This is a genomic window from Emticicia sp. MM, from assembly GCF_001649495.1.
On sequence record NZ_LXHX01000005.1, the window covers coordinates 1 to 57,671 of the forward strand.

48 protein-coding genes (1 of these 48 running past the window's edge) are annotated in these 57,671 nt (G+C 37.4%); 26 read left to right on the top strand and 22 right to left on the bottom strand.

Annotated features, from left to right (window positions below):
- The first annotated feature begins 177 nt into the window (after positions 1-177).
- The 12 genes from A6M55_RS00455 (at position 178) to kdgD (ending at position 17,116) form a co-directional block, all read left to right on the top strand.
- Positions 178-2,505, top strand: coding sequence for a PSD1 and planctomycete cytochrome C domain-containing protein (locus A6M55_RS00455; RefSeq protein ID WP_015029092.1), 2,328 nt, complete (start codon positions 178-180; stop codon positions 2,503-2,505).
- 232 nt (positions 2,506-2,737) lie between these two features.
- Positions 2,738-4,195 (top strand): DUF1501 domain-containing protein, encoded by a 1,458-nt coding sequence (locus A6M55_RS00460; protein ID WP_015029093.1) that lies wholly within the window; start codon positions 2,738-2,740, stop codon positions 4,193-4,195.
- A 65-nt stretch (positions 4,196-4,260) separates the two neighbouring features.
- Positions 4,261-6,402 carry a chitobiase/beta-hexosaminidase C-terminal domain-containing protein gene (locus A6M55_RS00465; protein WP_064196105.1) on the top strand — a complete coding sequence of 714 codons (2,142 nt, stop codon included), beginning with the start codon at positions 4,261-4,263 and terminating at the stop codon, positions 6,400-6,402.
- 71 nt (positions 6,403-6,473) lie between these two features.
- Entirely contained in the window at positions 6,474-6,950 is a 477-nt protein-coding gene (locus A6M55_RS00470) for a YchJ family protein (protein ID WP_015029095.1), read from the top strand.
- Positions 6,951-7,095: 145 nt separating this feature from the next.
- Positions 7,096-7,488, top strand: coding sequence for a hypothetical protein (locus tag A6M55_RS00475; RefSeq protein WP_015029096.1), 393 nt, complete (start codon positions 7,096-7,098; stop codon positions 7,486-7,488).
- Between the two features lie 33 nt (positions 7,489-7,521).
- Positions 7,522-8,850, top strand: a complete 1,329-nt coding sequence (locus tag A6M55_RS00480; RefSeq protein WP_015029097.1) for a M14 family zinc carboxypeptidase — start codon at positions 7,522-7,524, stop codon at positions 8,848-8,850.
- On the top strand, positions 8,834-9,622 hold the full coding sequence (locus A6M55_RS00485) for a carboxypeptidase-like regulatory domain-containing protein (protein WP_064196106.1): 789 nt from the start codon (positions 8,834-8,836) through the stop codon (positions 9,620-9,622). The genes A6M55_RS00480 and A6M55_RS00485 overlap by 17 nt, the downstream gene beginning before the upstream one ends.
- A 93-nt stretch (positions 9,623-9,715) precedes the next feature.
- The gene (locus A6M55_RS00490) at positions 9,716-11,437 is read left to right on the top strand and encodes a M3 family oligoendopeptidase (RefSeq protein WP_064196107.1); all 1,722 of its coding nucleotides are present in this window, start codon (positions 9,716-9,718) and stop codon (positions 11,435-11,437) included.
- 227 nt (positions 11,438-11,664) lie between these two features.
- The gene (locus A6M55_RS00495) at positions 11,665-13,110 is read left to right on the top strand and encodes a GntP family permease (protein WP_064196108.1); all 1,446 of its coding nucleotides are present in this window, start codon (positions 11,665-11,667) and stop codon (positions 13,108-13,110) included.
- Between the two features lie 128 nt (positions 13,111-13,238).
- Positions 13,239-14,804: a galactarate dehydratase gene (garD, locus tag A6M55_RS00500; RefSeq protein WP_064196109.1), complete on the top strand. Its 1,566-nt coding sequence runs from the start codon at positions 13,239-13,241 to the stop codon at positions 14,802-14,804.
- Positions 14,805-14,860: 56 nt separating this feature from the next.
- The gene (locus tag A6M55_RS00505; protein WP_064196110.1) at positions 14,861-16,156 is read left to right on the top strand and encodes a glucarate dehydratase family protein; all 1,296 of its coding nucleotides are present in this window, start codon (positions 14,861-14,863) and stop codon (positions 16,154-16,156) included.
- Positions 16,157-16,210: 54 nt separating this feature from the next.
- The gene (gene kdgD, locus A6M55_RS00510) at positions 16,211-17,116 is read left to right on the top strand and encodes a 5-dehydro-4-deoxyglucarate dehydratase (protein ID WP_064196111.1); all 906 of its coding nucleotides are present in this window, start codon (positions 16,211-16,213) and stop codon (positions 17,114-17,116) included.
- A 49-nt stretch (positions 17,117-17,165) separates the two neighbouring features.
- Here the strand turns inward: kdgD and A6M55_RS00515 are convergent, their stop codons facing one another.
- The 4 genes from A6M55_RS00515 to A6M55_RS00530 form a co-directional block, all read right to left on the bottom strand.
- Positions 17,166-17,837, bottom strand: a complete 672-nt coding sequence (locus tag A6M55_RS00515) for a hypothetical protein (RefSeq protein ID WP_015029104.1) — start codon at positions 17,835-17,837, stop codon at positions 17,166-17,168.
- 4 nt (positions 17,838-17,841) lie between these two features.
- On the bottom strand, positions 17,842-18,735 hold the full coding sequence (locus A6M55_RS00520; protein WP_064196112.1) for an alpha/beta fold hydrolase: 894 nt from the start codon (positions 18,733-18,735) through the stop codon (positions 17,842-17,844).
- Positions 18,736-18,767: 32 nt separating this feature from the next.
- A complete protein-coding gene (locus tag A6M55_RS00525; protein ID WP_015029106.1) occupies positions 18,768-19,298 on the bottom strand; it encodes a DinB family protein in 531 nt (176 codons plus the stop codon).
- Positions 19,299-19,374: 76 nt separating this feature from the next.
- Positions 19,375-19,953, bottom strand: a complete 579-nt coding sequence (locus tag A6M55_RS00530) for a Crp/Fnr family transcriptional regulator (RefSeq protein ID WP_064196113.1) — start codon at positions 19,951-19,953, stop codon at positions 19,375-19,377.
- Between the two features lie 171 nt (positions 19,954-20,124).
- On the opposite strand from A6M55_RS00530, the gene A6M55_RS00535 reads away from it, so the two are divergent.
- Positions 20,125-23,658 carry an alpha-L-rhamnosidase gene (locus A6M55_RS00535; RefSeq protein ID WP_064196114.1) on the top strand — a complete coding sequence of 1,178 codons (3,534 nt, stop codon included), beginning with the start codon at positions 20,125-20,127 and terminating at the stop codon, positions 23,656-23,658.
- 67 nt (positions 23,659-23,725) lie between these two features.
- Here A6M55_RS00535 and A6M55_RS00540 read toward each other — a convergent pair whose 3' ends face one another.
- Positions 23,726-24,787 (bottom strand): NAD(P)-dependent alcohol dehydrogenase, encoded by a 1,062-nt coding sequence (locus tag A6M55_RS00540; protein WP_064196115.1) that lies wholly within the window; start codon positions 24,785-24,787, stop codon positions 23,726-23,728.
- Between the two features lie 200 nt (positions 24,788-24,987).
- Complete coding sequence (locus tag A6M55_RS00545; RefSeq protein WP_015029111.1) at positions 24,988-25,761, bottom strand: hypothetical protein; 774 nt, start codon at positions 25,759-25,761, stop codon at positions 24,988-24,990.
- A gap of 153 nt (positions 25,762-25,914) precedes the next feature.
- Between A6M55_RS00545 and A6M55_RS00550 the strand changes: the two genes are divergently transcribed.
- The 4 genes from A6M55_RS00550 to A6M55_RS00565 all read left to right on the top strand — a co-directional run bounded on the left by A6M55_RS00550 (position 25,915) and on the right by A6M55_RS00565 (position 31,475).
- The gene (locus A6M55_RS00550; protein WP_015029112.1) at positions 25,915-26,802 is read left to right on the top strand and encodes an AraC family transcriptional regulator; all 888 of its coding nucleotides are present in this window, start codon (positions 25,915-25,917) and stop codon (positions 26,800-26,802) included.
- A gap of 62 nt (positions 26,803-26,864) precedes the next feature.
- Positions 26,865-27,908: a sensor histidine kinase gene (locus A6M55_RS00555; RefSeq protein ID WP_015029113.1), complete on the top strand. Its 1,044-nt coding sequence runs from the start codon at positions 26,865-26,867 to the stop codon at positions 27,906-27,908.
- A gap of 76 nt (positions 27,909-27,984) precedes the next feature.
- Positions 27,985-28,674, top strand: a complete 690-nt coding sequence (locus A6M55_RS00560; protein ID WP_015029114.1) for a LytTR family DNA-binding domain-containing protein — start codon at positions 27,985-27,987, stop codon at positions 28,672-28,674.
- A gap of 188 nt (positions 28,675-28,862) precedes the next feature.
- Complete coding sequence (locus A6M55_RS00565) at positions 28,863-31,475, top strand: outer membrane beta-barrel family protein (RefSeq protein WP_064196116.1); 2,613 nt, start codon at positions 28,863-28,865, stop codon at positions 31,473-31,475.
- Between the two features lie 201 nt (positions 31,476-31,676).
- Here the strand turns inward: A6M55_RS00565 and A6M55_RS00570 are convergent, their stop codons facing one another.
- Positions 31,677-32,942 (bottom strand): MFS transporter, encoded by a 1,266-nt coding sequence (locus A6M55_RS00570; RefSeq protein ID WP_064196117.1) that lies wholly within the window; start codon positions 32,940-32,942, stop codon positions 31,677-31,679.
- Between the two features lie 109 nt (positions 32,943-33,051).
- On the opposite strand from A6M55_RS00570, the gene A6M55_RS00575 reads away from it, so the two are divergent.
- Entirely contained in the window at positions 33,052-34,308 is a 1,257-nt protein-coding gene (locus A6M55_RS00575; protein WP_064196143.1) for a serine hydrolase, read from the top strand.
- Between the two features lie 175 nt (positions 34,309-34,483).
- Here A6M55_RS00575 and accC read toward each other — a convergent pair whose 3' ends face one another.
- The 7 genes from accC to A6M55_RS00610 form a co-directional block, all read right to left on the bottom strand.
- On the bottom strand, positions 34,484-35,827 hold the full coding sequence (gene accC / locus A6M55_RS00580; protein ID WP_015029118.1) for an acetyl-CoA carboxylase biotin carboxylase subunit: 1,344 nt from the start codon (positions 35,825-35,827) through the stop codon (positions 34,484-34,486).
- Between the two features lie 90 nt (positions 35,828-35,917).
- Positions 35,918-36,403 (bottom strand): acetyl-CoA carboxylase biotin carboxyl carrier protein, encoded by a 486-nt coding sequence (gene accB / locus A6M55_RS00585; protein WP_064196118.1) that lies wholly within the window; start codon positions 36,401-36,403, stop codon positions 35,918-35,920.
- A 208-nt stretch (positions 36,404-36,611) separates the two neighbouring features.
- Positions 36,612-37,184, bottom strand: coding sequence for an elongation factor P (gene efp / locus A6M55_RS00590; RefSeq protein ID WP_015029120.1), 573 nt, complete (start codon positions 37,182-37,184; stop codon positions 36,612-36,614).
- Positions 37,185-37,235: 51 nt separating this feature from the next.
- Positions 37,236-38,222 (bottom strand): beta-ketoacyl-ACP synthase III, encoded by a 987-nt coding sequence (locus A6M55_RS00595; protein WP_015029121.1) that lies wholly within the window; start codon positions 38,220-38,222, stop codon positions 37,236-37,238.
- A 112-nt stretch (positions 38,223-38,334) separates the two neighbouring features.
- Positions 38,335-39,276, bottom strand: coding sequence for a phosphate acyltransferase PlsX (gene plsX / locus A6M55_RS00600; protein ID WP_064196119.1), 942 nt, complete (start codon positions 39,274-39,276; stop codon positions 38,335-38,337).
- Positions 39,277-39,395: 119 nt separating this feature from the next.
- Positions 39,396-39,587: a 50S ribosomal protein L32 gene (rpmF, locus tag A6M55_RS00605; RefSeq protein ID WP_015029123.1), complete on the bottom strand. Its 192-nt coding sequence runs from the start codon at positions 39,585-39,587 to the stop codon at positions 39,396-39,398.
- Between the two features lie 99 nt (positions 39,588-39,686).
- Positions 39,687-40,229, bottom strand: a complete 543-nt coding sequence (locus A6M55_RS00610; RefSeq protein WP_015029124.1) for a DUF177 domain-containing protein — start codon at positions 40,227-40,229, stop codon at positions 39,687-39,689.
- A 165-nt stretch (positions 40,230-40,394) separates the two neighbouring features.
- Here A6M55_RS00610 and A6M55_RS00615 point away from each other — a divergent pair, with 165 nt between their 5' ends.
- On the top strand, positions 40,395-40,928 hold the full coding sequence (locus tag A6M55_RS00615) for a phosphatase PAP2 family protein (protein ID WP_197491641.1): 534 nt from the start codon (positions 40,395-40,397) through the stop codon (positions 40,926-40,928).
- 36 nt (positions 40,929-40,964) lie between these two features.
- Complete coding sequence (locus A6M55_RS00620; protein ID WP_064196121.1) at positions 40,965-42,752, top strand: acyl-CoA dehydrogenase; 1,788 nt, start codon at positions 40,965-40,967, stop codon at positions 42,750-42,752.
- 72 nt (positions 42,753-42,824) lie between these two features.
- Here the strand turns inward: A6M55_RS00620 and A6M55_RS00625 are convergent, their stop codons facing one another.
- Positions 42,825-43,238 (bottom strand): DoxX family membrane protein, encoded by a 414-nt coding sequence (locus tag A6M55_RS00625; protein ID WP_064196122.1) that lies wholly within the window; start codon positions 43,236-43,238, stop codon positions 42,825-42,827.
- A gap of 158 nt (positions 43,239-43,396) precedes the next feature.
- On the opposite strand from A6M55_RS00625, the gene A6M55_RS00630 reads away from it, so the two are divergent.
- Entirely contained in the window at positions 43,397-43,849 is a 453-nt protein-coding gene (locus A6M55_RS00630) for a hypothetical protein (protein WP_015029128.1), read from the top strand.
- Between the two features lie 94 nt (positions 43,850-43,943).
- On the opposite strand, the gene A6M55_RS00635 is transcribed toward A6M55_RS00630, so the two are convergent.
- Positions 43,944-44,654 carry an outer membrane beta-barrel protein gene (locus tag A6M55_RS00635; RefSeq protein WP_064196123.1) on the bottom strand — a complete coding sequence of 237 codons (711 nt, stop codon included), beginning with the start codon at positions 44,652-44,654 and terminating at the stop codon, positions 43,944-43,946.
- Positions 44,655-44,964: 310 nt separating this feature from the next.
- Positions 44,965-45,981, bottom strand: coding sequence for a UDP-N-acetylmuramate dehydrogenase (gene murB / locus A6M55_RS00640; protein ID WP_064196124.1), 1,017 nt, complete (start codon positions 45,979-45,981; stop codon positions 44,965-44,967).
- 596 nt (positions 45,982-46,577) lie between these two features.
- Between murB and A6M55_RS00645 the strand changes: the two genes are divergently transcribed.
- Positions 46,578-47,006, top strand: coding sequence for a hypothetical protein (locus A6M55_RS00645; RefSeq protein ID WP_064196125.1), 429 nt, complete (start codon positions 46,578-46,580; stop codon positions 47,004-47,006).
- Positions 47,007-47,174: 168 nt separating this feature from the next.
- A complete protein-coding gene (locus A6M55_RS17255) occupies positions 47,175-48,359 on the top strand; it encodes a group 1 truncated hemoglobin (protein ID WP_156510953.1) in 1,185 nt (394 codons plus the stop codon).
- A 93-nt stretch (positions 48,360-48,452) separates the two neighbouring features.
- Here A6M55_RS17255 and A6M55_RS00655 read toward each other — a convergent pair whose 3' ends face one another.
- The 3 genes from A6M55_RS00655 to A6M55_RS00665 form a co-directional block, all read right to left on the bottom strand.
- Positions 48,453-49,397 carry an N-acetylornithine carbamoyltransferase gene (locus A6M55_RS00655; RefSeq protein ID WP_064196126.1) on the bottom strand — a complete coding sequence of 315 codons (945 nt, stop codon included), beginning with the start codon at positions 49,395-49,397 and terminating at the stop codon, positions 48,453-48,455.
- Positions 49,398-49,440: 43 nt separating this feature from the next.
- Positions 49,441-50,379, bottom strand: coding sequence for a carbohydrate kinase family protein (locus A6M55_RS00660; protein WP_064196127.1), 939 nt, complete (start codon positions 50,377-50,379; stop codon positions 49,441-49,443).
- A gap of 110 nt (positions 50,380-50,489) precedes the next feature.
- Complete coding sequence (locus A6M55_RS00665) at positions 50,490-51,830, bottom strand: APC family permease (RefSeq protein ID WP_064196128.1); 1,341 nt, start codon at positions 51,828-51,830, stop codon at positions 50,490-50,492.
- 523 nt (positions 51,831-52,353) lie between these two features.
- On the opposite strand from A6M55_RS00665, the gene A6M55_RS00670 reads away from it, so the two are divergent.
- The 3 genes from A6M55_RS00670 to A6M55_RS00680 all read left to right on the top strand — a co-directional run bounded on the left by A6M55_RS00670 (position 52,354) and on the right by A6M55_RS00680 (position 56,341).
- Positions 52,354-53,106 (top strand): DeoR/GlpR family DNA-binding transcription regulator, encoded by a 753-nt coding sequence (locus tag A6M55_RS00670; protein WP_041693501.1) that lies wholly within the window; start codon positions 52,354-52,356, stop codon positions 53,104-53,106.
- Between the two features lie 22 nt (positions 53,107-53,128).
- Positions 53,129-53,998, top strand: coding sequence for a PHB depolymerase family esterase (locus A6M55_RS00675; RefSeq protein ID WP_064196145.1), 870 nt, complete (start codon positions 53,129-53,131; stop codon positions 53,996-53,998).
- A gap of 225 nt (positions 53,999-54,223) precedes the next feature.
- A complete protein-coding gene (locus A6M55_RS00680; protein ID WP_015029138.1) occupies positions 54,224-56,341 on the top strand; it encodes a carboxy terminal-processing peptidase in 2,118 nt (705 codons plus the stop codon).
- A gap of 119 nt (positions 56,342-56,460) precedes the next feature.
- Here A6M55_RS00680 and A6M55_RS00685 read toward each other — a convergent pair whose 3' ends face one another.
- Together A6M55_RS00685 and A6M55_RS00690 are read right to left on the bottom strand one after the other, a co-directional pair.
- Positions 56,461-57,192, bottom strand: a complete 732-nt coding sequence (locus A6M55_RS00685; protein WP_015029139.1) for a polyprenol monophosphomannose synthase — start codon at positions 57,190-57,192, stop codon at positions 56,461-56,463.
- A 58-nt stretch (positions 57,193-57,250) separates the two neighbouring features.
- A protein-coding gene (locus A6M55_RS00690) for a DUF4296 domain-containing protein (RefSeq protein ID WP_015029140.1) crosses the window boundary here: on the bottom strand, positions 57,251-57,671 show its 3' portion. It continues 23 nt past the right edge of the window; the window shows 421 of its 444 coding nt (coding positions 24-444); its start codon lies off the right edge, out of view — the gene reads right to left on this strand; it ends in the stop codon at positions 57,251-57,253.

Consider the following 57,671-nt stretch of genomic DNA (forward strand, 5'->3'; position numbering starts at 1 on the left):
TTTTATTCTTTCTACTTATATTTACTAAAATTTTTTAAAAACTATTTTTTCCTATTTAGAGCCGTTTTAAGAGCGAATGAAAAGTAAAGTTATTGGTAAATAGCTAATTAAATGAAAAAATATTTTATAAATTGATTTTGACAATCTATTCGTTATAAACCCCTATTTGTTTAACCGATGAAAAGTATAGTTTTCAGAGCTAAAACTTTTATTCTTTTGTTGCTTACAAGTGTAAGTTTGGCTACGATTGTATCCAATTGCACCAGTTCTTCGGCCGAGACAGGAGCCATACCCGATGAAGTTGACTACAACTTCCATATCCGCCCAATTCTTTCAGATAGATGTTTCAAATGTCATGGTCCAGATGTAAATAAGCGAGAAGCAAATTTACGCCTTGATACACCCGAAGGTGCTTATGCCGCTCTGAAAGATAACCCAAAAGCACATGCCATTGTAGCTGGAAATTTAGAAGCCTCTGAAGTTTATCAACGACTTATCACGAAGGATTCTACGCTTAGAATGCCTCCGCCCGAGTCGAATCTGAAACTTACTCAACACGAAATTGAACTAATTGCCAAATGGATAAAGCAAGGGGCGAAATACAAGCCTCACTGGGCTTTTATTGCTCCTCAAAAACCGAAACTTCCAGAAGCAGATAAAGATTGGGTGAAAAATGAAATCGACTATTTCACGTATGCAAAAATGGACGAAAAAGGCTTAGAGCCTAATGAAGAAGCAGATAAAGAACGCCTCCTCAAACGAGTGAGTTTCGACCTTGTCGGATTGCCCCCAACGCTTGAAATGCAAGAAAGGTTCTTGAAGGATAATTCGCCAAATGCTTATGAAAAAATTGTTGATGAACTGCTCAAAGACAAGCATTATGGAGAAAAAATGGCTATTCCGTGGCTTGATGTGGCTCGTTATGCCGATTCACATGGGTACCAAGATGATGGCTTACGTACGATGTGGCCTTGGCGTGATTGGGTAATTCATGCGTTTAACTCAAATTATCCTTATAGCCAGTTTGTTACGTGGCAGTTAGCCGGAGATTTATTGCCCAACCCCAATAAAGAAATGTTGTTGGCGACAGGTTTTAATCGAAATCATAAGATTACACAAGAAGGCGGAGTAATTGATGAAGAATATCGTGTAGAATATGTAACTGACCGTACCAATACTTTTGGAAAAGCATTTTTAGCCTTAACTTTTGAGTGTGCTCATTGCCACGACCATAAATATGACCCAATTTCGCAAAAGGATTATTATCGAACTTTTGCGTTTTTTAACCAAGTTCCCGAAAAAGGTCTTTTTGGTACGATAGATGCCTCTTTTGCCGACCCACCAAATATGAAAATTTCAACTGAAGATGTGAAGTCGATTTTGAAGTTTATTAATAAAAAAGATACAGCCAAAGTTGCAGTCATGGTGATGAAAGATTCATCGGTGGTTCGACCAACTTATGTACTGAATCGTGGCAATTATGATGCTCATGGCGAAGTAGTAAGATTTGGTGTTCCAAGTAGTATTATGCCTTTCGATACCAATAAACTTGAGAAGAATCGCTTAGGTTTAGCAAAATGGTTGTTAGATGCAAAGAATCCGCTGACTGCTCGCGTGTTTGTCAACCGAATTTGGGCTCAGTTTTTTGGACGAGGAATTGTAAAAACTCTCGGTGATTTTGGTATGCAAAGCGAACTTCCATCTCACCCGGAATTATTAGATTGGTTGGCAGTTGATTTCAGAACAAATGGCTGGAATATCAAACGTTTAGTGAAACAAATTGTTATGTCGGCCACGTATCGACAATCTTCTACTCTAAATGATAAACACCTAAAAATTGACCCTGAAAATATTTATTTATCAAGGGCTTCACGTTTACGTATTCCTGCAGAAAACGTACGAGACCACGTGTTGGCCAGCAGTGGTATATTAAACACTGAAATTGGTGGACCAAGTGTGAAGCCTTATCAACCAAAAGGTTTGTGGGAAGTAGCTACTTCGGGCCGTGGTACTTTGGCTCGATATGTACAAGACCACGAGTCAGACCTTTACCGTAGGGGAATGTATGTATTTATCAAACGTACGGTGCCGCCACCTTCAATGCTTATTTTTGATGCTAGTAACCGCGACCAATGTGAGGTTCAGAGAAGCCGAACAAATACGCCATTGCAAGCTTTGGTAATGATGAACGACCCTCAAGTAATGGAAGGCTCAAGAGTAATGGCCGAAAACCTAATGAGCGAAAATATTCCTTTAGAAAAGAAACTCGAAAAGGCTTTTCGAAAAATTGTTTGTCGCCAACCGAAGGCTAAAGAACTGGCGATTTTAAGTAATTATTTTGAGTCGGAAAAGGAATTTTTTGGTAAAAATGCTGCAAAAGCTCAGAAAATTTTGAGCGTTGGTGAATTTAAGAAGAAAGATATAAAAGATAAACAAGCTACCGCCGCCTTAATGCAAGCCATCCAAATGATTTTTAACATGGAAGAGGCCATTGTGAGAGGGTGAAAGCACGTTTAACTCCTTTCGCGGTTTTCGTTTCTCTTTTCAAATCCGTAGATTTCATGTACGGTTATTCGAGTTAATGTCCTTACGGACTTTCATTCAACAGCTCTTAGATTAGATAGGAAAGTGAAATAATTTGAAAGAAAAAACTACGAAGTAGTTAAACACGAATAGAAGGAATAAGTAAAAAACTGACTCTGAAAAGGTCAAATGTAAAATAAAACTAGCATTCATTATGCAAAACGAATTCTTCAACCATAAGCTAAATGTTACTCGTAGGCATTTCTTGGGTAAAACTGCTGCAGGTATTGGTAGTTTAGCCTTGGGTTCATTATTGATGCCTAATTTGTTCAAAGGCTCGGGTGATGAGAGCCTCGACCAACTCCCTTTAGGACTTCCACATTTTGCACCTAAAGCCAAACGTGTCATTTATTTATTTCAGAATGGAGCTCCCTCGCAGTTAGAATCTTTCGATTATAAACCCACACTTGCAAAAATGATGGGAGAAGATTTGCCTGCTTCTATCAGAAATGGGCAACGTTTAACTGGAATGACATCGAATCAGACTAAATTTCCGTTGATGGGTTCATTTTTCGATTTTAAACAATACGGACAATCGGGTGCTTGGGTGAGTGATTTGTTTCCAAATATTGCTAAAATAGTTGATGATATTTGCATCGTTCGAACCATGAATACCGATGCCATTAACCATGACCCTGCACTTACTTTTATGCAAACAGGGGCACAGGTGGGTAATCGTCCGAGCATGGGGGCGTGGCTTAGCTATGGTTTAGGAAGTGAAAATAAAAATCTTCCTGCATTCTGTGTATTACTTTCACGTGGCCGTGGAAATGGACAGGGGGTTTACTCAAAACTATGGACAAACGGATTCTTAGATTCTACACACCAAGGGGTAGTTTTTAGTAGTGGAGAAGACCCAATTTTGTACCTCAACGACCCCGAAGGTACAGATAAAATGGCTCGCCGAAGAATGTTAGATAAATTATCGGAGCTTAATCACTTAGGTTTTGAAGAGAATGGCGACCCCGAAGTACAGGCTAAAGTTCAACAATACGAAATGGCTTACAGAATGCAAACCGCTGTGCCAGAACTTACTGATTTATCAAAAGAACCTGACCATATTATTAAAATGTATGGCCCCGAATGTTTAGTACCCGGAACTTATGCAGCAAATGCTCTTTTAGCTCGAAAATTATCAGAATCGGGAGTGAGATTTGTTCAGCTTTATCACCAAGGGTGGGACCAACATGGAAATCTTCCCGGTGAAATGCCACTTCAAGCTCAAGATGTTGACCGTGCTTCTGCGGCACTAATTACCGACCTGAAGCAACGCGGACTTCTCGATGAAACTTTGGTGATTTGGGGTGGAGAATTTGGCCGTACGAATTATTGTCAAGGTAATTTCACGAAAGATAATTATGGTCGAGACCACCATCCTCGTGCTTACAGTATTTGGATGGCAGGTGGCGGCGTAAAACCTGGCATTGTTTATGGCGAAACCGATGAATTTGGCTACAACATCGTGCGTGACCCTGTGCATATTCATGATTTTCATGCAACAGTTATGCACCTTATGGGGCTAAACCATGAACAACTTACCTATAAGCATCTGGGGCGTAGATATCGCCTAACTGATGTCGCTGGAAAAGTAATTCCAGGGCTCATGGTGTAGTACAATTTTCCAAATTGTCTAGCAAAAAAGTAAAGAGTTTTTTATTATTCTGTAATTCCGATTAAATGGACCGCTTTTATAAAATCTCATCATACCTATTATTAAGCTTAAATATACTCTTACTATTCCTTTTATTATTTGAAGAAAAAGTAAGCCTTCCTGTATGGATGAGTCCAATTGGGCGTATGCACCCACTTTTACTGCATTTACCTATTGGATTTGTTGTTTTGATGGTGATTCTAACTTTCTTGAAAAACGAATTTGAAAGTAAAAGTTATGAGGCTTTTCAGAAACTATTGCTTACGCTAACAGCAATTTCAGCAGCGGTTGTAGCTTTGATGGGCTTCTTTTTATCTAGAGAAGGGGGGTATGATGAAAGTCTCTTACAAATTCATAAATATACGGGTGTCTTGGTGAGTTTTGTTTCTTACTTAGCTATTGCATTTTATGATAAATTTACTTCAATAAACTACTCAAATTGGGTATTATTGGCAGTAATTGCTATTACGGGTCATTTTGGGGCGGGCATTACACATGGCGAAAACTACTTGTTCGAGTCGCTACAAAGCAAAGCAGAAGCAAAGAAATTTACGGAAGAAAACACAGTTTATGAAGCAGCAATTTTCCCAATTTTAGAGGCGAAATGTGTAGCTTGCCATAACGACCAAAAAACGAAAGGTCAGCTAAATATGAGTAGTATCGAAAAAATTCTAAAAGGAGGAAAAAATGGCTCTATTTGGAAAATTGGAGATGCCTTAAATAGCCACATTATTCAGAGAGCCAATTTGCCTTTAGAGCATAAAGAGCACATGCCTCCGAAAGGCAAACCGCAATTAAGTGCAGAAGAAATTGCCTTACTTATAGCTTGGATAAATGAAGGAGCAGATACCAAGAAAGTGATTAAAAATTATGCTTCAAATTCTGAGACTAAGAAGCTTGTTGCAAAATTAATTTCTGCTAATTCTACTACACAAACAAGTAATAACTATGATTTTTCTGCTGCTTCGGCAGCTAAAATAGAAGAAGTAAATACACCTTTTTGTTCGGTGTTTGCTTTAGCAAATGGCTCGCCTGCTTTACAAGCTGACTTTTTTGTGAGTAAAAAATTCGACCGAAAAAGTTTAGAAAACCTTTCAAAAGTTCGTGAGCAGTTAGTCGTATTAAACCTTTCAAAAATGCCTTTGAAAGATGAAGATTTATCCTTGATAAATTTCCCGAATCTTGAAAAACTTAACCTAAATCAGACCGATATTACTGGAAAAACCTTAGAACAACTTAAAAAGTGTCAGAATTTAGAGTCTTTGGCTTTGGCTGGTACAAAAGTATCTAAAGAGAGTCTTGAGAAAGTGCTTGATTTGCCTAAGTTAAAAGAAATCTTCATCTGGAATACACCAATCAATGAATCGACTATTAATGAATTGGCTCGTCGATATTCAAAAGTGAGGTTTGATAAAGGTGGAGTAGATAATCCTAACGAAATTCTGAAACTCAATCCACCTATTTTGGTCAACGAAGAGTTTATCATTAAAGCTAATACGCCAATTGTGCTTAAACATACTTTGCGTGATGTAAAAATCAGATACACGCTCGATGGCACAAATCCTGATTCAACTACTAATTTGGTTTATAGTAAGCCAATCATGATTAGTAGCTACACAAAGCTCAAAGCTATCGCCACAAAAGATAATTGGTATTCGAGTAAAATGATTGAATATAGTTTTTATAAGGCAACTTATACGCCAGATAGTGTTTATTTGCTTACACCCACCAATCCAAAATATGCAGGAAAAGGGCCTAAAACTATTACAGATTTCAAGAAAGGAGCTATTGATAATTTCCAAGAACCCGCTTGGTTGGGCTTTAGAGAGAATGAAATGGTGGCATTATTCGAATTCAAAACGCCAAAGCCACTCAAAGATATGACCGTGAGCTATTTGCAAAAAATGGACTCCTACATCATGCCACCAGCATCAGTAGAAGTATGGGCGGGTAATAGTAAGAATGATTTGAAATTAGTAAAGAAAATACAACCTACCATGCCAACAAAAATGGAGTTAAATGCTAATATTGGACTAAATGTGGCTTTGGGTGGAGGTAATTATAAATTGGTAAAACTTATTGTAAAACCCATTGCGAAATTGCCAAGCTGGCACCCAGGTAAGGGAGATAAAGCATGGTTTTTTGTTGATGAAGTATTTTTCAATTGATTTTCTAACGTAAATTGCAGCTTCTTGGTGTTTCGCCAAGAAGCTTTTTTTATAATTAATTATCCCGCTTTATGTGTCATTGTGGTGAAAATAGACCTTTTTCGGAGTGTTGTGAGCCTATTATTAACGGTCAGAAAAAAGCCGAAACGGCCGAACAACTCATGCGTTCGAGGTACTCAGCTTATGTCGTAGTGAATACCAAATATTTGATTGAAACAACATATCCAAGTCAGCAGAAGAATTTTGATGAGGCTGATATTAGAGCTTGGGCGGTAGCTAATCAATGGCAAAAGTTAGAAGTAATTGCGAGCCAAAAAGGAAAGCCAAGCGATGAACTCGGTGAGGTTGAATTCAAAGCATCATATTTAGATGAAGTGGGTACTTTGAGAACGCATCACGAAAAATCAACATTTGTACAAGAAAATGGTCGCTGGTATTATCTAAGTGGAGTCATTGGTGGAACTAAACCTCTCTTAAGCACCCAAAATCGAAATGATTTGTGTGCTTGTGGTAGTGGTAAGAAATACAAGAAATGTTGTGGAAAATAGCCTAGAACTCAATAAAATATAAGTATAAATACTTATGAGATTAGAATTTGCTTAGACCCCTAAATTCTAATCTCAAAAAGGCAGTTTTGTATTTTTTAAGTACTATTTTGCTCTTCAATTTGAAGAGCATTTTTTATTTGAACTTATGAAAACTCCATTTTTTATTTCATTATTTTTGATTGCATTTGAAGGTTTTTCACAGAAAATAACTTCCATCACACTTCTTGAATCGACACGTGGCTTTAGAAGAGAAATTATAGTTACAGAAAAAGAGTATATTTTAGATGAAAATTCAATTATCTTTAAGAAAAAACTCATACCCACAGAATGGAATGAAATGATGAAAGTGTGTGAGAAACTTAAATTTGAAGAATTGAAAGATTTTAAGTCTCTATCCAATAAAAGGGCAAAAGATGCTGCTTTGCAGACGAGTATTACTATACATGTAGGGCGGAGAAAATTCAAATCTTCTACTTTCGACCATGACAATCCGCCTAGAGAATTGATGGCGTTGCTAAATGAGCTGCGGAAACTTTAATGATTCTTTCAACCACGATATTCGCTTAAAACTATGGTACTTTTTCACAAACACCTTACCTTTGTTTTTTCAATTACCATTATTTTATTTTCAGCTATGTCGTCGGATGCCCAGAAGAGCCTTCCTGATTTCTCAAAACAATTATTCGATATTCACGAAAAAATCAAAGAACCTACCTTAACCAAACGTAGATTTAAACATAAAGATATTGTTCCATTGATTGAAAAGCTACCTTTTGAAGTGGCAAAAATCGGTCAATCGTTCGAAGAACGAGATATTTACCAAATCAAAATGGGGCATGGTAAAACAAAGATTTTGTTGTGGTCGCAAATGCACGGCGACGAAGCTACTGCCACCATGGCATTATTTGATATCTTTAGGTTTTTTAAAGAAAAAAACGATGGTTTTGATGCCCTTCGAAGCAAAATATTAGATAATTGTACACTTTATTTTGTGCCAATGCTCAACCCAGATGGGGCAGAACGTTTCCAACGCCGCACCGCAACGGGTATTGATATGAATCGAGATGCCCTTCGTTTTCAAACGCCTGAGGGTACTTTACTCAAAAAACTTCAAGACGAACTCAAACCAGAATTTTCATTTAACCTGCACGACCAAGGCATTAGATATAGTGCCGGAATGAGTAGTAAGCAGGCAACGATTTCGTTCTTGGCTACGTCCTATAATTTTTCACAAGATTGGAATCCTACCCGTACGCGTGCCATGCAGGTGATTTGTGAGATGAATGAGGCGGTGCAACAGTTTATTCCGGGGCATGTAGGAAAATGGAATGACCCACACGAGCCACGAGCTTTTGGCGATAACGTAGCTTTGTGGGGAAGTAGCCTAATTTTAATAGAATCAGGTGGGTATAAAGATGATGTTGAAAAACAATATATTAGAAAGCTTAACTTTGTGGCAATGCTCAAAGGAATGCAGTCGATTGCTGAAGAAACTTATATAAAACATCAGTTAAGTACCTACGAAAGTATTCCGAATAATGAGAAGTTTTTGTTTGATGTATTGATTCGAAATGCGGAATTCATTCACAACGGGAAAGTAGTAATCAAAGATATCGGCATTATTCTTACCGAAAAAAATATCAACAATGCTACCGATTTTGTGGTTTCGAGCGTTATAGATGACCTCGGCGACCTTTCAACGTTTTGGGGAATTAAAGAAATAGATGCTAAAGGATTGACTGTAAGTATGTTTGCCGATTTTCCTGAAATAGCTCAAAAATATAAGATTTCAGAGAAAGAGGCGGCTAATAAAGAGCTAAATCTCGACGAAACTGCGAGTTTCCTGCTAACAAAAGATAAAGAAGTGAAATATATCATCTTGAATGGACAAATTAAATAGTAGCCTTACCGTAGAAACGGAATACCCAATCTCTTTGATAGAGAGGACTTTAAAATTTCTTCTTTTATTGATTCCCTTACAGTTTTTTGGGATTTTCTCGGCTTCCGCACAACAATCGTACGTGCTTGGGAAGGCAGTCGATAAAACTACGGGTAAGCCAGTAGTAGCAGCCACGGTTGTGAATAAAAATACCAAACAAATTACCAAAACTGGTGATAATGGCAGTTTTTTGGTGCGTGCATCGAAAGGTGATTCTATAAAAATTGCTTCAGTAGGTTATAAAAGTGCTGGAATTGCTTGGGATGGTGCTAACACAGAACCTGTGATAGAAATGAAGCAGGATGCCATTATGCTCAAAGAAGTGGTGGTAAGAGATAAGCGATTGGAGCAAATAAAGAAACAAATTGATGAGTTAATGGCTGCTCCCGAAGCAACAACCAAACTAAAATGGAAGGATATTTCTAACTTAGTAAACATGAATACCTCAACCCCGGGTAGTATAGGTATCTCTATTGATGGTTTGTATCAGCTTTTTAGTAAAGAAGGTAAAACTCGCCGAAAACTGGAAGCTATGAAGCAAGAAGACCTAAAAAAACTTTTGGTAGAATACCGATATAACGCAGAATATGTTTCGTTTGTAACAAAACTGAAAGGACAAGAGCTAAAGAATTTTATGCGTTTTTGTAATTTACCAGATAATTTTGTGCTCACAGCCAATGATTACGACCTTACTTTTGAGGTTTTTCGTTGTTTAGAAGAGTTTAAGCGTTAATTTTGAATACGAGATACGAGACAGGAGATGCAAGAGAGAAATTTCTCATATCCCGAATCCAGTATCTCGAATCTCATATCTCAAATCTAAAAAATGCAAGAAATAGAAATACCACAGCGAAAATTACGCACATTTATCGGAGAGGAATTCTCCCTCACGTCATGGCAAGATTTGAAGCCACTTTATGAAAACTTAGTCAATCGCACCATTGCTAATGCCGAAGAACTCCGTCAGTGGTTTCTTGACCGCAGCGAATTAGAATCTTATTTATCTGAAAATTTGGCGTGGCGATACATCAAAATGACTTGCGATACTGCCAGTGAGGAAAATCAAAAAAACTACCAATTTTTTGTGGAAGAAATTCAACCCGAACTCTCAGTTTATAGCGACCAACTCAACAAAAAAGCTTTGGAAAGCCCCTTTTTGGGTGAATTGACCGATGAGGGTTTCTTTATCACAATTCGTGGAATGAAGAAATCGGTTGAGATTTTCCGTGAAGAAAATATTCCGATTGAAACTCAAATTCAAACCAAGCAAACAGAATATCAATCGACCACGGCAGCGATGACCGTGAATATCAATGGCGAAGAAATGACCTTGCCTAAAGCTGGAGATTTGTTGCAGTCACCGAATCGCGTTCTACGTGAAGAAGCTTGGACAAAAATTGCTGAACGTCGTTTTCAAGACCACGAAAAACTAGATGCTTTATTCAACGAATTGCGTGATTTACGCCATCAATTGGCTGTCAATGCTGGCTTCTTGAATTTCCGTGATTATATGTTTGCGGCCATGGGTCGTTTTGATTATACCCCTCAAGATTGTTTCAATTTTCACGAAGCAGTGGCCGAAACGGTTGTTCCTTTAGTGAATGATATGACGAAAGAGCGTAAAGAAAAATTGGCCGTTGAAGTACTTCGCCCTTGGGATTTGAAAGTTGACCCAGATGGGAAACCAGCTCTAAAACCTTTCAAAAATGGTGAAGATTTGCTTGATAAAACCGTAGCTTGCTTTGAAAAAATAGACCCGAAGTTGGCTGACTATATTCGAATTATGCGTAGAATGGGTCATTTTGATGTGGAATCTCGCAAGGGTAAAGCTCCTGGTGGTTATAATTATCCACTCGAAGAAATTGGAGTGCCGTTTATCTTTATGAATGCCACTTCGAGTTTGAGAGATGTCGTAACGATGGTGCATGAAGGCGGGCACGCGATTCACTCTTTCGAAGTACGAGATTTGCCTTTAAATTCATTCCGCAGTACAACATCAGAAGTTGCCGAATTAGCTTCGATGTCAATGGAATTGATTTCAATGGAGCATTGGGATGTGTTTTTCGAACAAGAAGAAGATTTAAAACGTGCCAAAATTGAGCATTTAGAAGATATTCTCGAAGTTTTGCCTTGGATTGCTACTGTTGATAAATTTCAACATTGGATTTACGAAAATCCGACGCACACAACCGAAGAACGCCAAGTAGCATGGACAAATATCTTCAATAAATTTGCCGATTCAGTGACAGACTGGAAAGGCTATGAGCGATTTAAAAGCTATAATTGGCAACGTCAATTACATATTTTTGAAGTGCCATTCTATTATATCGAATACGGTATGGCCCAACTCGGAGCGATTAGCGTTTGGAGAAATTACAAGCAAAATCCAGCAAAAGGACTTGAAGGTTATCTAAATGCACTTAGATTAGGCTATACGACCACTATTGGCAAAATCTACGAAGCCGCAAATGTGAAGTTCGATTTCTCGAAAGAATACATTGCAGAACTCATGAGTTTTGTGAAAGAAGAGTTGGAAAAGTTGAAATAATAAATTACAAATTTACCCAATAAAGGCTTTTTGATTAGTCATGTGCTTTTATTGGGTATTTTATTTGAACTCAAGAGAAACTTACCCTTATTAAAGGTTAAGAATGTATTATTTCGAAAATAAAAAACAATGCCATAGTCCAAAAAGTATTATATTTTGGCATTATATTAATAGAAAATAGGATTTAGTTTATATACATTTGCCAAGAATTCAACCCTATAAATTCTATGGCAGACCCTATACTAATCTTACTCGTTGGTGTTGTTATTGTTGTCGGTGGAATCATCGGCTTTAAATTACATCCTTTCCTAGCACTGCTTTTGGCTGCATTGGCAGTTGCCCTACTCACCCCTCCCGAATTAGTTGAACAATATTATCTATCAAAAGGAGTATCTGCCATTGATGCTTACAAACAAGCCCATAAAAGTATTGGTGAACGTATCGGAATCGAATTCGGTAATACATGTGCCAAAATAGGAATTCTGATTGCCATGGCGGCTATTATTGGCAAAGCTATGCTTGATAGTGGTGCAGCCGAGAAGATTATCAGAAGTATGCTTAAAGTTACGGGTGAAAAAAATGCACCGTTGGGCTTTATTTTGAGTAGTTTTTTTCTGACTATTCCAGTTTTTGTCGATACTGTTATCTTCTTGATGATGCCACTTGCTAAAGCAATGGGTATGCGATTGAAGAAAAATTACTTGCTTTTGGCTCTTTCCGTAATTGCAGGTGCTGTAATGGCTAACTCTTATGTGCCGCCATCGCCCGGCCCTTTGATTTTGGTGAGTTCGTTTAATGTACCAATCGGATTATTGATGGTTTGTGGAGTTTTGTTGGGGCTTTGCACGATAACCGTTGGATTTTTTATTGCTAAATACTTGAATAAAAAGTTTGATATTCCACTAAGAGATTCACCTGATGCACGCTTGGAAGATATTTCTGCCATTGCCGAAAAAGATGATAGTGAATTGCCTTCATTGGGGTGGGCTTTATTGCCAGCAGCATTTCCTTTAGTAACTATTTGTATTCGTTCGGCAGTAGAGGCTTTTCATAAATCTGATAAACCTTTGACCGAAATTCCGTTCGTAAATACAGTTTTAGATATCGTTTTATTCTTTGGCGATAAAAATATTGCCTTACTCATGGGCGGACTTTTTGCTCTTTTGGTATTAGCAAAGCAGAAAAAAACAAGTAAAGATAAAATATTGGCTTTCACCTCAACTGCCTTAGCAAGTGGCGGCGGTATCATTTTAATTACTGCCGCAGGCGGAGCTTTTGGCGGAATGTTACAGCAGACAGGCATTAGCAGCCGAATTGCTGATTTAACGAAAGATTACCAAATGGCCTTGATTCCGTTGGCGTTTTTTATCACAATGGTTGTGCGAACGGCACAAGGTTCGGCAACGGTGGCTTTGATAACTGCTTCGGGTATTTTAGCAGGAATGGCACAGAATGCCAATTTGGGTTTTCATCCCGTGTATTTATGTTTGGCAATTGGAAGCGGAGCGAAACTTATTCCGTGGATGAACGACGCAGGTTTTTGGATTATGTGTAAAACTTCAAACCTTACTGAGGAAGAGGCTCTCAAAACAATTGCTCCCATGCAGAGTTTGATGGGCTTGGCGGGCGTAATTCTGACAATGATAGCCGCTTGGATTTTCCCGATGGTGTAGAGAGCTGGTGATTGGTAAATTGGGGATTGGGTTTTAAGGATAAAAAATATAACAGTAACAAATAACCAATTGCTAATCGACCAGTAAACTAATATACCAATCCACCAATAACCAATAAACCAGAAAAAATGCAAAACATAGCAATAAAAACAACACCTAACGATAATGTAGCCATTGTAGCAAATCCAGCAGGTTTGAAGCGTGGGGCAATTGTGTTAGACGGAGTCGTGCTCGAAGAAGATATTCCGATGGGACATAAAGTGGCCTTAAAGTCTTTTGATGAAGGAGATGAGGTGATTCGCTATGGGCAAATTATTGGTTATGCAAACAGATTTATCGAAAAAGGAAGTTGGATAAACGAAAGTAATATTAGCTTACCACAACCGCCAAAGTTAGAGGATATTAACTATATTCAACTGTCTTTTGAGGAGAAAATAGAGTTGGAATTAGAACAATATACCTTCCAAGGTTACCGAAATCCCGATGGTAGTGTAGGTACAAAGAATATTCTTGGAATAACCACCAGCGTGCAATGTGTAGCAGGAATTACGAATTTCATTGAAAATAAAATCAGAAAAGAATTAATACCCTTATATCCTAATGTCGATGACGTAGTAGCTTTCAATCATAGTTATGGTTGTGGAATTGCCATTGATGCACCAGCTGCTATTATTCCGATTCGCACAATCAAACACATTGCTCAAAACCCAAATTTTGGTGGTGAAATCATGATTATTGGTTTAGGTTGTGAGAAATTAAGACCAGAAAGATTGTTGCCCGATGATGATGGGCTTCGACTTCACTCTGCCCACGGAACGGATACCGAGCGAAGTCGAAGTATTCTTTATTTACAAGATGAATCTTTCGAGGGTTTTTATGAAATGGTTGATGGAATTATGGAAATGGCCGAAAAACATTTGCAAAAGCTCAACCAACGGAAACGAGAAATTTGCTCAGTAGCTGATTTAGTGGTGGGAATGCAATGCGGAGGCAGTGATGCTTTTTCGGGTTTGACGGGTAATCCAGTGGCTGGTTTTGCGGCGGATTTAATTGTAAAAGGCGGAGGAACAGTTTTTTTCTCAGAAGTTACCGAAGTGCGTGATGCCGTACATTTGCTTGTTCCTCGCTGTGAAAATGCCGAAGTTGCCCAAAAACTCAAAGATGAAATGGCTTGGTACGATAATTACCTCAGTCAAGGGCAAGCAGATAGAAGTGCCAATACAACCCCAGGTAATAAAGGCGGTGGGTTGAGTAATATCGTAGAAAAAGCCCTTGGTTCGGTCGTGAAATCGGGTACAAGTACGATTGTGGATGTAGTTTCACCGGGCGAGAAGCTGCGTAAAAAAGGTTTAAATTTTGTAGCAACTCCTGCCAGCGATTTTGCCTGTGGAACCCTCCAATTAGCTGCAGGCATGAATATGCATGTGTTCATTACGGGTAGAGGTACGCCTTATGGCTTAAATATGGTTCCTGTAATAAAAGTAAGTTCTAATTCAAAATTAGCTAATCGTTGGCATGATTTGATAGATTTTGACGCAGGGCCTGTGGCTTTCGGACAAAAAACTATCGAAGAAATGGGCTGGGAATTATTCCACCTCATTCTTGAAATAGCCAGCGGAAATAAAAAAGTCGCCACCGATAAATTGGGACTTTATAACGATTTGGTACTTTTTAACCCCGGGCCTTTAACGTAATTATTCAAGCGAAGGCATCGCTTAAAGCGATACCTTCGCTAAAACTTATTCATAAAATGAAATTTCCAAAAATCAAAGAATTCCACATTACGCCCATTGCGGTGGTTGACCCTCCTTTATTGAATGCAGCAGGTTTGCATGCTCCTTATGCCTTGCGTACGGTTGTAGAACTTGTCACTGAAGATAATATTAGTGGAGTCAGTGAGATTCCCGGAAATATTGATATAGACAAGGCTTTGGAAAGAAGCAAACCGCTCATTATTGGTCAAGACCCTTTTCAAATCAATAAAATCAGAGATATTCTTTTGGCCGAATTCGGAACCGAAAAACCTGCTGATAGAGGTTTCACTCCTTGGGACCAACGCACTGTTGTGCATGTTTTTAGTTCGATTGAGGTTGCTTGTTTAGATATTATAGGTAAAATAATTAATCGTCCAGTAGTCGATTTATTGGGAGGTAAACGCCGTGATGCTGTGCCATTTTCGGCTTATCTTTTTTATAAATACGAAGGTGCAGGAGGTGAATTGGAGTTCGGAACAGACCCCAATGCCACAGGTTGGGATGCCGCTCGTCAAGCAAGTGCTTTGAATCCAGCCGAAATTGTTGCTCAAGCCAAAGCCATGTGCAAAGAATTTGGTTTTCAGTCGATTAAGCTCAAAGGAGGTGTGTTTGAACCACGCCAAGAAGTAGATGCAATCTTGGCTTTACACGAAGCATTTGGCCCCAATGTGCCACTTCGTATCGACCCCAATGCTCTTTGGACGGTAGAAACTTCTATCAAATATGGCAAAGAAATGGAGGGTATTATTGAATACTTGGAAGACCCTTGTCGTGGACAAGAAAACATGGCGGCCGTAAGAAAAGCCTTGAAAACTCCTTTGGCTACCAACATGTGTACGACTTCCTTTGGGGATATTCCGAGCAGTGTTCAGTTAGGTTCGGAAGATATTATTTTATCTGACCACCATTTTTGGGGTGGTTTGCAGGAATCAATGAAGCTTACGAGCATCTGCGAGACTTTCGGGCGTGATTTATCTATGCACTCTAATTCGCATTTGGGTATTTCGTTGGCGGCTATGGTGCATCTGGGAGCAGCCATTCCTAATTTTAAATATGCCCTCGATACACATTATCCTTGGCAATCTGACGAAATCATACTTGGCGGTAGAATGAAATTTGAAGATGGGGCAGTACCAGTACCGAGTGGGCCAGGTTTAGGGGTTGAATTAGATAGAGCCGCTTTAGCAAAATTGCACGAAAACTACAAAAAATGCGGTCTAACCAAACGCAACGACGAAATAGAAATGCAAAAAGTACAACCTGATTGGAAATTTATGGCAACACGTTGGTAAAACCTTCCGTAGAGACAGGGCATGCCCTGTCTCTACGGGATAAACAAATAAAAAATGGAACTATCAAAAATAAAATCATCGCTCGAAGACGGGCTTCTTTCTTTTCCAATCACCGATTTTGATGAAAAAGGTGAATTCAATGCCAAAACCTTTGCCGAACGTATAGAGTGGTTCGTAAGCCATGATGTTTCATCTGTTTTTGTGGCTGGCGGAACGGGCGAGTTTTTCTCACTGACTGCTGATGAATACGAGCAAATTGTCAATATTTCGGTCAAAGTTGTGGCTGAGCGTGTACCAGTAATTGCCAGTGCAGGAAGAAGCATCGCCGAAGCTAAAACTTTTACAAAAATTGCTGAAAAAGCTGGAATCCACGCCATTTTACTCTTCCCGCCATATCTTACCGAATGCCCACAAGATGGCGTGTATGAATATGCCAAAGCAATTATGCAAAATACCTCATTACCTGTTATTTACTATAATCGTGGCAATGGGGTTTTATCAGCAGAATTTATCAAAAAACTGGCTGATGCTTGTCCAAATTTCATCGGTTTGAAAGATGGTACTGGCAATATGCAAGATTTGAACGATACTATCAAGACAGTAGGAAAGCGTCTTTCGTACATTGGGGGAGTTCCAACTGCCGAGATTATTGCCGAGGCCTATTTGTCGATTGGTGTCAATACATATTCATCGGCAGCCTTTAATTTTGTGCCAGAGTTAGCTAATAAATTCTATAGAGCCTTGCGTGCAGGCGATAAAGCCACCGTTGAGAAAATCACGAAAGATTTTTATATTCCATTAGTAAGGCTTCGTGGCAAAAAAAGTGGTTATGCAGTAAGTTTGATAAAAGCAGGTGCAAAATTGATTGGTAAAAGTGCTGGTGATGTTCGCCCACCACTCACGATGCCAACAGAAGCTGAAGTAGAGCAACTTCGCCAAATTATTAAGCAGAATAACTGATAAAAGTGAAGGTATTGTCGGTAAATTCATCGAGAATACCTTCAAATATTTACTTCTTTACGATTTTCAAATCTTTAAAATACCCCTCAGTAAAATTACCAACCCAAAGTCCAATAGAACCAGGCCTTGAACTTCCGTGTTTCATATCATTAACAACTAAAGAAGGATATTTGGCATTATTCAAGAACAATTTTGCTTTTTGTCCTTCAACTTCTATTCGCATTGTTATCCATTCATTTAAACCCATATCAGCATAAGACTCGTATTTTTCGGGTTCGGTTTTACGTAATTTATCAAATTTATAATCAGGATAAGAGAAATACTGAATGCTATGATTTCTACGGATTTGGTCGTCTGTACGGCCATTAGTCGGGCGAATATAAATGCTCTCGAATGCTGAATTTTTTTCATCAATTCTGAAAGCAAGTCCAATAAAACCTCTAGAAGTTGCTGGGGCATTTTTCATTAGCCGGCTCAAAACTTTTACCTCAATTACCCCATTTTGAAATTCAAACCCTTTGATTTTTACATAAGAAGGCATATCTGCATCTTTACTTGTTGTATCAAATTCAACCTTTAAGATTTTTTTGCCTGAGATTTTTACAAAAGACCTTGAAACATATTCTGTAGCTTCAATATTTTCTTTGCTCATTTTGATGGTTTGAGCCGATAACACCATCGAAAATAGCATAGATACCAATAAAAGATTTAGTTTTTTCATAATATTAGTTTTTTAAAAATGGGGTAATACTTGCCCAAACTGCTGGGAAATTTTCAGCAAAACAAATGTGACCAGTATTCGGGATAATACTTAATTGAGCTTTTGGAAGCATGTTGTAAGCATTGATAACGGTCGGTAAAGGAGCATTTCTATCTAATTCGCCCGAAAGCAACAAAACAGGACACTTAATAGAGCCTAACAATTCTTTGCTGACCACTATTCCGTTATAGAATGTTTGCATAGCACTCCAAAAATCTGTCAATCTTTCGGGTTGAGGCATAAGTGCCTTTTGCTGAATCCAATAAGCCTTGTCTGAAAGTAATTGTTCGTGATTAAAATTGATGGTTCTTAAGCCCGGAATCTGCTCACCTGCACCAATAGCAATCATTTTTTTGATGCGTTCTGGATACATACTCGCAACCTTATATGCCGTGTAAGCACCATCGCTGAAGCCTAAAATTATTGCTTTTTCTTTTGTAACAGCATTAATAACAGCAATTATATCATTAGCCTTTTTCTCGTAAGTGATAGGAAATGAGCCAATATCCGATTTTCCATGACCACGAGTAGAAATAGCTATTACTTGAAAGTTTTTCTTCAAACTATCAATAAATTCGGCCATTTCGATGGTAGAACCCAAGATTCCACCGTGCAAAAGCACAATAGGTTGACCTTGCCCATAAACTTCATAATAGATTTTGGCATCTTGGGTTTGAACGTAATCTCCTACAGCAACATTGTTTCCATAAGGAATTTTATTGATCACATTTGCTGGCTGATATGCCCTTCTGAGACTTTGCTGGGCTTGTATTTGTAGAGCAAGAAGTACAAAAATAATTAACTGAAAATTTTTCATAAGGACATAAAAAAGCCACGAATGAATTAAAACCCAATTCATACATTCGTGGCAATAAAAAAGCTGAATTTATACTAGAATAATTTCTCTTGTGGTGGTTTTGCTCCAGCCAAACGAATATAAACCGTTGTTTGCCCACGGTGGTGTGTTTGATGTTCAAAGCACTTAGCTAATGCGGTTGCCTTAGTCATTTCGAAGCGTCCGAAAAGCTTGGTAGTTTCATTGAGTTGGGCAGGAGTCATTTTCTTCACGTTTTCAATTACGAAGTCATAGCCTGCTAAAACCAATTTCGTAACGTTAGCCTTTGAAATATCAGTAGTTTTTTCAGATTCTCCTTGTCCGACCGGACTTTTTGCTCCTGTAGCAGCTGCTGCAAAACCATAGTTTCCGTCAGTTAAGTGTAGCATTTGTTGAGCAAATGAACGCATTTCTGGAGTTGGTTTTAATGCATAGCCTGACTCTGGCATGGCATCGAGATACTCTTTGGTGTATGCCTTCGCTCGTTCCCACTCTTTCACGATTTCATCAACCGAAGATTGTGCATTTGCTGTGGCAGATATTCCAAAGAAAATCAATAGAATAGCAATCAATTTTGGATATTTCATAATTATGTTGGTTAAAAAATGATTTTGCAAAATTATAATTAATGTTTGATATCTACCCTTAAACTACCTTAAGAAATCAATGATTTTTGCACAAATCTTTACGTATTTTACTCAGAAATTCAGGAGTAATACCTAAATATGAGGCAATTTGTGTATTAGGTAGGCGGTTTGTTAAGTGTCGATATTGTTCAAGAAAGCTTAAATAACGTGTTTCGGCGGTTGAACTGAAAGTTTGTAAAACTCTATTCTGAAGTTCCATAAACTTATTTTCAGCAATAACTTTAAAAATACGATTAAGTTTTGGGATATTTTCGTAGAGAAAATACAAATTTGAAGGGTCAAGTTGTATCACTTCAGCGGGTTCAATGGCTTGTATATATAGTTTGCTGGGTTTTCCAGAATGAAAACTGTCAATATCGGCAATCCAGTCGTTTTCAGCTGCAAACTGAATATTATGTTCGTATCCTTTATCATCAATGCCGTACATTCTAAAACAGCCTTTGACCACAAAAGTATAATGTTTACAAACCTGACCTTCTTGTAAAATAATTTGTCGGCGTTTGATTTTGCAAAAAGAAACCCTCTGACTTATAATTTCTATTTCTTCTTTGTCAAGAAGTAGATAACCTTGAAAGTGGTCGATTAAAGGGTGCATCAGAAGATAAGGATGATTGTATAACAAATTTAATAAATATAAACTATAATTGTGTTTTAGCAAATTATCAGCAATTCAAATTTGATACAAGACAGTGCAGGAGTCTTTATAATTATTAAAGCCCTAACTTTAACAATTATTGGATTTTGTACGTAATATTTGACCTTAATAATGAAAAAAACCTTATTCTTAATAGCTTCATTCATGCTATTTATTGGGCAGATTAACGCTCAATTTACTCTTCAGAAACTCCAAGTAAATTATCAAACAACACCTATTGGAACAGATTTAGTCAAACCACAATTTTCTTGGCAAATGCATAATGCAACCAATAAACGTGGACAAGGGCAAACGGCTTATCAAATTGTGGTTACTGATGAGCAAAATCATACGGTTTGGGACTCGAAAAAGGTGATTTCGGGTATTTCTCACGCTATTCAATATGAAGGCGAAGCCTTAAAACCAACTACTCGATATACATGGAAACTGACCGTTTGGGATAATTTTAATGCTCTTTCAAGCACAAAATCATGGTTTGAGACTGGTTTTCTGAATACCAAAATTGACGCATGGTCGGGTGCGGAATGGATAGGAGGTGGAGATGAAGATTTGAATTTTTACTCACATTATTTGTCGGTTTTTAAGGTTCAATATGATATTCAATTGGCCCAAAATTCAAGCAAAGGTTCGTTTATCTTTGGGGCAAATGATAGCCGATTGAGCAATCAGTATCTCAATTTTATGGGTGTTGAGCGTAAAAAAGATGAAAGTTATGTAGAAATAGAATTAGATATTTCTACACTAACCAATGAAGCCAATTCGACAGCAAAACTCAATATTTATCGAGCGGGTTATACTAAAACTGATAAAGCAGAAGAGCCACTCAAATCTATTGCAATTCCGCAAAGTATTATTAATCAAGCGAATAAAAATGCCAAACACACAGTTTTTGTGGAGTGCAACTTTGGCGTTTTTGAATTTTATATAGATGGTACTGACGAAGCCCATAAAATTGCCGATAAATCAATGACGCCAACGAGTAGATTTGCACCTCGCGGACTCAACCTAAATCCGGTGGGTGTGGGAAATAACTTCATTAGTTTCCCTATGTTGGCCGATATCGGTTTTAGAACAAAGGCAAATCAAACTGCCTTTTTTACAGATATTCAAGTAAAAAACTTCCGTTATCCAAGTAATACTTTATATCATCTGGAAAAAGCTCCGTTAGTTTCTGGTGAGGCACTTATCACCCTCAATCCAAGTAAAAATGCTACGCCAATGCTACGCTCGGTATTTAAAACTGATGCCAAAGCAATCAAAAAAGCAAGATTATACGTAACTGCCCGTGGAATTTACGAAGTGTTTATCAACGGAAATCGTGTGAGTAATGAATACTTTAATCCAGGCCTAACGCAGTATAATAAAAACCACATGTACCAAACTTTTGACGTTACCTCAAATCTCAAAAATGGACAAGCCAATGCCATTGGAGCGTGGCTGAGTGAAGGTTGGTGGAGTGGTAATATTACTTACAGTGGTGAAAGTTGGAACTGGTTCGGCGACCGCCAATCGTTGTTGGCAAAACTAGTTGTTACTTACGCTGATGGTTCTGAGCAAATCGTCACAACTAATAATAAAGACTGGAAATTATTTACAGATGGCCCGATACGAGTAGGTTCGTTTTTCCAAGGTGAAGTATATGATGCCACCAAAGAAGAAGCAATTAAGGGCTGGACAACAACAAACTATAATGATAAAGCTTGGAAATCAGCTGTAGAAGTACCACTCGAAGGTACGGGCATTGTTGGTGATGTGAAATATTCGGGTCGTTATGCCGCTTCTTTACCTTATAATGATTTCAAATTAGTGGGTCAGATGGGCGAAAATATCAAAATTGTAAAAACATTGTCGGCTCAAAAAGTTGAAGAGGTTAGACAAAAGGTATTTGTCTATGATATGGGACAAAACATGGTTGGGTTTCCGCAGATTTTGATAAAAAATGGTAAAAAAGGGCAAATAATTAACCTTCGCTATGCTGAAATTACGTACCCAAATTTACCCGATTATAAAGGTAATGAAGGTATGATTATGCTCGAAAACATCAGAGCGGCTCTTGCACAAGACCAATACATTCTAAAAGGTGGCGATGAAATCATTCAACCAAGATTTACTTTTCATGGGTATCGTTATTTAGAAATTACGGGTGTAGAAAAGGCTATTCCTGCAACCGATGTAAAAGGCTTAGTCATTAGTTCAATTTCTGAAATATCTTCAAAATACGAAACAAGTAATCCTTTAGTAAATCGTTTTTGGGAGAATATTACTTGGTCTTTGCGTGGAAATTTTGTTTCGATACCAACCGACTGCCCGCAACGCAACGAGCGTATGGGTTGGAGCGGTGATATTTCAGTATTTGCAAGAAGTAGTACTTACCTAACCGATGCCAATTTATTTTTAAGAAGACATCTTTTGGGCATGCGTGATATTCAGCCAGAAAGCGGTCGATTTACCGATGTTGCCCCTGTAGGTGGTGGTTTCGGTGGTACACTTTGGGGAAGTGCTGGCGTTGTGGTTGCTTGGGAAACTTATCGACAATACGGTGATGTACAAATGTTGGCCGAGCATTATGGTGCAATGAAAAAATACATGGCTTTCTTAGAAACTAAAATCGATAAAACAACAGGAATTCTAAATGAAGGTCCGCTGGGAGATTGGTTGAGCCCAGAAGGCAATAAAAATGATAATACTTTGTTTTGGATGGCCTATTTTGCCTATGATTTAGAGTTAATGAGCAAAATGGCCGAAGCTTTAGGCAACACCGATGATGCTAAAAGCTTTTTGAAGAGAAGTGAAGAAATCAAGCGGATATTTAATGAAACGTATGTAGATAAATCTTCGCACCGAACTGTCAAATCGGGCATGAAAACTGGTTTTATGGCTGCACCCAATGAAGCAGATACCCGTGGAAGTTCAGATAAAGGTGTTTTGATTGATACACAAGCGTCTTATGCTGTTCCTTTGGCTTTAGGTGTATTTGATGCCCAAAATAAGCCTTTTGTAATCAAGCATTTAAGCGAAACTATCACTCGTAAAAACAAAGACGATGGCGGCATTGAACGCCCAGAAAACTCTTTGATGACAGGTTTCATCGGTACGGCATCTATGAGTGAAGCACTTTCTGCAAACGGTCGTGATGATTTGGCGTATCAATTATTGACCAATAAACAATATCCATCGTGGCTATATTCGGTGGTTAATGGTGCTACTACCATTTGGGAACGCTTAAATAGTTACACCGTAGAAAATGGTTTTGGTGGTAATAACTCCATGAATTCGTTCAACCATTATTCTTTTGGAGCGGTAGCGGCTTGGATGTACAATTATTCTTTGGGTATTCAGCGTCATCCACAAAAGACAGGTTTTAAAGAATTCATCCTCAAACCAACACCCGACCCAACTGGCCAGATGACCTCTGCTAAAGGGTATTACGATTCGATTTACGGAAGAATAGAGAGCGAGTGGAATAGTGAAGGAGGTAAAACAACTTATAAGTTCACTGTTCCACCAAATACATCCGCTGCTTTGTATCTTCCTGCTAATAAGCAAATTACAGAATCAGGCAAGAAAGTGAAAATTGAAAAAACCGAAGGAGATAAAGTAGTGATTTCGCTTTCTTCTGGAAGCTATGTTTTTGAGGTGAAGTAAGAAAATTACTTATTTTGTTAAATTAACGTTGGCAGATTTTAATTTCTGCCAACGTTTTTATTTCATATCAAAAACTCGCCGCATCAATTACATATCTATGGTGGCTCGCTTGATTATTGATGAGTTTCTGCCAAGCATCGTTTATTTGGTCGGCAGTAATATTTATAGTATCAGGTTCTATCTGATTATCTGCACAGAAGTTAACCACATCTTGTGTTTCGGCAATTCCACCAATCAATGAAGCATTGAAGTTGACGCGTGTTCGAGATAATGCTGAGACATTCAAAGCCATTTTTGCTCCTACAGGCATTCCCACTTGCGTAAAATACCCATAAGGTTTTACAACTGATGAATAGGCTGCAATATCGAACTGAACAGGAATGGTAGAAATCATGTAGTCTAAAGTTTTGTTGTAAGGCTTTAGCTTTGATAACTTGTCTACTACCACCACTTCTTTTATTCCCAATGCCATTATTTCTGTCACCTTTGTGGCGTTTGAGGTAAAAGCATATACATCTGCACCCATTGCTACTGCCAATTTTATGGCCATTTGTCCAAGTCCGCCTATGCCTGCTACTCCAATTTTATCACCTGCTTTGACCTTGGCTTTCATCAATGGCGAATAGGTCGTAATACCTGCACAAAGTAGCGGTGCGGCTTTATCAAGGCTAATATGTTCTGGAATATGTACTGCAAAGTGTTCTCTGACAACTATATTGTTAGCATACCCACCTTGTGTAATACCTGTGGGAGAGGTTTCTTCTGGGTTTCCGTAAGTCCAAACAGTAGCATCATTATCGCAATGTTGTTCTTCTCCGTGCTTACAACTTTCGCAGTTCATACAGCTATTAACCATACAACCTACGCCCGCACGGTCGCCGACTTTGAATTTTGTAACATTTTTACCAACAGCTGCTACGATACCAGCAATTTCGTGCCCCGGTACTTGTGGATATTGTTGTGGCCCCCAATCACCTAACATGGTATGAATATCTGAATGGCAAATGCTGGCGTATTTTATATCTATTAAAATGTCATTATCACCTACTGGTCGGCGTTCAAATTCCCACGGACTCAGTACACCAGAAGTATCGAAGGCTGCGTAGCCTCTTGATTTTGTATTACTCATTTGGTTTAAAAAGTTGTTTTTTGATAAAATTAGAGATAATGTCCAGATAATACTCAAATAATTTCAAAATTACGTAATCTGAATTACGGGCACTATAATCTTTTAAACCGCAGATGACGTTGATTTACGCTGAAAAATAATAAAATCAGCGTAAATCAGAGGTTTTTAAATTTGCATTATCTGCGGTTTATATTTTTACATTAATTAGCTTTCTTGTAATACTTATTAAAATTATAATTTAATCCCACATTCCACATAAAATCTTTATTGCCCGGTAAATTGGCTTTGATGGTTTGGTTAATGCTCGAACTTAAGCTAAATGGTAGTTTTTTATGAGCTAAAACAGTGGTAAGTGTGAAATAATTACCTCGGTAGCCATCCGTTTGCAGGAAAAATACCGAAGGAAAGAAGTTTAGTCGAAGATTTTCAGAAAGCCCTAAATTAGTAATGGCTGAATTTAAAAATAGCACGTTTGTGAAATGCGGCCCATCTTTTTGTAAACCGTGTCCTTGAAGATAAGTAGCACTTACCCCCAATTTTTTCGAAATTTGATAGCTCGGAACAAGCTCAAAAGCCGCAAATCTTAGGAATTGAGTAATTTCTTTATTCACACCATTTTCTGTAATTTGTTTACGAATAAGATTAAATGCAGGGTGTACACCGAGCCTTAACCCAAATTTTTTATTATCAACTATGCGGTATCTTAGCCAAAATATCATTCCACCTTTAGTAATATCAGGTTTTAAACGTATATCTGGGTCGAAGCTAAATCGTTTTTTTCGCCAAGATAATTGAGTGGTTACAGCAGGGCTATTCAGTGAAAATGAAGGGATAATCGAAAAACCATTGGTCGTGATGCCTACATTTCCTGAAAAATTGGTAATATTTTTTGTACTATCGGTCGATTGAGCTAAAGTTATTTGAAAAGAAAATACAAGGAGTAAAGAATAAATAATAGTGTTTAAATGTTTCATTTCTAAGGTTTTAATGTAGTGTCGGAAAAATCCAATGCAAAATTAATCTCACTAAGACCTATTTTTCTTATACATTTTACGGTTTCACTTACCATTTTTACTGATAGGCAAACAACTCATTTTTTATTTATATAGATTTGAATAAAAAAGCCCATGATTATCTTCGATAGCATCAAAAAATACAGCGAATACTTTAATAATAAGACCTTACATCCGCTTATTAATTACGTAGATTTGAATAAATCTGACCTCATTCCGAGACACAAAGCCAGAATTGATTTCTATGCTATTATTACGAAGGAAACGATTTGTGGCGAAATGCGTTATGGTAATAAATTTTACGATTATTCAGATGGCTCGATGATTTTTATTGGCCCCAATCAAATAATCGGAAGCGAGCCATTAGGAGAAATGCACCAACCTTATGGTAAAGCACTTATTTTTCATCCTGATTTATTGAAAGGGACTTCGCTCGGTAAACAAATTCATGAATACTCATTTTTTAGCTATGAATTGAATGAATCACTGCATCTTTCAGATAGAGAGCGACAAATTGTAGATAATTGCTACGCCAATATTATCTCAGAAATGAGCCAGAATATTGATAAACACAGTAAAAAGATTATCATTGCCAATCTAGAGTTATTGTTGAAATACTGCACACGTTTCTACGACCGCCAGTTTATCACTCGTGAACACGCTAATCATGGAATTATCGAACAATTCGAGCAAAAATTAAATGAATATTTGAGAAGTCAACAATTGAAAATTAGTGGGATACCTACGGTGGCTCATTTTGCCAATGAGCTTAATCTTTCGGCTAATTATTTTGGCGATTTGATAAAAAAAGAGACAGGTAATTCTGCCCAAGATTTTATTCATCTAAAGCTTTTAGAGCTGGCTAAAGAGCAGGTTTTAGATGTATCGAAGTCAATAAGTGAGGTTTCGTATGAATTGGGTTTTAGATATCCACAGCATTTTACGCGATTATTCAAGCAAAAAGTGGGGGTGTCTCCCTTGGAATATCGAGGGTTGAATTGATTTTTAGATATTCCAAATACATAAATTAAATCCAAATCACTAATATTGTCTTTCTTTAACAAATGTTTATGATAAGGAGAGCCATCAAACCCTATTTTTCGCATGTCATTTCGTGGACAATACTGTTGTTCTTGCCCTTTATAGGTTATTTGTATCAGCCACAAAAATTATCAGAGTTAAATTTCTACTTTGTTCAAACACACTTCCTGAACATAGCATTTTTAGCAACGGCCTTCTATTCAAACCTCCATTATATTGCTCCAAAATTCTTTTTTGAACAAGCTCGAATTAAATTCTTTGTTCTGATTCTTTTGGTGCTGGGCATTTATATTGTTATGACTTATCTTTTCTTTCGGCTTAATCCCGAAGACGAATTGAAGCATTTACAAGAAAAAAATATTCTATTTATCCGATTAGTTTTTGGACCAACAATTATTTATTCATTGTGTATTCTTACAAGTACAATGCTCTTTTTATACGATGAACAAGCTCATCAGAAAGAACTTAATAAGCAAATCGAACTCGAAAAAACTACGGCCGAGCTTAACATGCTTAAGTTACAGATTAGTCCACATTTCTTGTTTAATACACTCAATAATATCCGTTGGTTGATACGTAAAAAATCTGAGCAGTCGGAAGAATCAGTTATGAAACTTTCAGAAATACTTCGATACATTATTTACGAAGTAGAAGGCTCGAAAGTGGAATTTAGTCGAGAAATAGAACACCTTCGTAATTTTATCGAACTTCAAACCCTACGCTTGCCAATTGAAGGAAATGTAGTTTTTAAAGTAGATGAAAACATTAAAAATTACTTGATAGAACCACTACTTTTCATACATTTTGTGGAAAATGCCTTCAAATATGGCATTGATAGCAAGAATGCTCCAGATATTGTATTTGAATTTAGTACGCTACCTAATGGACTAACCTTTTACTCAAAAAACAAGATTTTATTAAAGAAAGCCAATATTCAGAATGAAGGAATTGGGTTAACCAATATTCAAAGGCGTTTGGAATTGCTTTATCCAAATAAACATGAACTTAAGATTACCCATAATGATGAATATTTTGAGGTGAATTTGAAATTAATTTTAGAATCATAATCCCCCTTGTGCGTAGGATTATGTGCGAAAAAGCAAAAGGGGGTAGGGGGATGTTAAAAAACTTTTCATTGTCACTATGAAAATCAAGTGTATATTAATCGACGACGAACCATTTGCGTTGAATATTTTAGAGGATGATTTATTGGATTTTTCGAATGTAGAAGTGCTCGAAAAATTCAATAGTCCTCTTGATGTGCCTGATTTTTTAAAAACACATGAAGTTAACCTCATTTTTTCTGATATTCAGATGCCTGAAATGCTTGGTACGCAGTTTATCCGAAACCTCGAAAACCCTCCTTTAGTTATCTTCACAACGGCTTATCATCAATATGCTCTTGAGGGGTTTGAGTTAAACGCCATTGATTATCTGATGAAACCTATCAGAAAAGAGCGTTTGGCCGCAGCACTCAAGAAAGCAGAAGACCAATTGTATTTCAGAGAAAAACTCAAAATTGAGACTGAAGAAAACTATATTTTGATAAACGTTGAATATCAGAAAGTGAAGCTACTTTTCGAAGAAATTATCTACATCGAAGGCCTGAAAGATTATGTTAAAATCTATTTAGAAAATAGAGTTCACCCAGTGCTCACTAGAAGTAATTTGCGAGGAATGGAAAGTAAATTGCCCGAAAAAACCTTCGCTCGAATTCATAATTCGTTTATTATTAACAAACAAAAAATCACTTCTTTTCAGCATTCGAAAGTATTTCTCTCTAATATCGAATTGCCAGTTGGAAAGACGTATATCGAGAATATCAAAGGGTAAAAAATTTCTAGATTCCCCGTAGAGACGTTGCACGCAACGTCTCTACGAAACTATTCTTTCTCACAGATATACACTTCATCTTCACAGATATACAAATCGTTGATTGAGTCAACAATCCTTCTCACCTTTGAGCCATGTTTCTGAAACAACAATAAACAGAGGCTACTCAAACATAAATTTTTATGAAAATGAAAAGGTTATTATCTGCTCTTTTTACGGCACTTATCACAATCACGAGTTTTGCTCAAATGCCAACAGGCGGTGCTCCAGCAGGAGCAAAAATGCCAGAAGGAAAATTATTCGGAAAAATTGTTGATGAGCAAGGCAAACCAGTTGAATTTGCATCGGTTGTATTACTCAAAACAACTTTCGATAACGCTACCAAACAAAGTAAAGATGTATTGGTAAAAGCTCAAAGTTCGGAGCTAAATGGAGATTTTAATTTCTCAGAAGTACCAGTAATGGCAAAGTTGAAATTAAAAATCAGTTCGGTAGGATATAAAACCCTTGAATTGCCAGTGGCTTTTGCCATGCCTAAAATGGAAGGAATGACGCCACCTAAAGCAGGCCAACAACCAGACCCTGCAATGATTGCAAAAATGATGGCGGCTTTTGATAAAGACTTAGGCAATATCAAGATAGAAAGCGATACCAAAGTTTTAGATGCTGTAACCGTAACGGCTCAAAAGGCATTGCTTGAAATGGATATTGATAAAAAGACTTTTAATGTAGAAAAAAACATCGTAACGGCTGGCGGAACGGGCGTTGATGTGATGCGAAATATTCCTTCATTACAAGTTGATATTGATGGAAATGTAAAACTTCGTAATGCTGCCCCAACAATCTTTATTGATGGTCGCCCAACAACTTTATCGCTCGACCAAATTCCTGCCGATGCCATTGAGAAAGTAGAGGTAATTACTAATCCATCTGCTAAATACGATGCTTCAGGAAGTATGGCTGGTATTTTAAATATTATTCTGAAAAAGAATAAAAAGAGCGGCTACAACGGAATGCTTAATATCGGTGCCGACCGTTTTGGTGGCTCAAATGCAATGGGAAGTATCAGTGTTCGTCAGAAAAAATGGAATGTTACGCTTATGGGTATGAATATGCGTATGCGAAACAACACCGAAGGAAATAGCGAGCGTACAAGCAGTATTGGGGGCATCAACTCAAATGTTATGCAAGACATTGAGAGTAAAACCAAAGGGATGATGACATTCGGACGTTTGGGAGTAGATTATAATATTTCGAATCGTACGACACTTTCAGTAGGAACTGTGATTGCGGGAGGTAAATTTCGACCATCGGAAGATATCTTAATCACAAATACCACTTCAGGTAAAACTACTGTAAGTAATCGTTTGTCGGAGTCAGAGCGTAGTTTCAAACCACGAGGTTTACAATTAGGATTAAAACATAATTTCCCAACTTCTGGTGAAGAACTTTCGATGGATTTTAACTATTTTGGTGGCAAAAATGCAATGAATGGTGTTTATACAACTAATTATTACAATGCTTCGAACCAAATTACGGGTACTCAAATTCAGAGAAATATTGGTAATGGCGAAAATCAATTTATGACTTTCCAAACTGATTATACAAAGCCATTTAAGAATGGAATGAACCTTGAAACGGGTATCCGAGTTCAAATAAATAATTTGCAAAATATCAATGATAATTCGCTGAAAGCAGTTGGCTCAGATGTTTATAAAAATATTACTTCAGCATCGGCCAATTATGATAGCAAAAATAGTGTGTATGCCGCTTATGCCTCTGTTTCGGGTAAAGTAAGTACCATGTTTTCATATAAAGTTGGTTTAAGAGCTGAGAGCTCTTCTTATGAAGGAAAATTGTTGAATACTGGTCAAAACTTTAGTAATAGCTACCCGATTAGTTTATTTCCATCGGTATTTATTAGCAAGAATTTATCAAAAACTGACCAATTACAATTAAGTGTTACTCGCAGAGTTAATCGCCCGAATTTTTTCCAATTAATTCCGTTTATTGATTACAGCGATAGCTTAAATATCACCCGTGGAAATGCCAATCTAGTACCTGAGTTTACAACTTCTGGCGAAATTTCTTATAGTAAATCGCAAGGTACAGGCACATTCTTGGCATCGGCTTATTATAAACATACCAATAACCTGATAACTAGATATTTGAATCAAGAAATAAATCCGATTAGTGGGAAACTAGATTTGATTAATACTTATATCAATGCTAATTCGAGTATCAATTACGGAGCAGAGTTTACTTATACCAATAAGGTGCAAAAATGGTGGGATTTGACGGCCAATATCAATTTTTATAATTCAAAAATTAATACCGATAATATTGATAATGCAGTAGCCACTTCAGCACTTTGGACAGTTTTCGGGAAATTAAACAACAACTTCAATTTGCCGAAAAAATGGGTAATTCAACTTTCGGGCGATTATCAAGGAAAAACAAATATGCCAGTTACTCAAAATCAAGGATTTGGCCCGCCAATGAGTCAAGCTCAAAGTTCATCACAAGGCTATATCAAACCTTTCTATGGTGTTGATTTCGCAGTGAAGAAAACATTCCTGAAAAATGATTTGGCTTCTTTGACACTTTCAGTAAACGATATTTTCCGTACACGTGGTAATACCCAAGTTTCTTACGGTGAAGGTTTCTCACAAACATATTATCGCCTGACTAACCCACAAATGGTAAAGTTAAACCTGTCGATTCGTTTCGGAAAAATGGATATGAGTATGTTTAAGAAAAACAATAATACCAACTCAATGGAAGGAATGCAAATGCAATAATTGCTAGGATATTCTAAAGAGAAATAGGCAATCTATAAATAAATGATTATCATACAAATCCCCCTTGGTTTCTACTCAAGGGGGATTTTAAATGTAAGAAAAATTGAGCATCTTAAATACGTGAAGAACCACCAGTCTTTTACATAATGGCAATCGTGTTTTTAAAGCCCACGGATGTGCGTTTTTCTACAGAATATTAGCCTATTTTTCAGATAAATCAATCGATAATTTTTTTGCAGCAATAAAGAAGAAAGTACTAGCCACAATTTCAATGAAAATAATAATCGACATTGCCCAACGGATAGATTCTGAATGATAAGTTGGCGTAAGCCAATCGCTCAAAAGACCGACCGTTAATGGACCCAAGCCCAAACCAAGGATATTGAGAATGAAAAATAAAATAGCAGAAGTCAAGGCTCGCATATTGGCAGGTACAAGGCTATGAGAAACAGCGATAGATGGCCCTAAATAAGCACTTTGCATCAAGGCACATAAGCCCATAAATGCCAGTGACACATTTCTATCTTCAATAAATAATGCCCCAACAGCCAAACCACTTGATACTAATGCACCTATGGCTGGAATACGTAAATACCAACTTTTATCTTCTTTGCCGTATAAATCGGTCAGATAACCACCTAAAAATGTACCCAAAGCTCCACCTATTCCAAATAGTAAACCAAGCGTAACACCAATTTCACTACTTTGCATGTGGTGTATTCTACTCAAAAATGAAGGAGCCCAATTAGAAACACCATATAAACAAAATACATGAAATGCAGTAGCCAGACCCAAATAAGCAAAAGTTTTTGTTGCAAATAAGTACTTAACTACGGTAATTATGCTTACTGATTCGGTTTCAGTTTTTAAATCATCAGAAGCTCCACGTTTAGGTTCTTTTACCGAAATGTAGAATAACAATGAAAATACAATTCCTGGAATACCTAAGGCAAAAAATGCTACTCGCCAGCCTAATTCATGGTTTAGATAACCCCCAATTAAAAATCCAATGAGAATGCCAAAGTAAATTCCTGTTGAATAAATAGATAAAGCGGTTGCTCGTTTTTCAGCGGGAAAATAATCGGAAATCATTGAGTGGGCGGGCGGGCTACCGCCTGCTTCACCAATACCTACGCCAATGCGAGCTAAAAGTAATTGATAAAAGTTTTGAACTAAGCCCGAAACGGCTGTCATGATGCTCCATAATCCAAGAGAAATTGTTACGATATTTCTTCTATTTCCCTTATCAGCTATTCGGGCAATAGGCAAGCCTAAAGTGACATAAAATAGTGCAAATGTAAACCCCGATAACAATCCAAGCTGTGTATCAGTAAGATTTAATTCATGTTTGATTGATTCTTGGAGAATGACTAATAATTGTCGGTCAATGAAATTAAAAACATAAACTAAGGTTAGCATTACTAACACAAAGTAACGATATGAATGGTCGTTTAGAATATTTTTCATACATTAGTTGTCAAAAGAGGTATTTGCAAATTAATAATATTTATTGAAATAATTCTATTCTATGTTTAAAAAGTCTTTAATCATTTCTTTCTCTCAACGCTCAATAATTATGAAAAAAACAATCTTACTATTCTTTGTATTCATTAGCACGCTTGGTTTTGCACAGAACCTTGAAAAAGCCCTTCCCGAATCGGTAGGAATGAGTTCTACTCGCCTAAAACGTATCGAAACAGTTGTCAATGATTATATTCAGAAAGAGCGTCTTGCAGGTGCTATCGCATTAGTCATGCGTGATGGCAAGTTGGTATATCATGAATCATTTGGCTATGATGATATAAATACCAAAACAAAACTTTCGAAAGACGCCATCGTGCGAATTGCCTCACAAACCAAGGCCATTACCAGCACAGCCGTAATGATTCTTTATGAAGAAGGGAAAATTTTGCTAGATGAGCCCATTTCAAAATACATTCCTGCCTTTAAATCGCCAGTTGTATTAGATAAATTCAATGAGGCCGATAGTTCTTTTACTTCTATTCCTGCTAAAAGAGAAATTACAATTCGAGATTTATTGACTCATACCTCAGGCATTAGTTATTTAGGAATTGGCACAAAAGAAGCCAATGCTATTTATGCCAAAAATAAGATTTCAAATGGTTTAGGAGACCCTAATCTCAAATTGGCAGATTTTGCCAATAACTTAGCCAAAATGCCATTGATGCACCAACCCGGCGAACGTTTTACCTATGGTTTGAATACTGATATTTTAGGTTATTTAGTAGAAATTGTTTCTGGAAAGCCACTTGATGTATTCTTCCAAGAACGAATCTTTGCCCCATTGAACATGACCGATACTTTCTTTTATCTGCCAGAATCAAAACATAATAAATTAGCTACACTTTACGCCGAAGACCAAAACCGTAAATTGATAAAAGCTCCTGAAAGTTCACAGAATTTTCCAAGACAAAAAACTGGATTTATGTCTGGTGGAGGTGGTTTATCTTCATCGGCAACAGATTATGCCAAATTTTTACAATGTCTTTTAAATGGTGGAAGCCTTAACGGAAAAGATATTTTATCGCCCGCTATTATTCGTCAAATGACTACTAACCAAATTGGTGAGGTAAATGTAGGTATTAGAAAATTTGGTTTAGGATTTGCCCTCGCTACTTCAAAAGAAGCAGCTCGTTTGCCAGTTTCAGAAGGAAATTATGAGTGGGGTGGAATTTTCGGAACAAGTTATTGGGTCGACCCAAAACAAAATATTGTGGGTATATTTCTCACACAAAAATATCCTAATAGTTATGCCGATTTGGGCGAAAAATTTAAAGTTTTGGTTTATCAATCCTTAACAAAATTGAAGTAATTTAAACATGAATCATTCCGAAATTCTTAGTATGTTTTTATTCATTCAACGAATAGCATGTTGAAATTTATTAATAGAAAATTTAAATAAAAAAACCTCGAAAGTGACTACTTTCGAGGTTCATATAATATGATTTTAATTTAATCCGAGATAAATTTTTTAGGACTAAATATTCTTATAGTTGACTAAAATCGAAGGTTTCTAAGAATTTAGTAGTAAACTTACCCGATTTGAAAGTCTCATCATCCATCAACTTGATGTGGAATGGAATGGTAGTTTTGATACCTTCAATCACAAACTCTTGCAAGGCACGTTTCATACGCGTGATGACTTCTTCTCTCGATTGACCAGTAACAATAAGTTTGGCAATCATTGAGTCGTAATTCGCAGGAATGGTGTAACCTGCATAAACGTGGCTATCAATTCTCACACCATGCCCACCTGGGAAGTGTAAGTTAGTGATTTTACCAGGCGATGGACGGAAACCATTGATAGGGTCTTCGGCATTAATACGGCATTCCATCGAATATAATTTCGGGAAGTAGTTTTTACCCGAAATCGGTACACCTGCTGCTACTTTGATTTGTTCCTTAATTAAGTCGAAATCTGTTACTTCTTCCGTAATTGGGTGTTCTACCTGAATACGAGTATTCATTTCCATGAAATAGAACTTTCCGTATTTATCAACTAAAAATTCTATTGTACCCGCACCTTCATAGCCAATAGCCGCTGCACCTTTGATAGCTGCCGCACCCATTTGCTCACGTAGTTCTTGTGAAACAATCGGAGAAGGAGTTTCTTCAACTAATTTTTGGTGACGACGTTGAATCGAGCAATCACGCTCTGAAAGGTGACAAACTACACCATTTTGGTCGCCTACTACTTGAATCTCAATGTGGCGAGGTTCTTCGATGAACTTCTCTAAATATAAGCCATCATTTCCAAATGCTGCACCCGACTCCATTTTGGCGTCGTCCCATGCTTTTTGGAATTCAGATGAATTATTGATAATTCTCATACCGCGGCCACCACCCCCAGCAGTTGCTTTGATGATTACTGGGTAGCCCATTTCCTCTGATAAACGAATACCTTCTTCAACCGACTCAAGTAAGCCTTCTGAACCTGGGATAACTGGTACACCAGAATTTTTCATGGTAGCTTTAGCAGTTGCTTTATCTCCCATTGAGTTGATTTGGTCGGCTGTTGCACCAATAAACTTAATGCCGTATTCAGCACAAATTCTTGAAAACTCAGCGTTTTCTGATAAAAATCCGTAGCCAGGGTGAATGGCGTCAGCGTTTGTAATTTCGGCAGCCGAGATAATATTTGGAATATTCAAATATGACTGGCGGCTTGGAGCTGGGCCTATACAAACAGCTTCATCAGCAAATCTTACGTGCAGACTATCACGGTCGGCAGTAGAATAAACTGCTACTGTTTTAATGCCCATCTCACGGCAAGTTCTAATGATTCGAAGGGCGATTTCGCCACGATTGGCTATTAATATTTTTTTGAACATAGGTTTCTGATTTGAAATTTATGGATTTGAGTTGTCAAAGTAGTACACAAAGCCAATAAGCTTTTCGACTACCTGCTACAAGCCTTCAAATCAATTAGGCTCAACCAAGAACAAAGGTTGGTCAAACTCCACTGGAGTTGCATTTTCAACCAATACTTTAACGATTTTACCCGAAACTTCTGATTCTATTTCGTTGAAGAGTTTCATTGCTTCAATGATACAAACAACTTTTCCTGCCGATACCTCATCACCTACGTTCACGAAGTTTTCTTTATCTGGGCCAGGAGAGCGGTAGAATGTACCAATCATTGGTGATTTAATCGTAATTAAATTGCTTGCCTCGGCTGCAGGAGCAGGTGCTGCTGGTGGAGTAGCAACTGGAGCGGCGGCTGGGGCTGAAACAGGTGCTGCGGCTACTGGAGCTGGAGCTACGTAAGCTGGTTGAGCTACGGCCACAGGGGTAGTATTTGAATAGCGTTTGATAGCTAACTTTAGCTCAGAAGTTTCGATATTAACTTCGTCTAAGCCAGATTGAGATATAAAATCTATTAGTTTTTGGATATCTTTTGTTTCCATGAAAGGTAGATATTATTCGTGGTTATAGAGTAATTTTTCGTACAAATGTAAAAAGAAAGACGATACCTACAAAGAATATTAGAAAGCGGCCCTACAGTTTTAATCTAAGCAGCTTTCGGCGATTCGGTAGAGGAGGTATCGTCTGTGATATGTTTAAAAACTTGACTCAAGCGATTCTTGTTGTTTCTTACATGTAAATAATTAGCAATTATTTGCCTTCTTTCACACGTGAATCGTATTCGTAAGTTGTTGTATTTACACGAATCAATTCATCATTTTCGATGAAAAGTGGAACTCTGATTGATGCACCTGTTTCAACAGTTGCAGGTTTACTTGGGCTGGTAGTTGTATCGCCTTTTAAGCCTGGTTCTGTATAAGTAACACGAAGTTCAACATATTGTGGTAATTCGATGCTTAAGATAGTTTCAGTTTCAGCGTGCACTAAAGCAGAAACAGCTTGGCCTTCTTTCATCAAATCGGCTTGTGGAACCATCTTCTCGTCAAGATTAAATTGCTCGAAAGTATCGGTTTCCATAAAGTTATAGCCATCTTCATCTTTATAAAGAAATTGAAATTCTCTCTTTTCGATGCGGGCAGTTATTACGTTTACACCAGCGGTGAAAGTATTATCAATCACTCTACCAGTTTTGATGTTTCTCAGCTTAGTTCGAACAAAAGCTGGGCCTTTTCCTGGCTTTACGTGTTGAAATTCTACGATTGAATAAAGGTCATTATTCCATTCTAAACAAAGACCATTTCTAAAATCTGCGGTTGTTGCCATTACTAAATATGTCTTATTTATTTATTCCTTAGATATAATTTGTGGGGTTAATTAAAGAGCCCATTTAATGTAACATGCTCCCCAAGTGAATCCACCACCAAAAGCAGCTAAAACAAGATTATCTCCTTTTTTGAGTTGTTTTTCGTAATCGTATAAACAAAGCGGAATTGTAGCAGCAGTAGTATTGCCATATTTATGAATATTCAGCATTACTTTTTCATCACCAATACCCATTCGGCGAGCGGTAGCATCAATGATACGCTTATTTGCTTGATGTGGTACTAACCACGAAATATCATCACCAGTTAAGTTATTACGTTCCATGATTTCTGCTGAAACGTCTGCCATGTTTGTTACGGCAAACTTAAATACCGAAGGTCCTTCTTGGTGAATATTGTGCCAGCGATTATCTACTGTTTCGTGGCTTGCTGGATAACGGCTACCGCCACCTTTCATAATGAGGTGGTCGCCACCTGTTCCATCAGAACGAAGCAAGAAATCAATGATGCCATTTTCATCAGTTGAAGGTTCTAGTAATACAGCACCAGCACCATCGCCAAATAATACACAAGTGGTACGGTCAGTATAATCAACAATGGCCGACATTTTATCTGCTCCAATAACAATTACTTTCTTATAACGGCCAGACTCAATAAATTGAGTACCAACTGAAAGTGCATATAAAAAACCTGAGCAAGCGGCTAAAATATCAAAACTTCCGATTGAAGGAATCCCACATTGTGTACATACCAAATTGGCAGTTGAAGGAAACATAAAGTCGGGAGTTACCGTCGCACAAATAACTAAATCAATGTCTTTTGGGTTAGTTCCAGTTTTCGCAAGTAAGCCTTTCACTGCTTCTGAAGCCATGTATGAAGTGGCCAAGCCTTCTCCTCGTAAAATATGGCGTTCTTTAATACCCGTTCGAGTAGTAATCCACTCATCGTTAGTATCAACCAATTTTTCTAAATCTGCGTTGGTCAAAATATCTTCTGGCACATAGCCATGAATACCAGTGATAGCTGCTTTTAAGTTCATTTATGTATTAAAGGTCGGTTTAGAAAACAGACCATCATTAGTGAAAAGATGAAATTTAAAACTTACAATTACGTATAAAATTAAGAAGGTCAGACCTTCCGGTAAGACCTTCTTAATCTTCGTATGAAGCAATAATATGTTCAGTAACTTTTGATTCTACCTGACGAACAGCCAAGAAAATCATATTTTTGATAGCTTCTGGTGAAGAAATGCCATGTGCCACAATTACATTACCTTTCACGCCAATAATCGGACTTCCACCAATCACTTCGTAGTTCATACGGTCGATGAGTGAGTCTTTGATTCCTTGTGATGCGGCGTAATCGTAGAACGATTCTCCCATTTTGAAAATCACATTTCCAGTAAAACCTTCAGTTACAATCACATCCGCTTTTCCATCAAATAAGTCACGACCTTCAATATTACCTATGAAATTGACTTTCTTATTGATTTTCAATAGCTGATGAGCTGCTTGTACAACGGTTGAACCTTTTTGTTCTTCTTCTCCGATATTGAGAAGAGCAACTTTAGGGTTTTCAATTCCAAATGAGAATTTGGCATAAAGTGAACCAAGTTCGGCAAATTCTGCCAAAACTTCTGGTTTGCAGTCGGCGTTAGCACCAATGTCAAGCATTAGGCTATAACCACCGCTTTTGAGAGGAAGAAACCCTGCTATAGGTGGGCGTTGGATATTTCCAACAGTTTTTACTGTAAAGAGTGACCCTACCATCATAGCACCCGTATTTCCGGCACTACAAAAGGCGTCGACTTGTTTCTCTTTTAAAAGTTTAAACCCAACTCCAATGCTGGAATTGGGTTTTTGAGAAAAAGCTCTTGTTGGATGTTCTCCCATCTCGATAACATCGTCAGCATTGACCATTTCAATAGCATGAGCAGGATATTTCATTGTTCGTAAAATATCAAGCATTATGCTTTGTTTGCCAATCAATACCAATTTTATACCTTCGGATAATTGGTTGGCGGCCATGACAGCACCTTCGACGATGGCTTTGGGAGCAAAATCACCCCCCATAACATCTACGGCAATTTTCATAAAAGCAATCTCTTGGTTGAGTAAATATTTGTTTTTGGGTAACGGCTACTGGTATATTCTATAAGGAAAACTTATAAATTGTTTTTGGTAAGTAACCAGTATCCAGCCACAAGATATTATTAAGCTTTTTGGTAGCCTTCAGCAACTAATTTGCCTTTATAATATAAGTTACCTTCGAATACGTGTGCACGGTGACGAACGTGAATCTCGCCAGTAGTAGCATCTACTGATAATGATTTAGTTGTCAAAGAATCATGCGTTCTACGCTTATCTCTTCTGGTTGTCGAATGTCTTCGCTTAGGATGTGCCATTTTACTATTAACAATTAACTATGTAACAAATTTATTTTTATAAGATAGAGGCGAAATTGGTAATTTACAGCTTTTTGTGGCTGTGGTCAAAATCGTACCTCAATTATCATTCATTTTGAGTTTCGCAAGAGCTGCCCAACGTGGGTCAATTTCTTGCTCTTTTTCCTCTGGTTTCTCTTCTTCTGGGTCAGATGAGTAAACCAAGAGCCCATCTTCATCAAAATCATCATCTCTGAACCTTGGGTGAAGCTTCTTCATCGGGAGCGACACACAAATAAAATCATAGATGTGTTGGGCAATGTTGATGGTGGCTTGCCCGAAAGGAATCATTTCAATTTCATCGGTGATTTCCTCGTGGTGGTCGCCATATTTAAAAATATATCTTTCCTTCAACTCAATAGGCTCTTCGAAAGGCTCAAGGCTGCGGTCGCAGATGAGTTCGATGTTCGCCTTTATATCAAAATCAAGCTGAAGCAATGTAGCATTCTTGGTAAGTTTCACGATGGCCTTAAAATTGCCCTTCGAAATAAATACTTGTCCGAATGCTTCAAAAAACTTATCATCACCCTCGAATTCAAACGAATGAACCTTTTCTTCGAGTCCTTGAATGTTAATATCGTATTTTGATAGTATCTTGCTCACGTTTTCACAGAAAGGTTGCAAATTTACGGCTAATTTTGGAATTACGAAAGTTTCTTAGAGAAAATGCTTAAAATACTTACTAATAATCGTTTATTTTTTATTTTTTTCCTTGTTTGGGTGCTTTTTGGTGCGATTTTGCAACTAATTTCCAGCCCAACAGACCTGATGTTTCTTATAAATCAGCACCATAGCTTGGAGCTTGATGCTTTTTTTAGGTTTGTCACAACCCTCGGTGAAGACACAATTTGGTTGATTTTGTTGTTGGCGTTACTTTACCGACATTTCGTAAAAAAAGTCAAGCAAACAGCTATTGTAAAGTTTTTACTAATCTCTTGGATATTAAAGGTTTTGGTATCCTTGATTCTCAAAAACATATTTAATCATCCACGCCCAATAGAGGTTTATCAAAATAGTGGTCGAGCCATTAATTTGGTAGAAGGCGTCACGATGCACCATTGGCAAAGTTTTCCTTCTGGGCATACAACTACCGCTTTTGCTTTCGCTTGTTTTTGTGCAATAGTATTTCGAAAAACATCATTGTCAATCATCTTGTTAGTGATGGCAATGTTGGTGGGATTTTCTCGGATGTATCTTTTCCAGCATTTTCCTAGAGATGTTTTTGCCGGAAGTATTTTGGGGGTAGCTGTAGTGGTTGTGATGGCAAAATTCTTTTATAAAAAAGAAGAAATTTCAGCCTAAAATATATTTTATTTACACGTATCAACCTATAAACCTATGTTTTTTTCAAAAAGAGATTTACAGTTTCATCTTTACGAAGTTCTTGATAGCGAGTCACTTAGCCAATATGAATACTTTCAAGACCATAACCGAGAATCGTTTGATATGGTGCTCGATGCGGCGGAAAGTATTGCCGTAAAAATGCTTCATCCTTTACTAACTGAAATGGATAGAAAAGAACCTCAGTTGGTCGATGGAAAAATCAGGATTCATGAAGGAATGAAAGCCATCATTAAGAAAATGGGCGATGATGGTTGGGTAAACGCTGCTTTTCGCTATGATGAAGGGGGGCAGCAATTACCAATTACGGTGTTAAACACCGCAGGTTTTATTTTCCAAGCAGCCAACTATTCTTCGAGTATTTTTTCGTTCATGAGTGGTGGCTCTGCAAATCTTATTCGTACGTTTGGTTCGCAAGAATTGATAGATAGATTTACACCTAATATGTATTCGGGTAAATGGCAAGGTACAATGGCCTTGACAGAGCCTAATGCGGGTAGTTCGCTTTCGGATATTTCAACGATAGCTGAGCCAACCGACGAGGCAGGTGTTTATAAAATCAAAGGACAAAAAATATTTATTTCGGCAGGCGACCACGATGCTTGTGAAAATGTGGTGCATTTGATGCTTGCAAAAATAAAAGGTGGGCCGATAGGAGCGAAGGGGATTTCACTTTTTGTGGTTCCTCAAAAAAGACCAGAAAATGGAGAACTAATTGATAATGATGTAATTACGGCTGGAATTTTCCATAAAATGGGCTATAAAGGAGCTCCGATAGCTCATTTAAGTATTGGCTCCAATGATGGTACTTTGGGTTATTTAGTTGGCGAACCACACAAGGGTCTCAACTATATGTTTCAACTAATGAATGAAGCTCGTATCGGTGTTGGCCTCAATGCTACTGCCATCGGTACAGCCGCCTATCATTCGTCGTTGGCGTACGCAAAGGAGCGTCCACAAGGAAGAAAAATTTCAGAAAAAGACCCAACAAAACCTCAAATAACCATCATCAATCATGCCGATGTGAAGCGAATGTTGTTGTTTCAGAAGGCAGTGGTAGAGGGTTCTTTAGGTTTGTTATTATTCTGTAGTAAATTATCAGATTTGATTTTGGTAGAAACTGGCGAAGCAAAAGAACGTGCCGAATTATTACTAGATTTACTTACACCCGTAGGAAAATCATATCCTTCTGAAATGTGCTGTTTATCAACCAGTGCGGCGGTGCAGGTTTTGGGTGGTTCGGGTTATACAACCGATTTTCCAGTTGAACAATATTATCGTGAAGCACGTATTCATCCAATTCATGAAGGTACAACGGCCATTCATGGGCTTGACCTTTTGGGTAGAAAGCTGACAATTCATAACGGTAAAGCTGCACAGATTTTCTTTGAAGAGGTGTCCAAAACAATGAATGAAGCTGCCCAAATTCCCGCCTTACAGCCATTCGTTGAAAAACTTCAAAAATATTTAGCAAAAGCACAACAAGCAACGGGTTATTTATTGGGCTTGGCTGGAAAAGGTGAAATAGAGAAATATTTGGCTGATGCTACCCTGTATTTAGAGATGTTTGGTATCATCACGATTGCATGGCAATGGCTGGGCCAAGCGATTGTTGCAGAAAGAAAATTGGCCGAAGCACACGATACTGACCAAAACTTTTATCAAGGCAAATTGGCCACTTTAAGGTATTTCTACGAATATGAATTAGTAAAAGTAGATTCGCTCGTAAAACGCCTACAAAGCACTGATTCTGTAACCATAGAAATGCAAGCTGATTGGTTTTGATATTTTGCGGGACTTCGGCTTCGCTCAGCCACCGCAAAAAACGTTGCCTGAGCGGAGTCGAAGGCATCGTTTTTACCCCACCAAAGCAAATACAAACAACCCGAAAGCCATTAATAAAAAATAGCCTACCAACGAAGCTGCTCCTGCGTAATCTTTGGCGATGCGTTGCCCCGTAAAAAGACAAAAAAGCGAAAGTAATGATAATTCTAAGCCTAAAATAGCAAAGTCTTTTTGTCCTTCAATGAAATGAAAAATGCCACCAAAAAAAGAGGCCATTCCCGCCAAAACTTCCAAAATTGTAATGATGATAAATAGTAAGCCCGACACCCTACTTAGAAATGTGTTGGCAAAAACACTTTGTATGTAGCCTTTATTGCCTTTAAAATCGAAGACTTTATCGAGGCCTGATTGAAGGAAAAGTACACCAGCAAAGAGAGAAATCATTACCTGAATGATTTTCAATAATGTATGGTCGAAAATGTGCATTTGTTTTATGGTTTGGTTGATGGGCAAATTTAGAAATTATTATGCTATCAATATATATACCTTCATTGAAATTCTTTTATCGCATGAATACAAAACAATATTTTGATTTATTGCTATTTTTTTATTTATTGAGACTAAATTCCAAATAAAATTTCGAAATGGATTATTTTATTCCTTCCTCTCAGAACGATTTTGACCATATTATTAATGGGTTTCGTAAAAAAACATTACCAGCCAAAGAATGGACGCATGAAGCTCATTTGATTGCGGGGTTGTGGCATGTAGCTAATTTTAGTTATGAAGAAGCCCTTAATACTATGCGAGAAAATATTAAGGACTATAATTTATCAGTTGGCGGGCAAAACACCGATTCGAGTGGTTATCATGAGTCAATTACGGTATTTTGGGTTTGGTTATTGAATGAGTTTTGGCAAAGGTATTCAACTAATAATCAGAGTTTTGAGCAAGTTTGTAACGCTTTCTTGACAAGCAAGTACTGCGACCGTGCCGCTGCTTTTACTTTCTATACTCGTGAAAAATTACTTTCTCGTGAAGCTCGACTGGCTTTTGTATCCCCCGATGTTCAGGCGTTTGATTTTGATGTTTTGTAGAGACGTTGCATGCAACGTCTCTACGGCAAAACTAACCAAATGTGCCACACTTTGTTATCTGAGAACAGGTATGGCACATTTAAAACTTATAATTTTACAAACGAATTCCGAATGAAATGGCATTGCCATTGATTGGGTTGTTATCATTGAAAAGTGGTGTGCGTTCGTAGCGGGCAAATAAGGTAAATCCTTCTCGACCTAATTCTGCGGCTAAGCCGTAGTGGAATTTATTAAGATTATAAGCACTTTTGAAATGCTCTTTTGTTCCGTTTTCATCTTTAGTTTTTACATAACTGCCGATTCTTGCACCACCATAAGCTCCAATTCCTAAACTCCAACGGCTTTCTTTAAAGCCAAACTGAAGCATCAGCGGAATATTCAAACTAGATACGACCAATTTCGATTTATCAAGATTTTGCTTTACATCTACAAAATCAGCTCCTGCCTGTGAATTGATTAGTCGAATATTATCTTTCATCATATAATTGTTCCAAGCAAACTCAAAGCCAGTGCCAAGGGCCACATCAACATTATTGCCAGTAATAAGGCGATGATTTTTCTTCCAGTTGAGGGCTACATATCTCGAACGTAAATTGTCGAGTTCAGGCATTGTTTTACTTTCGTAAGTATTTAGCCCAACATAGATACCAAAGTCTTTACGTGAAAACATATTATGTTTCTTTGGCGAGAAATGCGAAGAACGCGTATATTCTCTTGAATCTTTCTCATCATCTTGGGCAAATGCTCCGAAATTTAAAGTAATAGCCATAGCTAAAGCAGCGATTGTTTTTACAAGCGTTTTCATAATTTTATTAATTGCGGCAACCCGCAAGCTAAATGTTAATGATTGATTTGGTGTGTAGATAGTGAAGTGTTATGAAGCTTCAACTATCAAGTTATGTTTGAAAAACCGCTGCAGAAGTTTTTGAAAATTTTTGCTTTTCGTAATGTAGATGCAAGAAGTAGGATGGAGGGTTGCAGAAGAAAAATAAAAAATGTAAAAATTTCTTTAGTAGAAGTTGTTATTTGCTGATAATCAGTAATTTATGTTTTAAGAAATATTAAATAAATTTGAAGAAACCCCTCACAGGTTAGGAGAGGGGCTGTATATTTTTTTAAATGAAATTAACCTCGGCTGAAAGCTGAATGCCAAATTTCTCTTTCACTGAGGCTTGTATTTTTTCTGATAATTCTTTGATCTCATAGCCTTTTCCACCACCATAATTCACTAAAACCAAAGCTTGCTTGGCATGTACGCCTACATTGCTAAATCGTTGACCTTTCCAACCTGCTTGCTCGATGAGCCAACCCGCAGGTACTTTAATAGTTGTTTGATTGACAGGATACGAGGGAATATTTGGAAACTGTTCTTTTAAAATATTGAACTGAGTGGAAGGAATTTCAGGATTTTTGAAGAAACTACCCGCATTGCCAATCTCTGCTGGATTAGGTAATTTACTCTGACGAATATGAATCACGGCATCGCTGATTGCTTTGATGCTTAATTCGTTTACGTTCATTTCGGCTAATGTATCTTTTATCGCACCATATTCTACGTGGAAATTTGGTTTTTTACTTAGTTTAAACGTAACGTTCAAAATAATATATTTACCTTTTCCTTCGTGTTTGAAAATGCTTTCTCGATAACCAAAATTACAGGTTGGTTTATCAAATTTCTTTATATCACCAGTTGCAATTTCTAGAGCTTCTAGTTCTTCAAAAACTTCTTTAATTTCGATGCCGTAGGCCCCAATATTTTGCATCGGAGCTGCCCCAACGGTGCCCGGAATCAACGATAAATTTTCAATACCTGCATAGTTTTTTGATACACAGTACATGACTAAATCATGCCAAACCACTCCTGCTCCTGCTTTAATCCAAATATTTTCGTCAGTTTCTTTGATTATTTCTAAGCCTTTAATCGACATTTTAATAACTAAACCATCGAAATCCTTAGTTAGAAGCATATTACTTCCACCACCCAAAATTAGGCGTTCAACTGATTGATATTGTGGGTTTTGAAGAATAGCTTGTAATTGACTAAGATTTTCAACCTCAACAAAATATTTTGCAGTGGCTTCTATTCCAAATGTATTGAATGGCTTCAGTTGTACGTCTTTTTGAACAATCATTGAGCGATAAGAAAAGAAATAAGTTTATTAAGATGAACGTCAAAGTTAGCGATTTTTACAAAACCTTGCTGTGATAAAGCATAAAACAATCATTTAATGTTGATTAAAAAGTTTAGCGTTGTGTCTTTTAGCATAGATAGACCAATATGAATTCTTCTTGAAAATGGCTTTGCGTAGGTATTTATGCCATTTTGATAAAATAGCGATTTTTGGATGTGTCTAGTAATTAGCAAGTTAGGAGATTTTGGTTAAAATTTTATTAATTTATTTTAAAAATACTTTGGAGTCTTATATTTTTTCTGAGAAATATACTATATTTGCATTACCCTATTCAACCTAACTCTTTTTTCGCTTCGGCGATGTGTTCAACCCAACCTATTTCAAACCTATAATCAAAGATATTTGAAATAGGTTGCTATTAAAGCATAAAAAAAGGTAGTAAATCTAAATTTACTACCTTTTTTTATGCCCTGTCTTGTAATGCGGCTTCTCCAGAAAATCCTTCAGAAAGGTTAATTTATTTTTAAGATTCTTAAATCCAGTTTTAAAACTTTACCGTAGATAAGAACAAATAACAAATTTCAACTTCAACTAAAATGAAAAAAAACCTTCTCGCAGTCACGAAAGTGATAGTGGCATTAGTATTGACATTTTTTGTGTCGATGCTGGTCTGGGCTAACTGGGAAGAACCACCACTTTCTGAAAAACTCGACTTAAAGCCCATTCACTTAGCCGTATTTAGCTTAGACAAACAAGCAAATATGGCCGATAGCACACTAATTTCACAAAAACTTTCTTCAACACAAGGCGTTACGGCCTGCACCGTTAATCCAGCATTTAAAACTGTAAGTATTACTAATTATGAAGATGAGGTTTCGGAAGAAACCTTAAAATCGCTTGTTCAGCAAAAAGACTACGTGGCTTCAAAAATTAATTTTGCAGCGATGGAAGGACCCAAATGTCCCGTACCGATGGAATACATTGATTTTTTTACCAACATGAAACGCACACTTTGCCTACGATAAGTTAGGATTTTATTCGCTTCACAAGATTTTCTGGTAAGCTAAATTTCTCTTCGCAGAATTTTGCGAGAAAGAAAGTTTATTGCCTTTACTACATCAATCTACCAGCTTGATGTTCGGAAAATGCTGTGTTTAATTTTTATTTATTTAATCTATAACCAATTTTTCATCATGAAAAAAAGTGTTTATTTACTGCTTGCAGGAGCATTATTTTTTACTGCTTGTAAGAAAACCGAAGAAGAGCCCCCGAAGTCTTTGTATGTACGTTTGGGGGGAAATGCCGCTATTCAGGCAGTGATTGACCAATTTATTACGAATGTGGCGAGCGATACTCGAATTAATATTTTCTTTGCCGATGCTGCCGCTGACCCCGCACGCTTGAAGAAATTACGCGATAATTTAGTAAATCAAGTAGGGCAAGCTACTGGTGGGCCAGAGAAATATACGGGTTTAGACATGAAAACTGCCCATAAAGGTATGAATATTCAGGAGGCTGATTTTAATGCATTGGTAGAAGACCTTTCGAAAGCATTAGATAAGTTTAGTGTACCAATGACAGAAAAGTCAGAACTTTTGACAGCCTTAGCCACTATGAAAGCTGATATTGTGGAGCCAAGTACATCGCTATATAATCAGTTAGGAGGAAATGCCGCTATTTCGGCAGTTATCGACCAGTTTATTACTAATGTAGCGGGAGACTCAAGAATCAATGCTTTCTTTGCTGATGCCGCTGCCGACCCAGCTCGTTTGATGAAGCTGCGTAATAATTTGATTAATCAAGTAGGGCAAGCTACTGGTGGGCCAGAGAAATATACGGGTTTAGATATGAAAACGGCTCATAGAGGTATGGGTATTACTGAGGCTGACTTCAATGCATTGGTTGAAGATTTGGTAAAATCATTAGATAAGTTTAAAGTTTTGCCAAAACCTAAAAATCAATTATTGGGAGCATTAGCAGCTATGAAAGGTGATATTGTAGAAGGTTCTACGCCACTTTATGCTCGTTTGGGAGGAAATGCAGGAATTTCGGCCGTAATTGATGATTTTATTGGTAAAGTAGCAGCCGATACACGTATTAATTCATTTTTTGCTGCCGCTGCCGCTGACCCAGCACGCTTGATGAAATTGCGTAATAATCTAATCAATCAAGTTGGACAAGCTTCTGGTGGTTCGGAAAAATACACAGGTCTTGATATGAAAACCGCACATAAAGGTATGAAAATTACTGATGCTCACTTCAATGCGTTGGTTGAAGACCTAACGATGTCGTTAGTGAAATTCAATGTTCAATCAAAAGCAAAGATTGAGTTACTCACGGCATTGGGTAGTATGAGGGCGGATATTGTCGGGCAATAAACTTGTTGCAGGACTTTATTGAAGTATAAGTCGAAATTAGTTAGAGAAATGATTCATTTCTCTAACTAATTTCGGGATGACTAATAAAAACTATTACATATTGGTCAAAATCGTTTTCAGTACAGCTTGGGCCGACCATTCACGATTGGCGGCTTGTTGTACTACAACTGATTGGTTATCAAGCACGTAGTCACTTACTTTTAGATTTCTTCTTACTGGTAAACAGTGCATAAATATACCGTTATTGGTGAGTGCCATTTTTTCTTGCGTAATCATCCAAGAAGGGTCAGTTGAAAGCACTTGTCCATAATGTGTATATGACGACCAGTTTTTACCATAGACAAAATCAGCTCCTTTGAGGGCTTCGTCTTGGTCATAGATTACTTTGGCATTACCAACCATCTCTGGAGCTAAATCATAGCCTTTCGGATGAGTAATAATAAACTCATAATCTGTTTGGTTTACCCATTCAGCAAATGAATTGGCCACTGCTTGTGGAAGTGGCTTGAAATGCGGCAACCATGTAAGTACAACTTTTGGACGTGCAGTTTTCTTTACCTCCTCAATTGTAATTAAATCAGCTAAAGATTGGCATGGATGACGAGTTGCTGACTCTAAATTTATGATTGGCACGCCCGAATACTGACGGAATTTTTCCATTACTATCTCTTGATAATCAGCATCACGGTCTTTTAAACCAGCAAATGCTCGCACAGCAATAATATCACAATAACTTCCAATAACGGCCGCTGCTTCTTTTACATGCTCGGCTTTATCACCGTTCATAACCACTCCGTCTTCCATTTCAAGCTGCCAGCTGTCTTGTCCCACATTCATGGTTAAGACTTTCATTCCGAGGTTTTCGGCAGCTTTTTGTGTACTTAAACGTGTACGGAGACTTTGGTTGAAAAAAATCAAACCAATGGTTTTGTTTTTTCCGAGCTCTTGGTCAGCGAAACGGTTAGCTTTTTGTCTGATACCTTCCTGTACTAATTCCTGCACGTTTTGTACATCGTGCAAAGAGATAAAATGCTTCATTCTTTTCTTTGGTATGCCCTAATTTAGGGTAAAATAATGCTCCTTAAGGAGTAGGCGTATATAAAATTTCTCTGTTTACTTTAGCTGGAAGTGGCCCCATTGTAGTAAGTTTCAATACTGCAATGTTTGCACCTGCGTTGGCACAAGTTTCAATATCTTTGCCTTCTAAGAAAGCAGTTAAGAAGCCTGACCAGTATGAGTCTCCCGCACCAGTAGCATCAACTACTTCAATTTTTCGAGCGGCCATTTCGAGTTTTTGTTTGCCGTTTTCGTATGAAATAATACTTCCACGGCCACCCATCGTAAAACATACAACAGATGCCCCCATTCGGTGCAAATCGGCAATTGCTTCTTGGGGTTCTATTACACGTCCATATAAGCGTTCGGCATCATCTTCGCTCATTTTAGCCAAAGCTCCGTTTTTTAGGTAGGCCGCAATTATTTGCATAGCTTCGTTGCGGTCTGGCCAAATACTCGGAGCATAGTTTAGGTCGATACTTAGTTGACAACCCAGTTTATTAGCTCTTTGAGCAGCTTCTACGATAGTGCTTTGGGCTGGATTCTGACTCAAGGCAAAGCAAGTCGTATGAAAAACGGCACTTTCGCTCAATAATTCATCAGAAATGTGTTCTGGACGAATCATGCGGTCTGCTGTTCGGTAAGCAATAAAATCAGGTGTACCCTTTGAGCGAGCCACGACAACAATACTTGAAGGTTCTTGTTCATCAATCGCTACGTGAGTTATATCAACACCAGTTTCCTTTACTTTTGCTATTAAATATTTTCCAAGACTATCTTTTCCTACGCACGAAACAATAGCTGTTGGGTTGCCTAAACGTGCCATATTAGCGGCCAAATTTGAAGGGCTTCCCCCTTGAAAACGCTGAAAACGATCAGTAGTTGAAATATCTTCAGCCAGTTCAGTTCCAATAAAGTCGGCTAATAATTCGCCAACGGCCAATAATGCGTACTTTCGTGTCATAGGGTAAAGTTTTTGCAAATATTAAAGATTTACTAAGAATTATAAAAATTGACTCATTAATTTTCTAATAGTGCCTTTAAAGCAGTCAAATTGACTTTAAAAAAGCATTATTAGAGATTAATTTTTTTTGTCATTAGGAAAAGTGGGTAACTAAAAATCAAAAAGACTAAAGCATACATACTGCTGTTAAGGTCTTGATAAACAGCACCGATAAGAAACATAACTGATATGATTATCAATATAAATGGAATGTAAGGATAACCAATTACCTTATAGGGGCGTGGAAGATTGGGTTCTTTTTTACGAAGCATAATTACCGAAGCAAACCCTGCGGCATAGGTCATCACAAAGAAGAATGTAGCAATATCTGAGAGGCGTTCGCAAGTGTCTTTTCCACTGATAATCAATAAAATAGAGCAAATTCCTGTAAGTGGCATGGCAAAAGCTGGTGTACCTCCGCTGTTTACTTTCTGAGCGAGCTTCAGAAATAGTCCGTCCTTGCTCATTGAGTAAATGACTCTTGGAGCAAACATAATTTGTGCATTTAGCATGCCTAAAATGGATACCATCAAGAAAAACGTAACAATTTTACCAGATTTTTCGCCAAAAATTAATCGGATTGCATCGGCTGCTGCTAATTTTGAGGTAGCTAATACCTCTATTGGCATGATATAAAGAATAGCTAAATTGACCAAAAGATAGATTGAAATAACAACCAAAACCCCACTAATCATTGATTTAGGAAGGTTTTTGGCAGGGTCAGTGTTCTCTTCTGTAAAGTACGCGGCGGTATGCCAGCCATCAAACGTATAAAAAACTTGTTGTAAAGCCACTATCAAACCTGTCAATAAAGCGGGTTTCGCTACTCGTTGAGTGGTAGAGACTAGCTCTTGCGTTTTTACTTCGCCGCCATAAACAAAACACATAAAGACAAAAGCAAATAAACCAACTGCTTTAAGAAATGACATGATTTCCTGTGATTTTCCTGCCGATTTAGTACCTAACCAGTGGAAGCACATCAAGATAAAAAGAATACTGATAGCCATCCAGCGAATGATTGGGTCGGTATTAGGCCAAATAAGAGCAATATATTCGCTCATGGTATATGCCCCAAAACCTAAAGCAGCTACCGTACCTAGCCAACTTGTAATACCAGTGACAAAACCTACGTAGTCGCCAAATGCACGGCGTGCATAAACATACCAAGCACCAGCACGTGGCACCGATACACCCAGCTCAATGGTACATAAAACACCTAGAAAAGCATATAAACTTACCAATGCCCAAACGAGCATAATGAGTGCGGGGTCGCCTAGATTTGCTGCAATAGGGCCGGGTTTGCGTAAAATACCTGTGCCTATTGTTCCGCCGACGGTAACTGCAATGCCGAAGCCAACACCAAGTAATTTGAGGAGTTTGTTAGAATCTTCTTTAGGAGAGTTAGGGTTCATTTGGACGAAGTTTTACTTTAGTTTCAAAACGAAGATAAGCATTTTCGATAAAAACCAAAACGATGTTTTGCCTAAGGCTGTCCTAACGAATTAAATGGGAGGTGTAATTAATTGATGATTAAATAGTTAGCAGTAAATCAAGAAAATAAAGTTTGAAGACCTTCTAGAATAGTATGGAACAAAAAATGGTCAGTTTTTCAACCGACCACCCTATCCATTTTAAACTCAATTAAACTTCGAACAATATGTTCTGGCTTAAATTATGAAACAAAACTACGACAATATTTTCTTTTAGGTAAGTGTTAATAGTAATAATAGGTAAGTACTTTAATAAATTTTTTTAATTTTGTTTTAAATCTCCTATAAGGTTGTCAGATATTCTAACAACCTCTCAGAGGCATATATACTTCATCATAGGTTAAAATCTCAAACAATAATAATGCAAATGTATGCAAACTTTTTTGATAATGTCAAAAATATTTTGCATTATTTTGCAATATTTGTACAAATATTTGCAAGGACTATGTTAAAAGAAGAACGCCAACGCTTAATACTTGAAAAACTTAATACCGATAAGAAGATTAATTTTGTAGAACTCGGTAAGTTTTTAGATGTTTCGTATGATAGTATTCGTAGGGATATTATTGAATTAGAAGACAAAGGTTTTCTTAAAAAAGTACATGGAGGAGCGGTTGCAAATTCATATTTGTCGGTTTTAGGAACTAAAAGAAACGGGGCAAGTAGTAGCGAAGAGCTATCTATTATGTTTAAAAAAGCCCAAAAATTATTCGAAAATCGCCAAACCATCATCATGGATGGAGGCACGACTAATTATTTTATGGCCGAACAGTTGGCCAAAACGCTTGAGCTTACCATCATAACCAATAGTACTCCATTGGCTATGGCTTTAAATGAGCACCCAAAAATTGATGTAATATTATTGGGTGGTACTTATTTTAAGCGTTATCAAATTACGCTCGGTAGCGAGGTTTCTCGTCAGCTTGAACACATCAATGCCGATTACTATTTTATGGGAGTGAACGGCGTTCACCACGAAAAAGGATTGAGCATTAGGCATTATGAAGAGTCGCTTATCAAACAAAATATGATGAAAGCGGCCAAAAAAACGGTTTGTTGTGTAATAGAGGAGAAGCTAAATGTGCAAGAAGCTCACAGAGTTTGCAATTTTCAGCAAATAGATTTAATGATTACGAATCTAAAACCAACTGACTCCGCTTTGAAGGATTTTCAAAAGCAGGGAGTTGAAATTATTTAATACCTATATTCAAACCTTAACCATGAAAAAAGTTTTTTTTATTGTATGTTATTTTGCTTTGTCTGCAATCTTCGCTCAAGCTCAAGTTACTGACGACTCACTCTTAGTGGAAGGGCATTACCGAACATTTCATTTTCTCAAACCTGCTAAAGAAGGTGCTTCCTTAGTATTTGTCATGCATGGCTCGGGGGGAACTGGCATGCAAATGAGGGCAGCCGCAAAGAAATTAGAAAAAATTGCCCCAATAGAAAATATACTATTAGTTTATCCAGATGGATATAAGAAATTTTGGAATGAGTGTAGAAAAACGGCTAATTCTGCTGCCAATTTAGAGAATATCAATGAAAATGATTTTTTCGGAGGAATGATAAACTATTTTAAAGAACGTTATCAAATTAATGAAAAGCAAGTTTTTGCCGTAGGTACATCAGGTGGCGGACACATGGCGTATAAATTAGCCTTAACAATGCCCGAAAAATTTAGAGCTGTTACTGCTTTAATTGCCAATTTGCCCGATACCAATAATATTGATTGTGCAGAAAAACGAATGGCTATACCCGTAATGATTGTAAATGGAACGGCCGATAAAACAAACCCTTATGAGGGTGGTGAGGTGATAATTGGGAATAATATTAGCCTTGGAATTGTGCGTTCTACTGACCGAACATTCGCTTATTGGTCAAATTTAGCGGGTTATAAAGGTGCTCCAAAAAAAGAAATTTTACCAGATACAGACCCTAAAGATGGTAAAACTATTGAAAAATATACTTTCAAGAAAAAACGCAAACCTGAAGTAACTTTATTAAAAGTAATCAATGGAAAGCATGATTATCCAAATGATATTGATGTGCACGTTGAAGCTTGGGGGTTTTTCAAAAGAGCAATGAAATGATTCTTTAAGTAAGGATATATTTTGATTTACCACTAAAAAAATCCGTTCATCATAATTTGTGCAGTTCTGAAAATTTATTTGAGGTGTTAACGTTGTTAACTAAACTAATTTTTAGTTAATTTAGAATAAGTAATTCAGCTTAATGATTGAAGCCTTCTTTAGATTTTCAATATTTACTATTAAGATTAATTGCACATTATCCATTTTAAAATACCTGTTTGTGATATGAAAAAGCCAAATTTGTTTTCCATAGCATTTTTGAGCGTGAGTTTGTTGACAATCTTTATCTCGGCAACACCTCTCAATGATGACCCACCCAGTAAAAATGAAACAATTTTGAGATACGTTGGGGCTATGCTCGAACAAGGACATTATAGCCCTAAAAAAATTGATGATAATTTTTCAAAGGAAATCTTCAATGAGTATCTAAAACGTTTAGACCCAAGTAAGCGTATTTTATTAGAGAAAGATATTTCAAAACTAAAAAAGTTTGAAACAACCATTGACGACGAAATTCATGGTTCGCCGCTGACTTTCTTTGCTGCTTCTGACGAAATCTACAAAATTAGAATTGCTGAGGCTGAAGAAATCTATAAACAAAATATCGAAAAACCATTTGACTTTACAAAAGATGAAGCCATAGAGTTTGATGCAGATAAAGTAGATTTTCCATCGAATGATTCAGAACGAAAAGAACGTTGGAGAAAGTACCTTAAATGGCAAACACTCGACCGCTATTTGGAAGCACAAGAGCAGCAAGAGAAAAATAAAGATAAAAAGGATTTTGTGGTGAAATCTGACCAAGAGTTAGAAAAAGAAGCTCGTGCGAAGGTGAAAAAAGCCATGGATAAATACTTCGACCGTTTACGCAATAAATTTGACGAAAATCAACGCTTTGCGATGTTGGTTACAACAATTACCAACGAAATGGACCCTCATACCGATTTCTTTGCTCCAGTAGAAAAACGTTCTTTCGATGAGCGTTTGAGTGGTCGTTTCTTTGGTATTGGAGCACTTTTACAACAAGAAGATGACAAAATAAAAATTAGAAGTGTTACGACAGGTGGCCCTGCTTGGAAATCGGGTGAAATTCAAGCGAATGATTTTATTGTGAAAGTTGCTCAAGCCACTGGCGAAGCTGAAGATGTTACTGGTTATACTACCGATGATGCTGTGAAGCTAATTAGAGGTGCTGAAGGAACAGAGGTGAAAATTACTGTACAGAAGCCCGATGGAACTCTAAAAACTGTTTCATTGATTCGTGCGGAATTGAAATTAGACGAAACCTTCGCTCGTAGTGTAATTATTAATAGCGGAAAGCATAAAATTGGGTTAATTGATTTACCAGCTTTTTATGCCGATTTCCAACGCCCTCAAGCAGCTCGTTGTTCACAAGATGTTGCCAAAGAAGTAACACGCCTCAAGGCAGAAGGAGTAGATGGAATCATTCTCGATATTAGAGATAATGGTGGTGGTAGCTTACAAGAAGTGGTAAATATGGTGGGTTTATTCATTAAAACTGGGCCAGTTGTACAAATTCGTGACCGTTCTGGACGCCCATCACAAATGGGTGATAGTGACCCTTCTGTACTTTATGATGGTCCTTTAGTAGTAATGGTGAATGAGAGAAGTGCTTCTGCATCAGAGATTTTCGCTTCGGCTATTCAAGATTATAAGCGTGGTGTAGTTGTTGGTTCGACTTCTACCTTTGGTAAAGGTACAGTACAGCGAGCTTTCCCGGTAGGTGGCAATATAAGTGGAAGTGGTGCGGGCGATTTAGGCTCGGTTCACCTGACTCTCCAAAAATACTACCGAGTAGATGGTGGTGCGACGCAGTTGAAAGGAGTTGAATCGGATATAGTTTTACCAGGCTTATATGAAGCTTATAAAATTCGTGAAAAAGATAGTCCGAATGCTCTTGTATGGGACGAAATGCCTAAAGCAAATTACCAATCTTGGACTTACGCCCCAGATTTAGCTGCTTTGAAACAAAAAAATGCCGAGCGTCTTTCTACCAACGATGTTTTCAATCAAATCAAAGAAAATACTAATATTTTGGCCGATAACCGCAGGACTTCCCGCTCTTTAGAAATTCAAAAGTATAAAGCTCAGCAGAAAGAAGTCAGAGATATTTCTACAAAAGTGCGTAATCTCACGCAGTTGAAAGATGATTTGGCTGTAGCGAATTTAGCGAGTGATTTGGCAGTAATTAATACTGATTCATTGAAAAAAGACCGCAATGATTTTTGGATTAAATATTTGAAAAAAGATGTCTATTTGGGCGAAACAGTAAATGTGATGAATGATGTTATCGAACAAAAAGGCATGGCAATGAAGAATTAATCAAAGGTTTAATTCATGAAATAATAAAAATCCCTCGTAAATTGAGTTTTACGAGGGATTTTTATTATTCAAAATACGTCAGAAGTTATCTATATAACTTCTAGATAATCGACCATAAACTATCTTTTAAAAGTTTTAAACCAGCTCCAGATTTTCATGAGAATTACTCCAAAAATGGCTTCTCTGAAAATTTTGGTTGACATCTTCGAAACACCTTTAGTGCGGTCAGTAAAGATAATCGGTACTTCGGTGATATTAAACTTATAGAGAAAAGCATTAAACTTCATCTCAATCTGAAAGGCATAGCCAATGAAGGTAATTTTATCGAGTGGAATGGTTTGCAAAACTTCTCTTTTATAACAAATAAATCCACCCGTAGGGTCCATGATTTCCATGCCTGTAATCAGGCGTACATATACTCCCGCAAAATAAGACATCAGTACGCGGCCAATGGGCCAGTTTACTACGTTTACACCTTTGATGTAGCGAGAACCAATGGCTACATCAAAGTTTTCTATTTTACAGGCATTGAAGAGACGCACCAAATCTTCTGGATTGTGCGAGAAGTCGGCGTCCATTTCATAAATATACTGATACTTATTTTCTAATGCCCACTTAAATCCATGAATATAGGCGGTGCCCAAACCTAATTTTCCGCTGCGTTCGATGAGATGAAGGGTACCCACGAATTCGGCTTGAAGTTCTTTTACTTTCATTCCAGTACCATCAGGAGAGCCATCATCAATTATCAACACATCAAAGAATTCACTGAGGCTAAATACTTTACGAATAATGGCCTCTATATTTTCGATTTCGTTGTAGGTCGGTATTATTACAATATTTTCTTTCAAAATAAATTAAATAGGTTTATTTTATCTGATGAGTTTTAGCTTGGATAAGATGTATATGTCAATAAGCCAATTTTTTCTTTTTCTTCAATTCTTCAATGTTTTTAATTACCTGCTCATAAAGCTTAGTCATTTGTTCGGGGTTGGTTACATAATAATTATAACTTGCTCTATAACGGGCGGTATCGGTTTTATATTTCGCCATAATTTGTTGCTCATAAAATTTATAAACAACCTTGGTCGAATCATAGGCTTGAAACGATAACCTACTTACGCGTGCTTCGGTAATATGAATTTCGGCTAATATTTTGGCCATAGTAGCTTCGTCAATGGCATCTTTGGGCTTACTTGGCTGATTATTACAGCCCAATAATATCAAAATAGTGCCTAAAAGTAAGAATATTTTTTTTGTCAGCATTTTCGGTTTATCTTCGTTTTCGAAATAACGAATTTTTCTCAAAAGAATTTCTTCCAACAAATTA

What these genes read in the sequence shown, in the direction of transcription:
- A6M55_RS00455 (WP_015029092.1), top strand. Translation starts at nt 178, where the DNA reads ATGAAAAGTATAGTTTTCAGAGCTAAAACTTTTATTCTTTTGTTGCTT.
- A6M55_RS00460 (WP_015029093.1), top strand. Translation starts at nt 2,738, where the DNA reads ATGCAAAACGAATTCTTCAACCATAAGCTAAATGTTACTCGTAGGCAT.
- A6M55_RS00465 (WP_064196105.1), top strand. Translation starts at nt 4,261, where the DNA reads ATGGACCGCTTTTATAAAATCTCATCATACCTATTATTAAGCTTAAAT.
- A6M55_RS00470 (WP_015029095.1), top strand. Translation starts at nt 6,474, where the DNA reads ATGTGTCATTGTGGTGAAAATAGACCTTTTTCGGAGTGTTGTGAGCCT.
- A6M55_RS00475 (WP_015029096.1), top strand. Translation starts at nt 7,096, where the DNA reads ATGAAAACTCCATTTTTTATTTCATTATTTTTGATTGCATTTGAAGGT.
- A6M55_RS00480 (WP_015029097.1), top strand. Translation starts at nt 7,522, where the DNA reads ATGGTACTTTTTCACAAACACCTTACCTTTGTTTTTTCAATTACCATT.
- A6M55_RS00485 (WP_064196106.1), top strand. Translation starts at nt 8,834, where the DNA reads ATGGACAAATTAAATAGTAGCCTTACCGTAGAAACGGAATACCCAATC.
- A6M55_RS00490 (WP_064196107.1), top strand. Translation starts at nt 9,716, where the DNA reads ATGCAAGAAATAGAAATACCACAGCGAAAATTACGCACATTTATCGGA.
- A6M55_RS00495 (WP_064196108.1), top strand. Translation starts at nt 11,665, where the DNA reads ATGGCAGACCCTATACTAATCTTACTCGTTGGTGTTGTTATTGTTGTC.
- garD (WP_064196109.1), top strand. Translation starts at nt 13,239, where the DNA reads ATGCAAAACATAGCAATAAAAACAACACCTAACGATAATGTAGCCATT.
- A6M55_RS00505 (WP_064196110.1), top strand. Translation starts at nt 14,861, where the DNA reads ATGAAATTTCCAAAAATCAAAGAATTCCACATTACGCCCATTGCGGTG.
- kdgD (WP_064196111.1), top strand. Translation starts at nt 16,211, where the DNA reads ATGGAACTATCAAAAATAAAATCATCGCTCGAAGACGGGCTTCTTTCT.
- A6M55_RS00515 (WP_015029104.1), bottom strand. Translation starts at nt 17,837, where the DNA reads ATGAAAAAACTAAATCTTTTATTGGTATCTATGCTATTTTCGATGGTG.
- A6M55_RS00520 (WP_064196112.1), bottom strand. Translation starts at nt 18,735, where the DNA reads ATGAATTGGGTTTTAATTCATTCGTGGCTTTTTTATGTCCTTATGAAA.
- A6M55_RS00525 (WP_015029106.1), bottom strand. Translation starts at nt 19,298, where the DNA reads ATGAAATATCCAAAATTGATTGCTATTCTATTGATTTTCTTTGGAATA.
- A6M55_RS00530 (WP_064196113.1), bottom strand. Translation starts at nt 19,953, where the DNA reads ATGCACCCTTTAATCGACCACTTTCAAGGTTATCTACTTCTTGACAAA.
- A6M55_RS00535 (WP_064196114.1), top strand. Translation starts at nt 20,125, where the DNA reads ATGAAAAAAACCTTATTCTTAATAGCTTCATTCATGCTATTTATTGGG.
- A6M55_RS00540 (WP_064196115.1), bottom strand. Translation starts at nt 24,787, where the DNA reads ATGAGTAATACAAAATCAAGAGGCTACGCAGCCTTCGATACTTCTGGT.
- A6M55_RS00545 (WP_015029111.1), bottom strand. Translation starts at nt 25,761, where the DNA reads ATGAAACATTTAAACACTATTATTTATTCTTTACTCCTTGTATTTTCT.
- A6M55_RS00550 (WP_015029112.1), top strand. Translation starts at nt 25,915, where the DNA reads ATGATTATCTTCGATAGCATCAAAAAATACAGCGAATACTTTAATAAT.
- A6M55_RS00555 (WP_015029113.1), top strand. Translation starts at nt 26,865, where the DNA reads ATGTTTATGATAAGGAGAGCCATCAAACCCTATTTTTCGCATGTCATT.
- A6M55_RS00560 (WP_015029114.1), top strand. Translation starts at nt 27,985, where the DNA reads ATGAAAATCAAGTGTATATTAATCGACGACGAACCATTTGCGTTGAAT.
- A6M55_RS00565 (WP_064196116.1), top strand. Translation starts at nt 28,863, where the DNA reads ATGAAAAGGTTATTATCTGCTCTTTTTACGGCACTTATCACAATCACG.
- A6M55_RS00570 (WP_064196117.1), bottom strand. Translation starts at nt 32,942, where the DNA reads ATGAAAAATATTCTAAACGACCATTCATATCGTTACTTTGTGTTAGTA.
- A6M55_RS00575 (WP_064196143.1), top strand. Translation starts at nt 33,052, where the DNA reads ATGAAAAAAACAATCTTACTATTCTTTGTATTCATTAGCACGCTTGGT.
- accC (WP_015029118.1), bottom strand. Translation starts at nt 35,827, where the DNA reads ATGTTCAAAAAAATATTAATAGCCAATCGTGGCGAAATCGCCCTTCGA.
- accB (WP_064196118.1), bottom strand. Translation starts at nt 36,403, where the DNA reads ATGGAAACAAAAGATATCCAAAAACTAATAGATTTTATATCTCAATCT.
- efp (WP_015029120.1), bottom strand. Translation starts at nt 37,184, where the DNA reads ATGGCAACAACCGCAGATTTTAGAAATGGTCTTTGTTTAGAATGGAAT.
- A6M55_RS00595 (WP_015029121.1), bottom strand. Translation starts at nt 38,222, where the DNA reads ATGAACTTAAAAGCAGCTATCACTGGTATTCATGGCTATGTGCCAGAA.
- plsX (WP_064196119.1), bottom strand. Translation starts at nt 39,276, where the DNA reads ATGAAAATTGCCGTAGATGTTATGGGGGGTGATTTTGCTCCCAAAGCC.
- rpmF (WP_015029123.1), bottom strand. Translation starts at nt 39,587, where the DNA reads ATGGCACATCCTAAGCGAAGACATTCGACAACCAGAAGAGATAAGCGT.
- A6M55_RS00615 (WP_197491641.1), top strand. Translation starts at nt 40,395, where the DNA reads ATGTTTCTTATAAATCAGCACCATAGCTTGGAGCTTGATGCTTTTTTT.
- A6M55_RS00620 (WP_064196121.1), top strand. Translation starts at nt 40,965, where the DNA reads ATGTTTTTTTCAAAAAGAGATTTACAGTTTCATCTTTACGAAGTTCTT.
- A6M55_RS00625 (WP_064196122.1), bottom strand. Translation starts at nt 43,238, where the DNA reads ATGCACATTTTCGACCATACATTATTGAAAATCATTCAGGTAATGATT.
- A6M55_RS00630 (WP_015029128.1), top strand. Translation starts at nt 43,397, where the DNA reads ATGGATTATTTTATTCCTTCCTCTCAGAACGATTTTGACCATATTATT.
- A6M55_RS00635 (WP_064196123.1), bottom strand. Translation starts at nt 44,654, where the DNA reads ATGAAAACGCTTGTAAAAACAATCGCTGCTTTAGCTATGGCTATTACT.
- murB (WP_064196124.1), bottom strand. Translation starts at nt 45,981, where the DNA reads ATGATTGTTCAAAAAGACGTACAACTGAAGCCATTCAATACATTTGGA.
- A6M55_RS00645 (WP_064196125.1), top strand. Translation starts at nt 46,578, where the DNA reads ATGAAAAAAAACCTTCTCGCAGTCACGAAAGTGATAGTGGCATTAGTA.
- A6M55_RS17255 (WP_156510953.1), top strand. Translation starts at nt 47,175, where the DNA reads ATGAAAAAAAGTGTTTATTTACTGCTTGCAGGAGCATTATTTTTTACT.
- A6M55_RS00655 (WP_064196126.1), bottom strand. Translation starts at nt 49,397, where the DNA reads ATGAAGCATTTTATCTCTTTGCACGATGTACAAAACGTGCAGGAATTA.
- A6M55_RS00660 (WP_064196127.1), bottom strand. Translation starts at nt 50,379, where the DNA reads ATGACACGAAAGTACGCATTATTGGCCGTTGGCGAATTATTAGCCGAC.
- A6M55_RS00665 (WP_064196128.1), bottom strand. Translation starts at nt 51,830, where the DNA reads ATGAACCCTAACTCTCCTAAAGAAGATTCTAACAAACTCCTCAAATTA.
- A6M55_RS00670 (WP_041693501.1), top strand. Translation starts at nt 52,354, where the DNA reads ATGTTAAAAGAAGAACGCCAACGCTTAATACTTGAAAAACTTAATACC.
- A6M55_RS00675 (WP_064196145.1), top strand. Translation starts at nt 53,129, where the DNA reads ATGAAAAAAGTTTTTTTTATTGTATGTTATTTTGCTTTGTCTGCAATC.
- A6M55_RS00680 (WP_015029138.1), top strand. Translation starts at nt 54,224, where the DNA reads ATGAAAAAGCCAAATTTGTTTTCCATAGCATTTTTGAGCGTGAGTTTG.